The organism is Glutamicibacter sp. (assembly GCF_050701915.1).
Lineage (GTDB): Bacteria > Actinomycetota > Actinomycetes > Actinomycetales > Micrococcaceae > Glutamicibacter.
The window spans coordinates 1-50,624 of record NZ_JBOGEG010000027.1 but is presented as its reverse complement, the minus strand read 5'-3'; the positions used below and the strand labels follow the sequence as shown (position 1 = coordinate 50,624).

The 50,624-nt window shown below is 59.8% G+C and carries 42 protein-coding genes, 5 tRNA genes and 1 pseudogene; 18 read left to right on the top strand and 30 right to left on the bottom strand.

Going from position 1 to position 50,624, the window contains the following annotated elements:
* From ACRDT3_RS14460 to ACRDT3_RS14440, 5 genes are all read right to left on the bottom strand, one after another.
* On the bottom strand, nt 1–202 hold a 202-nt coding region (locus ACRDT3_RS14460; RefSeq protein WP_431493636.1), incomplete at its 3' end, for a hypothetical protein.
* Nucleotides 203–740: 538 nt separating this feature from the next.
* The gene (locus tag ACRDT3_RS14455) at nt 741–1,043 is read right to left on the bottom strand and encodes a DUF4193 domain-containing protein (RefSeq protein ID WP_038993831.1); all 303 of its coding nucleotides are present in this window, start codon (nt 1,041–1,043) and stop codon (nt 741–743) included.
* 201 nt (nt 1,044–1,244) lie between these two features.
* Nucleotides 1,245–1,988, bottom strand: a complete 744-nt coding sequence (locus ACRDT3_RS14450; RefSeq protein WP_431493635.1) for a phosphoglyceromutase — start codon at nt 1,986–1,988, stop codon at nt 1,245–1,247.
* A 130-nt stretch (nt 1,989–2,118) separates the two neighbouring features.
* Nucleotides 2,119–2,436 (bottom strand): DUF2516 family protein, encoded by a 318-nt coding sequence (locus ACRDT3_RS14445; RefSeq protein WP_431493634.1) that lies wholly within the window; start codon nt 2,434–2,436, stop codon nt 2,119–2,121.
* 71 nt (nt 2,437–2,507) lie between these two features.
* Nucleotides 2,508–3,665, bottom strand: coding sequence for a trans-sulfuration enzyme family protein (locus tag ACRDT3_RS14440; protein ID WP_431493633.1), 1,158 nt, complete (start codon nt 3,663–3,665; stop codon nt 2,508–2,510).
* A gap of 147 nt (nt 3,666–3,812) precedes the next feature.
* On the opposite strand from ACRDT3_RS14440, the gene tmk reads away from it, so the two are divergent.
* From tmk to ACRDT3_RS14420, 4 genes are all read left to right on the top strand, one after another.
* A complete protein-coding gene (gene tmk, locus ACRDT3_RS14435) occupies nt 3,813–4,466 on the top strand; it encodes a dTMP kinase (RefSeq protein ID WP_431493632.1) in 654 nt (217 codons plus the stop codon).
* Nucleotides 4,463–5,617: a DNA polymerase III subunit delta' gene (locus ACRDT3_RS14430; RefSeq protein WP_431493631.1), complete on the top strand. Its 1,155-nt coding sequence runs from the start codon at nt 4,463–4,465 to the stop codon at nt 5,615–5,617. Before tmk ends, ACRDT3_RS14430 begins: the two co-directional genes overlap by 4 nt.
* Nucleotides 5,618–5,640: 23 nt before the next feature.
* The gene (locus tag ACRDT3_RS14425; protein WP_431493630.1) at nt 5,641–7,176 is read left to right on the top strand and encodes an alpha/beta hydrolase; all 1,536 of its coding nucleotides are present in this window, start codon (nt 5,641–5,643) and stop codon (nt 7,174–7,176) included.
* An 82-nt stretch (nt 7,177–7,258) separates the two neighbouring features.
* Nucleotides 7,259–7,330: transfer RNA gene (locus ACRDT3_RS14420), tRNA-Thr, on the top strand.
* Nucleotides 7,331–7,470: 140 nt separating this feature from the next.
* Here ACRDT3_RS14420 and ACRDT3_RS14415 read toward each other — a convergent pair.
* From ACRDT3_RS14415 to ACRDT3_RS14400, 4 genes and pseudogenes are all read right to left on the bottom strand, one after another.
* Nucleotides 7,471–8,671, bottom strand: a pseudogene (locus ACRDT3_RS14415) (IS1249 family transposase).
* A gap of 315 nt (nt 8,672–8,986) precedes the next feature.
* Complete coding sequence (locus ACRDT3_RS14410) at nt 8,987–9,652, bottom strand: Fic family protein (RefSeq protein ID WP_431493629.1); 666 nt, start codon at nt 9,650–9,652, stop codon at nt 8,987–8,989.
* 71 nt (nt 9,653–9,723) lie between these two features.
* A complete protein-coding gene (locus tag ACRDT3_RS14405; RefSeq protein WP_431493628.1) occupies nt 9,724–10,512 on the bottom strand; it encodes a GIY-YIG nuclease family protein in 789 nt (262 codons plus the stop codon).
* A 404-nt stretch (nt 10,513–10,916) separates the two neighbouring features.
* Entirely contained in the window at nt 10,917–11,381 is a 465-nt protein-coding gene (locus ACRDT3_RS14400) for a hypothetical protein (RefSeq protein WP_431493627.1), read from the bottom strand.
* 1,026 nt (nt 11,382–12,407) lie between these two features.
* Here ACRDT3_RS14400 and ACRDT3_RS14395 point away from each other — a divergent pair.
* Nucleotides 12,408–13,160, top strand: a complete 753-nt coding sequence (locus ACRDT3_RS14395) for a YqjF family protein (protein WP_431493626.1) — start codon at nt 12,408–12,410, stop codon at nt 13,158–13,160.
* A gap of 71 nt (nt 13,161–13,231) precedes the next feature.
* Here the strand turns inward: ACRDT3_RS14395 and ACRDT3_RS14390 are convergent, their stop codons facing one another.
* From ACRDT3_RS14390 to ACRDT3_RS14370, 5 genes are all read right to left on the bottom strand, one after another.
* Entirely contained in the window at nt 13,232–14,074 is an 843-nt protein-coding gene (locus ACRDT3_RS14390; protein WP_431493625.1) for an aldo/keto reductase, read from the bottom strand.
* Nucleotides 14,075–14,142: 68 nt separating this feature from the next.
* Nucleotides 14,143–14,592: a hypothetical protein gene (locus ACRDT3_RS14385; RefSeq protein ID WP_431493624.1), complete on the bottom strand. Its 450-nt coding sequence runs from the start codon at nt 14,590–14,592 to the stop codon at nt 14,143–14,145.
* A gap of 153 nt (nt 14,593–14,745) precedes the next feature.
* A complete protein-coding gene (locus ACRDT3_RS14380; RefSeq protein WP_431493623.1) occupies nt 14,746–14,937 on the bottom strand; it encodes a YbdD/YjiX family protein in 192 nt (63 codons plus the stop codon).
* A gap of 2 nt (nt 14,938–14,939) precedes the next feature.
* Nucleotides 14,940–17,174, bottom strand: coding sequence for a carbon starvation CstA family protein (locus ACRDT3_RS14375; protein ID WP_431493622.1), 2,235 nt, complete (start codon nt 17,172–17,174; stop codon nt 14,940–14,942).
* Nucleotides 17,175–17,284: 110 nt separating this feature from the next.
* Nucleotides 17,285–18,262 (bottom strand): NAD(P)H-quinone oxidoreductase, encoded by a 978-nt coding sequence (locus ACRDT3_RS14370; RefSeq protein WP_431493638.1) that lies wholly within the window; start codon nt 18,260–18,262, stop codon nt 17,285–17,287.
* A 62-nt stretch (nt 18,263–18,324) separates the two neighbouring features.
* Here ACRDT3_RS14370 and ACRDT3_RS14365 point away from each other — a divergent pair.
* Nucleotides 18,325–18,412, top strand: a tRNA-Ser gene (locus ACRDT3_RS14365).
* A gap of 49 nt (nt 18,413–18,461) precedes the next feature.
* On the opposite strand, the gene ACRDT3_RS14360 is transcribed toward ACRDT3_RS14365, so the two are convergent.
* Nucleotides 18,462–20,477, bottom strand: coding sequence for an FAD/NAD(P)-binding protein (locus ACRDT3_RS14360; protein WP_431493621.1), 2,016 nt, complete (start codon nt 20,475–20,477; stop codon nt 18,462–18,464).
* Between the two features lie 56 nt (nt 20,478–20,533).
* On the opposite strand from ACRDT3_RS14360, the gene ACRDT3_RS14355 reads away from it, so the two are divergent.
* Nucleotides 20,534–22,621 carry a prolyl oligopeptidase family serine peptidase gene (locus ACRDT3_RS14355; RefSeq protein WP_431493620.1) on the top strand — a complete coding sequence of 696 codons (2,088 nt, stop codon included), beginning with the start codon at nt 20,534–20,536 and terminating at the stop codon, nt 22,619–22,621.
* 63 nt (nt 22,622–22,684) lie between these two features.
* Nucleotides 22,685–22,776: transfer RNA gene (locus ACRDT3_RS14350), tRNA-Ser, on the top strand.
* A 145-nt stretch (nt 22,777–22,921) separates the two neighbouring features.
* On the opposite strand, the gene ACRDT3_RS14345 is transcribed toward ACRDT3_RS14350, so the two are convergent.
* Nucleotides 22,922–23,836: a hypothetical protein gene (locus ACRDT3_RS14345; protein ID WP_431493619.1), complete on the bottom strand. Its 915-nt coding sequence runs from the start codon at nt 23,834–23,836 to the stop codon at nt 22,922–22,924.
* 30 nt (nt 23,837–23,866) lie between these two features.
* Nucleotides 23,867–25,987, bottom strand: a complete 2,121-nt coding sequence (locus tag ACRDT3_RS14340; RefSeq protein WP_431493618.1) for a RecQ family ATP-dependent DNA helicase — start codon at nt 25,985–25,987, stop codon at nt 23,867–23,869.
* 167 nt (nt 25,988–26,154) lie between these two features.
* On the opposite strand from ACRDT3_RS14340, the gene ACRDT3_RS14335 reads away from it, so the two are divergent.
* From ACRDT3_RS14335 to ACRDT3_RS14320, 4 genes are all read left to right on the top strand, one after another.
* The gene (locus ACRDT3_RS14335; RefSeq protein ID WP_431493637.1) at nt 26,155–27,588 is read left to right on the top strand and encodes a phosphomannomutase/phosphoglucomutase; all 1,434 of its coding nucleotides are present in this window, start codon (nt 26,155–26,157) and stop codon (nt 27,586–27,588) included.
* A gap of 12 nt (nt 27,589–27,600) precedes the next feature.
* Nucleotides 27,601–28,071 (top strand): hypothetical protein, encoded by a 471-nt coding sequence (locus ACRDT3_RS14330; protein ID WP_431493617.1) that lies wholly within the window; start codon nt 27,601–27,603, stop codon nt 28,069–28,071.
* A 77-nt stretch (nt 28,072–28,148) separates the two neighbouring features.
* A complete protein-coding gene (locus tag ACRDT3_RS14325) occupies nt 28,149–28,607 on the top strand; it encodes an RrF2 family transcriptional regulator (protein ID WP_431493616.1) in 459 nt (152 codons plus the stop codon).
* Nucleotides 28,608–28,752: 145 nt separating this feature from the next.
* Complete coding sequence (locus ACRDT3_RS14320; protein WP_431493615.1) at nt 28,753–29,928, top strand: globin domain-containing protein; 1,176 nt, start codon at nt 28,753–28,755, stop codon at nt 29,926–29,928.
* Nucleotides 29,929–29,995: 67 nt separating this feature from the next.
* Here ACRDT3_RS14320 and ACRDT3_RS14315 read toward each other — a convergent pair whose 3' ends face one another.
* The 3 genes from ACRDT3_RS14315 to ACRDT3_RS14305 form a co-directional block, all read right to left on the bottom strand.
* Nucleotides 29,996–31,078 carry an alpha/beta fold hydrolase gene (locus ACRDT3_RS14315; RefSeq protein ID WP_431493614.1) on the bottom strand — a complete coding sequence of 361 codons (1,083 nt, stop codon included), beginning with the start codon at nt 31,076–31,078 and terminating at the stop codon, nt 29,996–29,998.
* Nucleotides 31,075–31,602, bottom strand: coding sequence for a PadR family transcriptional regulator (locus tag ACRDT3_RS14310; RefSeq protein ID WP_105658806.1), 528 nt, complete (start codon nt 31,600–31,602; stop codon nt 31,075–31,077). The genes ACRDT3_RS14315 and ACRDT3_RS14310 overlap by 4 nt, the downstream gene beginning before the upstream one ends.
* Nucleotides 31,603–31,770: 168 nt before the next feature.
* Complete coding sequence (locus ACRDT3_RS14305) at nt 31,771–33,603, bottom strand: phosphoenolpyruvate carboxykinase (GTP) (RefSeq protein WP_431493613.1); 1,833 nt, start codon at nt 33,601–33,603, stop codon at nt 31,771–31,773.
* Nucleotides 33,604–33,920: 317 nt separating this feature from the next.
* Here ACRDT3_RS14305 and ACRDT3_RS14300 point away from each other — a divergent pair.
* The 3 genes from ACRDT3_RS14300 to ACRDT3_RS14290 all read left to right on the top strand — a co-directional run bounded on the left by ACRDT3_RS14300 (nt 33,921) and on the right by ACRDT3_RS14290 (nt 34,807).
* Nucleotides 33,921–33,994, top strand: a tRNA-Arg gene (locus ACRDT3_RS14300).
* A gap of 62 nt (nt 33,995–34,056) precedes the next feature.
* Nucleotides 34,057–34,596 (top strand): GNAT family N-acetyltransferase, encoded by a 540-nt coding sequence (locus tag ACRDT3_RS14295; RefSeq protein ID WP_431493612.1) that lies wholly within the window; start codon nt 34,057–34,059, stop codon nt 34,594–34,596.
* Nucleotides 34,597–34,733: 137 nt separating this feature from the next.
* Nucleotides 34,734–34,807, top strand: a tRNA-Arg gene (locus ACRDT3_RS14290).
* Between the two features lie 79 nt (nt 34,808–34,886).
* On the opposite strand, the gene ACRDT3_RS14285 is transcribed toward ACRDT3_RS14290, so the two are convergent.
* The 7 genes from ACRDT3_RS14285 to ACRDT3_RS14255 all read right to left on the bottom strand — a co-directional run bounded on the left by ACRDT3_RS14285 (nt 34,887) and on the right by ACRDT3_RS14255 (nt 43,133).
* A complete protein-coding gene (locus ACRDT3_RS14285) occupies nt 34,887–35,906 on the bottom strand; it encodes a LacI family DNA-binding transcriptional regulator (RefSeq protein WP_431493611.1) in 1,020 nt (339 codons plus the stop codon).
* Nucleotides 35,907–36,000: 94 nt separating this feature from the next.
* The gene (locus tag ACRDT3_RS14280) at nt 36,001–37,419 is read right to left on the bottom strand and encodes a GH1 family beta-glucosidase (RefSeq protein ID WP_431493610.1); all 1,419 of its coding nucleotides are present in this window, start codon (nt 37,417–37,419) and stop codon (nt 36,001–36,003) included.
* Nucleotides 37,419–38,306 (bottom strand): carbohydrate ABC transporter permease, encoded by an 888-nt coding sequence (locus ACRDT3_RS14275; protein ID WP_431493609.1) that lies wholly within the window; start codon nt 38,304–38,306, stop codon nt 37,419–37,421. Before ACRDT3_RS14275 ends, ACRDT3_RS14280 begins: the two co-directional genes overlap by 1 nt.
* Nucleotides 38,299–39,462 carry a carbohydrate ABC transporter permease gene (locus tag ACRDT3_RS14270; RefSeq protein WP_431493608.1) on the bottom strand — a complete coding sequence of 388 codons (1,164 nt, stop codon included), beginning with the start codon at nt 39,460–39,462 and terminating at the stop codon, nt 38,299–38,301. Before ACRDT3_RS14270 ends, ACRDT3_RS14275 begins: the two co-directional genes overlap by 8 nt.
* 96 nt (nt 39,463–39,558) lie before the next feature.
* Nucleotides 39,559–40,887, bottom strand: coding sequence for an ABC transporter substrate-binding protein (locus tag ACRDT3_RS14265; protein ID WP_431493607.1), 1,329 nt, complete (start codon nt 40,885–40,887; stop codon nt 39,559–39,561).
* Between the two features lie 64 nt (nt 40,888–40,951).
* A complete protein-coding gene (locus ACRDT3_RS14260; RefSeq protein WP_431493606.1) occupies nt 40,952–41,113 on the bottom strand; it encodes a hypothetical protein in 162 nt (53 codons plus the stop codon).
* A 103-nt stretch (nt 41,114–41,216) separates the two neighbouring features.
* Nucleotides 41,217–43,133 (bottom strand): ExeM/NucH family extracellular endonuclease, encoded by a 1,917-nt coding sequence (locus ACRDT3_RS14255; protein ID WP_431493605.1) that lies wholly within the window; start codon nt 43,131–43,133, stop codon nt 41,217–41,219.
* A gap of 221 nt (nt 43,134–43,354) precedes the next feature.
* On the opposite strand from ACRDT3_RS14255, the gene ACRDT3_RS14250 reads away from it, so the two are divergent.
* Genes ACRDT3_RS14250 through ACRDT3_RS14240 form a run of 3 tightly spaced genes read left to right on the top strand, consistent with a single transcriptional unit; the run spans nt 43,355 to nt 47,079 of the window.
* Nucleotides 43,355–44,137 (top strand): ABC transporter ATP-binding protein, encoded by a 783-nt coding sequence (locus ACRDT3_RS14250; protein WP_431493604.1) that lies wholly within the window; start codon nt 43,355–43,357, stop codon nt 44,135–44,137.
* A gap of 3 nt (nt 44,138–44,140) precedes the next feature.
* The gene (locus tag ACRDT3_RS14245) at nt 44,141–46,471 is read left to right on the top strand and encodes a YhgE/Pip family protein (protein WP_431493603.1); all 2,331 of its coding nucleotides are present in this window, start codon (nt 44,141–44,143) and stop codon (nt 46,469–46,471) included.
* Nucleotides 46,468–47,079 (top strand): TetR/AcrR family transcriptional regulator, encoded by a 612-nt coding sequence (locus ACRDT3_RS14240; protein WP_431493602.1) that lies wholly within the window; start codon nt 46,468–46,470, stop codon nt 47,077–47,079. Before ACRDT3_RS14245 ends, ACRDT3_RS14240 begins: the two co-directional genes overlap by 4 nt.
* On the opposite strand, the gene ACRDT3_RS14235 is transcribed toward ACRDT3_RS14240, so the two are convergent.
* The 3 genes from ACRDT3_RS14235 to ACRDT3_RS14225 form a co-directional block, all read right to left on the bottom strand.
* Nucleotides 47,076–48,689: an ABC transporter transmembrane domain-containing protein gene (locus tag ACRDT3_RS14235; RefSeq protein WP_431493601.1), complete on the bottom strand. Its 1,614-nt coding sequence runs from the start codon at nt 48,687–48,689 to the stop codon at nt 47,076–47,078. The two genes, ACRDT3_RS14240 and ACRDT3_RS14235, sit on opposite strands and share 4 nt — an antisense overlap.
* 8 nt (nt 48,690–48,697) lie before the next feature.
* Nucleotides 48,698–49,825 (bottom strand): DUF1611 domain-containing protein, encoded by a 1,128-nt coding sequence (locus tag ACRDT3_RS14230; protein WP_431493600.1) that lies wholly within the window; start codon nt 49,823–49,825, stop codon nt 48,698–48,700.
* 228 nt (nt 49,826–50,053) lie between these two features.
* On the bottom strand, nt 50,054–50,581 hold the full coding sequence (locus ACRDT3_RS14225) for a SixA phosphatase family protein (RefSeq protein WP_431493599.1): 528 nt from the start codon (nt 50,579–50,581) through the stop codon (nt 50,054–50,056).
* Nucleotides 50,582–50,624: the final 43 nt, after the last annotated feature.

The following is a 50,624-nucleotide window of genomic DNA, read 5'->3' as shown; positions in this document are numbered from 1 at the left end:
ATCCGGTACCACCGGATGGCAGGCGCCGTTTTTTATTCCTCAACGCTGCCAGAACGGGAAACGCGGAAGCCAGCACAGGAGCAGGGGTTCGCGGATTGCGAGCGGTGCCACCGGGCCATTGGGCCACCGCGTGGATCTGGCCGGAGGGCAGGTCGCTGCTGGCTGCCGGCTGCCGGCTCCAGATGCATTTTCCAGACCGCATGCGCTAGCCCTGATGGCACGGCGCACAGCGACGGAACCTCGTTCAGGACCGCCCCTGCCTGGACGCGGACACCTCAGGGGAAATGGGGGATCCGGGTTATCCAACGGGCCGGGAAACTTTTCGCACCACTACCGGGCCGAGGCCCAGCTACCGCGCCAGTCCCGAGTCCATTCTCGGCATGCGGAGCGCCACGGCGCACCCAAGAAGCAGCACACCAATTGCCATCACGCCATCGATCGCATCGCGGCGCAAGCTTGCCGCTTCGCTGTGGTCCATGGCGCGGTCGGGCCCAGCGGCGCTCGGCATCATTCGGCCATGCAGCTCTATTAGCGCCCAGGGTGATAGCGCATCCAGCCATTGCCGCAGGATGCCTGCGGAGGCAAGACGCAGCGCTGGGCGGACTACTGGCCACCCTATGGGATTCAGCCCTGTCCCAGGAATTCAACTCGTTAAACCAGCAGAGGGCAGTCCGCCGATCAGCGGACTGCCCTCGCAGGTTGTTGTTGGCGCGCAGGTGGCGCCAGCGTCTAGCGGGCTCCTAGCCTTCGCACTCGACGCAGAAGCCTACGTTGCCTTCTTCGCGCACCAGCTGCGAACGGTGGCGAATCAAGAAGCACGAGCCGCAAATGAACTCGTCGTCTTTCTGCGGAATGACCGTAACGGTCAATTCCTCGTTGGATAGATCCGCGCCTGGCAGATCCATGCCATCGGTGTGGTCGGTCTCGTCGAGCTCGCGCACCACCGACTTGGCGTCCGGTGCGTTTGCGGACTTCACCGCATCCAGAGAAGCCTTACGTGCCTCAGCAACGTCTGGGCGGACTTCATCGTAATCAGTTGCCACGAATTGCATTCCTAACGTGAGCCATTGAGCCTATTCGAAATAGGAGATTACAGCATACTAATGCCAAAAATACAATCGTGCGCAGTTGTTTCGCTCACAGCCAGACGCTTGGCGTTATCTCGGCGTTAACAAGCGGACGGCGGCATCGCGAACTACTAGCTGGTATCCAGTAGCCGCGATGCCGCCGAAAAGCGTGTCCTACTAGCGGCCTTGGTTGGCAACGGCCTTGATGGCGTCGGCTGCCGCTGCTGGATCCAGGTAGGTTCCGCCCTTGGTGATTGGCTGGAAGTTGTCATCCAGCTCATAGACCAGCGGGATGCCAGTTGGGATGTTGAGGCCAGCAATGTCTTCATCGCTGATGCCATCCAGATGCTTGACCAGCGCACGCAGCGAGTTGCCGTGGGCAGTGACCATTACGGTCTTGCCTGCCGACAGGTCAGCCTTGATGTTGTTCTCCCAGTAGGGAAGCATGCGATCCAGCACGTCCTTGAGGCACTCGGTGCGTGGGGCGGAGTCGCCCAATGCCGCATAGCGCTCGTCATTGATCTGGCTGAACTCCGAGGAATCATCCAGTGCTGGTGGCGGGGTGTCGTAACTGCGACGCCATTCCATGAATTGCTCTTCGCCGAACTCGGCCAGGGTCTGCGCCTTGTCCTTGCCCTGCAGCGCACCGTAGTGGCGCTCGTTCAGGCGCCAATCGCGGTTCACCGGGATCCACGAACGGCCAGCGGCTTCCAGGGCCAGATTCGCGGTAACAATGGCGCGGGTCAGCAAGGAGGTGTGAAGCACCTCCGGCTTGTAGCCAGCTTCGGTCAGCAGCTGGCCGCCGCGTGCAGCTTCAGCACGGCCCTTCTCGGTCAGCGATACGTCGTACCAACCGGTGAACAGGTTCTTTTCGTTCCATTCGCTCTGTCCGTGGCGAAGCAAAATCAAAGTGTGGCTCATGTAATCCATCCTAACCAATGCGCAAGCCTGCTCGTGCGAAAGTTAAGGCCCATGGTTAAACTGCGAAGACCTGCAGTCCGCCAATATGCGGATGCAGGTCTTCGTGAAAGCTCTGGTGCCTTGGCACGGCCTAGTAGTTGTACCAGCCGCCGCCCTTGCCGCTAACGGCTGGCTTGACGTCCGCGAGGTACACGCAGGCGATGCAGGCGCCGATCAGCTGCAGGAAGCCGATTCCGCCCTGGCTGAAAATGCCAAGCAGCGCCACCGCGGTGCTGGCAACGGTCAGGCCAAGCCAGAATCCTTTGGAACGCTTGCCTTCCTGGGCGAAGCGGTCCGCGCCATGGCGCAGGCAATCGACCAAGGCCCATACGGCGAGCGCAACGATGACAATGCTCAGGGCGATCATCATGTAGTACTCGATTATTTGGGCCATGCGCAACATGTTCATGCTTTTACTCTACCTTTTTGGCGCAATTGATGGGCGCTGTGCCACGCGCGGAAAATCAGCGCCCGCTGGCATTAAAGCTGGTCCAGGGCTTGCTCCAGATCGACCCAGAGGTCTTCCACTTCTTCAATGCCTACCGACAGGCGAATCAGGCTGGCGGGAACGCTGGCCGGTTCCGAAGCGTGGCGTGCCCGTCGCTCTGCCAAGGACTCCACGCCTCCAAGTGAGGTGGCGCCGGTGATGAGCTTGAAGGCATCCAGTACCTGGTCCGCTTCGTCAGCGCTGTTTCCCGCTTCAAAGGCGATCACCGAGCCGAACCCGCCCATGAGTTCGGCGGCGCGCGCGTGGCCCGGGTCATTGGGCAGGCCCGGGTAGCGCACGGCCTGCACCTTGGGGTGTGCCGCAAGCCGTTCGGCTAGTACCTGGCTGTTCGACTGCGAACGCTCAATGCGCACCGCCATGGTGCGCACCCCGCGTAATGCGAGGAAGGTATCCATCGGTCCGGCGATCGCGCCATGCAAGGTCCGGTATCCATGCAGGCGGCTGTGGAGCTGCTCGTCGCTGGTGACCAGCGCGCCCATGATCACATCCGAGTGGCCCGACAGGTACTTGGTCACCGAGTGCACTACAAGGTCGGCGCCGTGGACTAGCGGTTGCTGGAGCAGCGGGGTGGCAAAGGTGTTATCCACGATGCTCACGACGTTCTTCGCTTTCGCGGCAGCCAGCAGGATCGGCAGGTCTGCGACTTCCAGCATGGGGTTCGTTGGCGACTCTACCCAGAGCACATCGGCCCCATCCATCGCAGCGAGCACTTCTTCGGTGTTGGCAATGTCCACCGGGCGAATGCTCAGCCGTCCCGCCTCTTGCAGTTCCGAGCTCAGCGCCAGTGAACCGTTATAGGAATGCTGCGGCATCACCAGCACGCCGGCCTCTGGCACGATGCTCAATGCGGCGGCGATAGCTGCCATGCCCGAGGAGAAGACCAAAGCTGGCAGGGTTGCTGCTTCGAGCTGGCCCAGTACTTCCTCAAAAGGATCCCAGGTGGGGTTGGAGAAGCGCGCATATACGCGTTCGCCCGGCGCCGCCTGCCCTTTGGAATGGTAGGTCGAGGTGAAGGTCACCGGGTGGTTGACTGGAGCATCGTAGCCATGGGCCGGACGCCCGCCGGCAACGAGCAAAGTTTTCGGATCCCAGACTGGATCGGCGCCTGGTTCTGCGGTGCGGGGGTTCATGGAAAAAACTCTACGCGTCCTTTGACGCTGCTAGCCGATGGATTTCACTACATTTCATTTGACTGATCGACCACACTGGGGGCATTTTCAATGCACAACCAGCCGTTGCAGTGCACATCTTTAAATGTCCTTGGATAGGCTAGTGGGGTGAGTATCGAATCGAGTACCCCAACCCGTGGCTTGTTCATCGTCTTTGAAGGCGGCGACGGCGCTGGGAAGTCCACGCAGGTCGCCATGGCTCAGCAGTGGCTGGAGTCCCGTGGCGCCAAGGTCACCACTACCCGTGAACCAGGTGGAACCCAGATTAGCGAAGAGCTGCGTTCTTTGGTGCTCGAACACGGCCACGGCGAGATCGATGCCCGTACCGAAGCCCTGATTTACTCGGCTGCTCGTGCCGCCCATGTCCAGCAGGTCATCTCCCCCGCGCTGGATGCAGGAACCCACATCATCTGTGACAGGTTTGTTGATTCCTCGCTGGCCTACCAGGGGATGGGCCGTGCCCTCGGCTTTGATGCCGTCGCATCGATCAACGACTTCGCAACCGGCGGGCTGAAGCCGGATGCCACGATCATCCTTGATATCTCCGCCGCACAGGGACGTGCCCGGCGCATTGCGGCCAGCGGCGGCGTGGAGGACTCGGATCGCTTGGAATCCGAGCCGGATGATTTCCATGAACGCATCCGCAACGCCTTCCTCGAATTAGCCGCCCGCGACCCGCAGCGCTACCTGGTCTTGGATGCCACCGCCAGCGTGGAGCAGCTGCACCAGTCGGTTGCGCAGCATCTGGCAGGCCTGCTGTGACCCGGCCGGTCTTCGCAGACCTCGCCGGGCAGGAACGTGTCATTGCCACGTTGACCGCTGAAGTTGATCGTGGCAACCCGACCCACGCCTGGCTGGTTACTGGTCCCCCGGGCTCGGGCCGTACTACCGCGGCGCGGGCTTTCGCGGCAGCTTTGCAGTGCACCCAAGCCCCGGCCGGCTGCGGCCAGTGCGCCAACTGCAAAATGGTCATGAATTCGGAGCACCCGGACGTTTCCTTCATATCCACCGACAAATTCGAGTACCAGATCGCTGACGTGCGCCATCTGATTACCCGTGCGCAGGAAAGTGCTGGCACCGGCCGCTGGCGCATCATCATCATCGAAGATGCAGACCGCATGTCCGAGCGCAGCACCAACGTGCTGCTCAAGGCCATTGAAGAGCCGCCAGCCAAGATGATCTGGATCCTGAGCGCCCCGTCTCCTGCAGATGTGCTGGTGACCATTCGATCGCGTTGCCGCGCGGTAAATCTCTCGGTGCCTTCCACCCAGGACGTTGCAGATCTTTTGGTACGCCGGGACGGACTGGAACCGGATCAGGCACTGTTCGCTGCCCGTGTTTCGCAGTCCCACATTGGCGTGGCCCGTTTGCTGGCCCGTGACGAGCAGGCACGCATCCAGCGTGAAAAAGTCGTTACCCTGCCGTTGCGCACAACCACCTTGCCGCAGGCGATGGCCGCTGCCGCAGAAATTTCCAAGCTGGCCAGCGAGCGTGCCGAAGACATTACCGGCACCGATCTGCAGAACAAGATTGCCCAGCTGCGCCATGCCAATGGCTTGGGTCCAGAGGAGAACATCCCAGCTGGATTGCGCGGACAGTTCAAGGCGTTGGAAGACGATGCCAAGCGATTTGCTCGGCGTGCGGCTTTCGATGCCTTGGACCGTACCCTGACCGACCTGACCACGTTCTTCCGCGACGTTTTGAGCATCCAGCTGAGCACCGGAATTGAGCTGATCAACGAGCACCTGCGCGAGAAGCTCGAACGTTTCGCAGCGGAACAGTCCAGCGAGAAGTCCTTGGCTCAGCTAGATGCCATCAATGAAACCCGCAGCCGCTTGGCTGCCAACGTCAACCAGCTCATGGCGCTGGAAGCACTCATGACCCGATTGCTGCCACAGCCAGGACGCCGCTAACCCATCACAAGGAGACACGAAAAGTGCCTGCACGCTCACCGATGATGCGCTTGGCCGCAGTGGGGACTGCTATGGCTTTGGGCCTAGCCGGTTGCTCTTCCACTACCGCGGATTCGCAGTCCGGCGCATCGAATGCGTCGCAGTCCGCGCCCAGCGCCAGCACGCCGGAAGGATTGGAATCCTTCTACAGCCAAGACCTCGACTGGGAAAAGTGCGGCAGCGTCATCGAATGCGCCACCATCGAGGTTCCAATGGATTATGCCTACCCCGAAGGCGAGAGCATAGACCTGGCGTTGAACCGCCGCGCCGTGGACGGGGCGACGGGCAATCTTTTGGTAAACCCCGGCGGCCCAGGCGGATCCGGCCTGGACCTGGTGGAGTCCTCGGTACAAGGCATGTTCAGCACTGAGCTGCAGCGCGCCTACAACGTCATCGGCTTCGACCCGCGAGGTGTGGGAGAAAGCTCCCCGGTCACCTGTCAAAGTGGTGCCGAAACCGACGAAGGACGCCAGGAAAACCTGCGGGCTTGGGTTCCTGAAGACCAGGACGAAATTGTCGAGGATACCGAGGACTACGCAGCTGACTGCGCTTCGAATACCGGTGATCTCCTAGGCCACGTCGATACCGTCTCGGCAGCTAGGGATATGGACGTGATCCGTGCTGTGCTCGGTGATGCACAGCTGGACTACCTCGGTTTCTCTTATGGAACTTTCCTCGGCGCAACCTACGCTGATCTGTTCCCTCGGAATGTGGGGCGTTTCGTACTTGACGGTGCCATGGATCCAACCAGCACAGCTTCGGAACTCACCTTGGCCCAGGCCGTTGGCTTCGAGAAGGAAATCGACGCGTGGCTCGCCAATTGCCTTGAAAGCGGTGAGTGCCCGTTCACTGGAACCGTTGAAGAGGCCAAGGTGCAGCTGCAGCAGTTCTTTGCGCAGGTGGAGAACGAACCAATGACCGCCAGCGACGGGCGCGCAGTGCCGATCATCGACTTCATCAACGGCTTCATCTTGCCGCTGTATGACGATTCCAGCTGGCCCATTTTGACCGATGCGATGAACGCTGCCGTCAACGACGCGGATGTGGATATGCTCCTCGGCTTCGCGGATCTCTCGGCGGACCGCGAGGGCGACGGCACGTATGCATCGAATTCCACCGATGCTTTCACCGCCATCAATTGCCTGGACCGTCCAATGGACGCCAGTCCAGAAGCGATGCAGGCCGAAGCAACAGAGTTGATGCGTGCGGCCCCAACCTTGGGCAAGTATCTTGCCTACGGCGGCATCACCTGCGAGGCCTGGGACCACGATTCCACTGGCAAGCCTGAGGTCCTGGACGCGGAAGGCTCGAATGAGATCCTCGTCATTGGCACCGTCGGCGATCCAGCTACCCCCTACGCATGGTCTGAGGCCCTGGCGCAGCAGCTGGATAACGCGACCTTGCTGACCTATGAAGGCCATGGCCACACCGCATATGGACGCTCCAATGAGTGCATTACCAAAGCGGTGGATGAGTACCTGATTGACGGCAAAGTCCCCGAAGCCGACACCCGGTGCTGATTGGGCTTGATGATGTCATCGCCGTTTTGACGTTCAGACAATTCCTCGGATAAAGTGACGTGGTGCCTGTTTGCAGGTACAGGCCTCCTTAGCTCAGGGGTAGAGCAGCTCCCTCGTAAAGAGCAGGTCGCCGGTTCAAATCCGGCAGGGGGCTCGTTGTGAAGAAAACCCCGGAATCGCGCTTGCCGCATGATTCCGGGGTTTTCGCTATTTTCAACGGATTTTCGGGCTATAGGCAATAATGTGTGTCTAGCCCGGGCGTGTTCCAAGGCCAGACACCTTAAGAAACCTGAATTAGTAGCTGTTTCTGATCCAGCCACGCCGGACGAACTGACCATCCTCGATGCTAGTGCCTGTACCGTAAAGATCCGGTCCAATCGGATCCTCATCAATAACCTGCGGTGCTATCTTCTTCGCCTCAGCAGCATAATGCTCCGGCCGCAAGAAATCTCCCAGGGCAGGACGACTCTCTTCTTCCGTATGTGTCCAGCAAAACCACTCGCATACACGTCGACGATGCTCTATCGGCATCCCTCGGTGATGGAAAATCATGGCCCGGATCCAGGAATTCACCGCGCCTTCTATCATGTTCGTTGTCGCGCTGATACCCAGCCCCTCCAAGTCCTGATCGAGGTACGTGAACAGATGCCCTCGCTGCAGCGCTCTGTTCATGCTTTCGTATGCCTTGCGCAACCGTTCATGCGTGTACCACCATGTGCGTGACTTCCGCATCCCTCGGGGGAAGGCTACCGTTCCAGTCTGAAGCGTAGGTACGCTCATTGATCAGTTGCCGGTTTTCGGTATGCCAAGCTGCGAATGCGGTCATCCATTGCGCGGCCGCTCCTTGGGTGCGGATTCGCGTCAATTGCAGGCTCAAGCGGCGCAAGGACTTACCGGCCGCCAAGCGTGGATTCAGGGTCAGATACGTGCGCACGTTGCGTTGGATATGCACTAGGCACCGTTGGATTTTCACGTTGGGCCAGAGAGCTTTGAGCGCTTTCATCAATCCAGATCCGCCGTCGGTGATGATGACTTTCGGTTCAGGAAAATGCTGCAGCAGCGCGGTCCATGCGGCTGCTTTTTCTTGGTCGCACCATTGCCACCCAATGACATTTCCTTGGGCTATGGCGATCAACAGGCACCATCCGCGCCGGATATAGATTCCGTCGACTTGGATCTCGTCAAAAACCTCGCCGGTTCGAGGAAGACGGGGATGGACGTTCCAGCACCATGCTGTTTGGTGGCGGAAGGTCCGGCCGGATCCTCCGCCGAATTCTGCTTAAGACAGCTTGCTCATGAGCCAGCTGACGAAGCCGGTGAGTTGGTTGCGTGCGGTCGTGTCTTCTCGTTTGTAAGTGGTGCTGGCGTTGCAATTTTTACATCGCCAGCGTTGTGTTCCTTTGGAGGTGGTGCCGTTCTTTTTCCTGGGTGAATGGCAGATAATACAAGTATGGGTTTGTCCAGTAAGCTTCACACTTATGGATTCAATACCCATGTGAAACCTGATCCTGTCCCGGAATGCCGGGGCAGGATCAGGTTTTCGGACACACTTTATTGCCTATGGGCCTCATCCTCGACAGGTGGGGTCCCTTTGTCATACGTGACAGGTGTATGGCGTCGGTTGGTTGGGGAGATCAGTGGGCTGGGGCGTTGGCCACGGGCGGGTAGTTTTGGAGACCGTCAGCGGGCAGTTTGTTGGCCGCTAACAGTTAAGACAATGTTGATTCACTCAAATTGCTCGGAAAGAGTCTAGTCAAGCAATCTAAGGGATTACTTTTTTATTGGGACAGAAAACTTTTCGACCACAAGATCAGAAGATTGCCCGAGTACCAACGTGGGCAACAAGAGCTGAATAATCCAGGGAGGTATCACATGCTCGAAGCAGCTGTATGTGTTCCGGAGTGTCCCGCCAATTAAATACACGTGCTGGTTCGCTCAATGATGCAAGCAAAAGGTCAGAGAAAAGGCGAGTGGTACGGCCGTTGCCATCAACGAAAGGGTGAATTTTTACCAACTCGTGGTGGGCCCTCATTGCGATTTCAGTACTTGAAGTAGTCCTAACTTCCTCAATCTGGCACCGAAGCGTACCCATAAGTTCTAGAACGCTGTTTCTGATCTGTTCAGGGGCTACACCAACGAACCCTGGGGGACGTGTACGAACTACGCCAGCCCAGCTGAACACTTGCCCGAAGCATGAACAATGCAATTCGTAAAGGTAGCTGGCTGTCAGAATCTCACGATAAGACAGCTCACCTGAACGTACCTGCAGCAACCGTGCCTGGTATTCACGAACAAAATTCTCAGCTTGCAGTTGCTCAAGATCCAAAAGACTTTCGAGATAGAGGCCATGGACAAGAAACTGAGATTCTTCTAGAGACACTGATTGAGCTTCCGATGTTCCCAAGAGCATCATCTCAATCTCAAATGAATTTTGAACTTGGTTAATCGAGATTAACAGAAGGCGCTCTTTTGTCATGGTTCACTATCCTTAGAAGGGGAGAATGAAGCGGAGCCAAACCTTTGGATTGGTTTGACCCCGCATCGTTACTACTTCCAGTCTTGAGGAGGGGTCACTTCCAATGGTTCCAAACCCGATTCTTCGGCAACTCTGAAGAGGTCTCGGACAGAGATCTCGAACCACTCTGTCCCTCCTCCAGCAGTCGCGACGAATCCGCTACTCAAAATCTTGGCGTGGAGACGCTTCTCGTTCGTAAGGGCTGTCTCACCTTCTTTTGGATGGCAGGCCATAAGTACGATCGGCACTTCCGGAGTACTAGCGTTTCTTTGCCCGGCAACACGCTCCTCGCCATCGTTAGATGCGCTCCCGACCTTAATAGGAATAATTGCATCTGGTGAGTATTGTTCCTTGCGCAGAAACCAGCCATAGGTGTATGCGTAGACGCAGCCTGTATTGATTCGATCTCGATGTGTAGCAATGACACGGATCCCATTGTGTGAAGTCACTTCTTGTTGCGCTAAACCAATGGCCTTTTCAAAACGGACTTCAAGGTATTCGCGTAGGCTCGGCGAGATGTCTTGATCCAAGAAGTACTTAATGCGAACTTTTATTGCATCACCGTAGCTCTTGCTCGTGCGGATGGAATCTACATCTTCTGTGAAGATCGCTTCGAGAACCTTGCACGCACGAGTTCGGTCATTGTTATCTCTTTCTAGAACGAAATCAAAGGCGTTGGCTACTGAGCCCAATTCCAGCGCAAGATTCCAAGTATCTACGACAATGTGTTCTTGTCTTGGGTCGGCAGCGAACAAACGCTTGATTTCATCAAAATGGCGATGCTGGGCCAGTTCATTGACATGTCCAATGAATTTGCTCATGTGAAAATTCCTTCAGCTAATCGGAAAAGGGTATTGAATGACTGCAAGTCGTTTTGATTTGTTACCCGCGATGAACAAATGCGTGGCTTGATCGCGCGGTTGAAAAGTTCTGAATTCGCCTTATCGGCGTGCAGCCTAGCCCTCGTAAAGGGCAGGTCGCCGGTTCAAATCCGGCAGGGGGCTCGGCCTAACGCCCTTGTCAGAATCTTCATTGGTTTCGGCAAGGGCGCTTTTGTGCCCGAATACTCGTCGTGTGTGTGCAATGTGTGAACAATCGCGTTTTCGGGCTATATGCAATTATTTCCCCATAGGCTTCGCCCAAGCGGTCTTATAGTCTAGGTTTCAGGCAACGCCCCTGGCTCAATTTCGACCTGGGGGCGTTTCCTTGTCTAACTAAGTTAAATTCATTCCCACGGGTTTTTATCGGTTTCGGACTCAAAAACCGTTCCATCCTCCGTTTGTACGGTGACTTTCGACAGTTCGGGAGATTCGTGCCCGACTGTAATTAGGACTAGGTTTGCGTAGGCGTCCAGGGCATCTGAAGACCAACCGTTCTTCACGGTAATCAGGAGCTCACCTTCCACCGGCGAGCTCCAACGCACTGTGTCACCATGGACACTGCCAGGGAAAGCGTTGAAGCTATGAGCGCCATTTCCATTGAGGTACTGATTTATCTTTTCGTCTGCCCATTCCTGGCTTCGTTCACTCATTGTTTTTGGTGTGCTTTGCATATATGCAGCCGTCTCGGGAACGGAATTCGGTGTTCGAGGCGCTTGAACAATCGGCGCTCCGGCGTTCGCTTCAGCGGTCAACTTCGCGTCATTCTTCAACAAATTTGGGCTCATGGCAGAGAACGCAATAATGGCCACAAGAGCTACTAGAACAACGAGCACAGAGATGTTTCCAAATATTCGCTTAGCTGAGCGCGACACAATTCCTCCAAATGATATTTGGTAAGAGCCTAACGCCAACCTTCGACATTATGAACTTGCTTTCTTTGGGCGCCCACCGTGCCCAGGGCGGGCAGCATTCCAAGCGTCGATAGTTTCCGGCAACCAGCCCCGCGTATTGCGGGGCGGGTCGCCAATTTCCGCGTCATGCCCGGGCAGTCGCCCTTCGTCCGCATACTTTTTAGCCGTATGCGGAGAGATGCCGAGGTGCTTCGCTACACCGTTCAATGACAAGTAACGAATGGTCATGCGCACTTCACCTTCAACGCCCGAACAAGGAGAATAACGCCCATGGAAAAGGCTACGACGCCTAGAGGGAACGAAACCCACCACGGCTTGGGGATAAAGAACGCGACTGCGCACGCCACTATGAACGCTAGGGCGAATACTGTTTCCTTCATGTCCACATTTTCTTCAAGCGATTTTAGAGTGAGTCTACATAATGCAAGACAAGATAGGCGAGTGGGGCGACAATTCAAACGATAGCTAAAGCACCGGACTGTTTGGGTTGGTGTGTGCAATTGTGCACACGCTGCCTGGTAAAACTGGAACTACACGGACACGCGACCCAGACAGCCCTATTTCTAGGCCTCATAGAACCGCAAGAATCCCCTAAATATCGCTTTCATCTGTCACCTAGAGAGCAGGCTGCCGGTTCAAATCCGGCAGGGGCTCGTTGTGAAGAAAACCCCTGAATCGCGCTTGCCGCATGATTCCGGGGTTTTCGCTATTTTCAACGGATTTTCATAACTGATCCCGGGGTCTTTGAATCACATGGAGTTCATTCTTATCCCGCATGCTGCCCAACGGCGCTTTTGGATATTCAATTAGGCGAGGACCGGCAAACGATTCTTCACTCCGCGATCAGCAGATCATGGATTTCGGTTCGCGACCCGCAATAGCGGTATGAGCCTTTGACAGTAATTTTCGAGGAATTCCAAACTGATGCAATCCATGCAGTACTCCCCCGAACTGCCGCCGCTAGGCGGCAACGCCATCATGCGCCAACGGTGGAGCGAAGTAGCATTCCTGCATTGGCGGGTCAGCCCGGATGAGGTGGCGCCGTACATGCCAGAAGGGTGCCGGCCAGATATTGTCGATGGCAGCGCTTGGGTGGGTCTGGTAGCTTTCCAGATGTCGCGCAGTGCGTTCTTCTCCGGTCCTGCAATTCCGTGGTTGGGTGACTTCCCGGAGATCAATGTGCGCCTCTATTCCGTTGACAACCACGGACGCCGAGCAGTGGTATTCCTGAGCCTTGAAGCGTCCCGCCTGCTACCTGTGCTCATGGCCCGGGCAGTCTTCGGATTGAAGTACCAGTGGTCGTCCATGAAGATCCTGAAGAAGGATGGCACGATCAGCTATGCAACACGGCGCATCGGAAATCCGAGCGCGCGTTCCCGCATCGTCGTGCGCCCGGTAGAAGCTTCTGCCAGTGCCGATCCAGTCGCCCCTGGTTCACAGATTGCCATCGCGCTATCGGCACAATGGGCCTTCCACCAGCGGCACCTCGGGCGCACCTTGCACTGCCGCAACCACCATGAACCGTGGCCGTTGCAACCTGCACAACTCATTGAATTCGACGATGGCCTGCTGCGTGCCGCCGGTTTCGCCAATCTCGCTGATCGAGCTCCCGACTCGGTTCTGTACGCCGAAGCGGTCGATACGCTTTTCACTGCACCAACCGTGCTGGGCGGCTAAAAGCTACGCGGATATGGAAGAAGGCCCCCGGCTTCAGATGAAACCAAGGGCCTCCAGCTCCGGCTAGGGTCTTACTCGAAGTCTGAAGTTGCAGGGTCAGCCGAGATACGGCCTTCCGCTCCGCGATCCAGGGTCTCGATTGCTGCCAGATCTTCCTCGTCCAGCTTCACGTTCAGCGATTCGAAGTTCTCGACGATGCGCGATTCGGTGGTCGACTTCGGGATGACTACGTTGCCTACCGCCAGATGCCACGCGATGACTACCTGCGCCACCGATGCTTCATGCTTCTTGGCGATCTCCACCAGCACTGGGTCGCTCAGCAGTTCGCCGCCGTGGCCCAGCGGGGACCACGACTGGTGCAGGATGCCGTGCTCGGCTTCGTAGGCGCGCAGCTCGCCCTGCGGGAAGTACGGATGGGTTTCTACCTGGTTGATCACCGGGCGGACGCCGGTCTCGGTGTAGAGCTCTTCCAGTGCTTCCTTGGTGAAGTTGCAAACGCCAATGGACTTGGCCTTGCCGTCCTTCTGCAGCTGGATCAGCGCCTTCCAGGTGTCCACGTAGGTGCCGCGCTTCGGCTGCAGCCAGTGGATCAGGTACAGGTCGACGTACTCCAGGCCGAGTCGTTCCAGCGAGGCATCCGCTGCGGCAATGGTCTTCTCGAAACCCTGGTCCGAGTTCCAGACTTTGGTGGTGATGAACAGGTCTTCGCGCGGCAGGTTGCTGGCAGCAACTGCGCGGCCGACGCCAGCTTCGTTGCCGTAGATGCGTGCGGTGTCGATGTGGCGGTAGCCAGCGTCGATTGCCTTGCCAACGACTGCTTCCGCGTCCTCGTCGGCGACCTTCCAGACACCGTAGCCAAGCTGGTCGATGGTGTTTCCGTCAAGGAACTTCAATTCAGGAATTGTTTGGGTCATGCAACTAATTTAGTTCACTGATGCGTCCTGCGCGGTGGAACACCACGCTAGCGATCGGGAAAACCCAATTATTCGCTGGAAGCGAGCAATTGCGCGGCCCGGCTGACGTCTTCTTTCACCAGCATTGCACGATGGCGCACGGCTTCAATATCGATCGGCTTGCCGGCTTCCGCCTGCATGCGCATCATCGCTATGACCTGCGCGGTGGTCGCCAAATCGTTGGCGGACTTAGTCAGCGAACGGTGTGCCGCGGAGGTCAGCTGCGGGATGGTGTCGTCATTGCTCGGGGTGATCCGATGCGCCGCGCAGCAAAGCTGGCGCACGGTTGGCAACAGCACGGCCATCTCATTGGCTTCCTGGACCAGCTGGTTGTAAACCTGATCATCGTTGACGCCCTCAACCACCTGGAAGACTCGGTCCAATGACCGCTGGAAACGGTCGTGGGCGCGACGCCAGACGCCCTCGCCAAGTTCGCGAGCAGCAGCACGCTCAGCGCGCAGTCGTGAAAAGAACGCCATTACACTTCTCTGCCGGTGGTTTCCAATGAATTACTGGTTCTACCCTACCGGGATCACCGCAGTGTTCCCGGCAACGGAGCCGACATAAAACGAAACCGGCCGTGAGTCCCATCGGCTTTCGCCAACGGATCCCACAGCCGGTATCACTCGCGCTTAGCAGCAACGCCCTTCAGGGTTCCGCTCTTGCCAGTCGGTGTAATCCTTCCAGAACTCGCGCTCGGTCATTGGCCTGGAGCCAGGATGATTGCGTTCGTGGTGTTCCAGATAGTGCTGGTACTTGTCAGCACCGAGCACTCCATCGACAAACTTCTTGGCTTGCCCCAGGCGTTCCAAAAGCGTAGCCATGGCTAGTGGCCGCTTCGCTGGACTTGTGCTTCGGCAGGGATCTGCTTCCAGGCCTTCTCAAGTTCCTTCTCAGCAGGTGACAGGATCAGGCCGGCGGGTGCGTACATCTTCGATGGCACGGCAGGATCCTCGGTGCTGTTGCCACCGCCGCTCTGCTTGGCCTTGATGGTTGCGACAACAGCCGATACCAGCACAATGGCGGTCAGTACCAGGAAGACCACGGACAGCCAGCCCTGGACACCGGTGTTGCGGACCACGGCCTCCATCGCTTCAACGCTGCCTGCCGAGCCGAGGGAAGTCTCGCCATTGGCCAGCGCTTCCTTGTAGGCGTTGTGGTTGGCGAAGTAGCCCACCTTGGTGTCTGCGGAGAAGATCTTCTGCCAGCTGGCCACGAAGGTGATCACCACGGTCAAGGCCAACGGCAGCGCGACGACCCACAGGTACTTGAAGTTGTTCTGCTTGGCGATGATGGTCATCACCACGGCCAGCGCGATCGCTGCCAGCAGCTGGTTGGCGATGCCGAACAGCGGGAAGAAGGTGTTGATGCCGCCCAATGGATCGGTCACGCCGAGGATCAGGATGTAGCCCCAGCCGGCAACCATGATCAACGTGCACAGCCACACGCCTGGACGCCACGAGGTGTCCTTGAACTTCGGGAAGAAGTTGCCGATGGTGTCCTGCAGCATGAAGCGTGCAACACGGGTACCGGCGTCAACGGCGGTCAGGATGAACAGCGCTTCGAACATGATCGCGAAGTGGTACCAGAAGCCCATCATCGCGGTCCCGCCGAACCACTGGTGCATGATGTGCGCAATGCCCACAGCCAGGGTCGGGGCGCCACCGGTACGCGAAACAACCGAGCTCTCGCCCACGTTGTTGGCCAGTTCGGTCAGCTGGCCCGGATCCAGGCTGACGCCGGCCAGACCCAGCGAGTTCACGAATGCCGCCGCGGTTTCCACGGTGCCGCCGGTAGCGGCGGCCGAGGAGTTCATCGCGAAGTAGATGCCGCGGTCGATGGAGATCGCCGCAACCAGCGCCATGATGGCGACCATGGATTCCATGAGCATGCCGCCGTAGCCCAGGAAACGGGTCTGCTTTTCCTTCTCAACCAGCTTCGGGGTAGTCCCCGAGGCGATCAGCGCGTGGAAGCCCGACAGCGCACCGCAGGCGATGGTCACGAACAGGAATGGGAAGATATGGCCGGCAACTACCGGGCCATCGGCACGGCCGGCGAACTCGGAGAAGGCCGGAACATCGATCTCCGGGCGGACAACGATGATCGCCACGGCCAGCAGGCCGATGACGCCGATCTTCATGAAGGTCGAGAGGTAGTCGCGGGGCGCCAGCAGCAGCCATACCGGCAGCACCGCGGCGATGATGCCGTAGATGATGATGGCCCAGGCGATGGTGGTGCGATCCAGGTGGAAGAACTCGGCACCCCATGCCGACTCGGCGATCCAGCGTCCGGAGATGATCGCGAACATCAGCAGCACGAAACCGATGATGGAGATTTCCAGGACCTTGCCCGGGCGGATGAAACGCAGGTAGATGCCCATGAACAGGGCGATAGGGATGGTCAGGCCCACCGAGTAGACGCCCCATGCGGACTCGCCCAGCGCGTTCACGACCACCAGCGCCAAGATGGCGGTAATGATGATCATGATCGCCAGGGTGGCGATCAGCGCGGCGGTGCCGCCGATCAGGCCCAGCTCTTCGCGGGCCATCTGGCCCAGCGAGCGTCCGCCACGGCGCATGGAGAAGAACATGACGAGGTAGTCCTGGACCGCTCCGGCCAGCACCACGCCCACGATAATCCAGATGGTGCCAGGCAAGTAGCCCATCTGGGCTGCGAGGATCGGGCCAACCAGCGGACCGGCGCCTGCGATGGCGGCGAAGTGGTGGCCGAAGAGCACGCGGCGATCGGTGGGAACGAAGTCACGGCCGTTGTTGACCGATTCGGCGGGGGTGGCACGGAAATCATCCGGTTTGGCGATCTTGCGCTCGATGAACTTCGAGTAGAAGCGGTAGGCAATCAGGTAGGTCGCGACAGCGGCGAAGACGAACCAGATGGCGTTGATGGTTTCCCCGCGCGAGAAGGCGAGAATCGACCATGCGATGCCGCCAACCAGTGCGATGGCAACCCAGATGGCGATCTTGGCGGGGGTCCAACGCTTTTCTTCGCGTTCGGCTACCTCAGGATCGACACCTGCTGGTGGCAAGGTATTTTGGGCACTCAAATTGAGCAACCTCCTAGAAACAGAGCAAGTGACGTGCGCGACCAGTGGTTATTAAATGAATCACGCATTAATGACTATTGAGTCACTTTACAACTGGTTTGCCCAGTGAGTTAAACCCTTATGACAACTTTTCCCGTGTGTTCACCGGAATCGAAATATTCGTGGGCAGCAGCCAGCTCCGAGAATTCAAAGGCCTTGGTCACGTTGAGCGCCAATTTCCCCTGCTCCAACAGCGGCATCACGCGGGTAATGGTGTGGCGGACGATCTCCGCCTTCTCGTGCAGCGGGCGGGAACGCAGAGTTGTGCCGATGATCCGCGCCCGCTTATTCATCAGCAGGCCCAAGTTCAGTTCCCCCTTGGCTCCGCCTTGCAGCCCGATGACCACCATCCGTCCGCCTACGGCGAGCGCCTTGACGTTCTCCCCCAGGTATTTGGCCCCAACTACATCCAGGATCAGATCCACGCCTTTGGCATCGGTCAGTTCCTTGACGCGTGCAGAAAAGTCCTCTTCCCGGTAGTTGATTCCCTCGTCGGCGCCGAGGGCACGGCAGTAGTCCAATTTCTCTGCCGAAGAAGCGGTGACGATGACGCGGGCGCCGGCTGCCTTGGCAAGCTGTATTGCCATGGAGCCGATGCCGCCAGCCCCGCCATGGATCAACAACGCCTGGTCTTGGCCCAGCCCGCCTTCGATGAAGAGGTTAGAGACCACGGTGGCGGCGACTTCCGGCAACCCCGCGGCTTCGATGCTCGAAACCGTCTCAGGGATTTCGATGAGCAGTCCTGCCGGGACATTGACGTACTGCGCATACCCGCCAGCAGCAAGCAGGGCAGCAACACGCGCTGCCGGTTTCCATCCGCTGACGCCATCGCCGATTTCCACGATGCTGCCTGAGACTTCCAGCCCGGGGATATCGCTGGCTCCCGGAGGTGGCGGATACACTCCCCTGCGCTGCTGCACATCCGCGCGGTTCAGCCCGAACGCCTCGACCTTGACCAGCACTTCCCCAGCTGCGGGGACCGGCATTGGCCGTTGGACCAGTTCAAGGACTTCCGGCCCACCGGCACCGTTGTAAATATAGGCGTTCATAACGTCGTTCATGGCCTTCAATTCCTTTCAACCGGGGTTCATGCCGTATACTTTTTCGGGTTGGATGGTTGTCCGAGCGGCCGAAGGAGCTGGTCTTGAAAACCAGTAGGCGGCAACCCCGTCTCATGGGTTCAAATCCCATACCATCCGCGCTTTTCTAGTTTGGCGGGCTGATCCTCGGATCAGCCCGCCAAACTGCTTAATACTGCTCCGCGCTTAATCTTTCGTTGCCGATCAGCCCCGCCAGACGAGCCACTTCGTTCACTACGTTGGCTGCGTCGTGCAGGGTTCGGGCCGCAGGGTGGCGCAGGTCGCCAGCTTGCGCGGCAATAGCGGTCCCCCACTGCGCTGATGACAATTGCAATCCCAGCACGAATAGTCCGCGGTGCGCCAGCCCATCGCTGTTGACCAGACGGTATGGTTCACCGACCACGTCGAAACCGGATCCCGGCAGGCTTTCGCCTTCCGCGTTCTTCCAAGTGTGCACGCGTGCTACATGTTCTCCCAAGAGCTGCTTGATCAGTGTCGTGTTATTTTGCAGCACGCGGTTGCTCGGCATCATCGCTTCGCACATGGTCTTCGCAGTGTGCACATCGGCATCTACCCAGGGCGAGGATGCGGTGAACTGCTCTGAGACCTCGTCGAAGCCGAATTCCGGATCCGGGCCAAGGAAGGTTACGATCCCAGCGCGCGAAAGCGCCAGCAATTGTTCAATGCGTTCGAGCGGTGGACCCGAGGACAGTCCTTCGACCAATGGCTCGAAGTGCGCCTGGATTTCTTCAATGCGTGATTGCTCGTCAATTACGCCGGAAGCAATCAGTTCCTTGACCAGCATGCGTCCGGCATTCATCGTCATGATCGCGCGGGATAACGGGTCTTCAAGCCCGCCGATACTGTGCCGGGCATTGCCTACGAGGTAGTCGCGTACTGCCTGCTGGTATTGCTCGTCGGAGCTGAACCCGAGTTCTTCGAATGGCCTTGCCAGCTTGGGAACATCGAGCCACTGCAGCTGCGGGAACTGCCCGATGAATTTGCGCAGTTCGCTAAGCCACACTTGGCTACCTTCATGGTGCTCGGCCGAGAGAATCGCTTCGAGCTGCGCAACGAATTCTCGCTCATCGAGGCCCTCCGGAGCACCATGGGCACGAGCGCAGGTGCTGTAGTAGGCGAACAGGATGTCCCGGTGCAGATTCGGCCAAATATGGCGTGAGAACACCAAGGACGCGGCAGGGTTGGTGGCGCGTGCCTCTGCGAGCCGCCCGATCAGTTCCGGAGCGTCAAAGTAGCGTAGTTCAATTTCATCAGGGATGAACTGGTCCACCACGGGTTTGCCCCAGTATGGGGTTCCGCGGCGCGAAGCGACGATCAGTGCTGGCTCCCGGCCAGAGCTGATGTACTGCAGACGGTGCCCGGGTTCGGTGCCGGCTTCACGGAAAATTCCGCCGCGGCCCGCAGTCAGCTCGGCCATGCCGTCAAAGAAATTCAAGCCCAACCCACGGATCAACGCAGGTTGCCCTTCCAGGAATTGGGAGTAGTCGAGGTCTGCCGGAACATTCGGTGGCATGTAGGTGGCCCCGGCCTGGGCGGCTGCTTCCTTGAGCTGCTTCTGCCATGGGTTCAGGTCTGCCGGCTGGTGGCCTAAGGCTAGCACCGCGGCGTCAGCGGCCAGCTGACGGGTTTCGGAGCCGTCCAGGATACTGCGGAAATCGACCTGATAGGCATTGCCGACGGGGCGGACCGCAATGACTTCTGCGGCTACGTGTTCGATGCTGAAATTCTCGTGGGCGGCAAGGATCGCTGCGCTGCGGCCATAGACGTGCTCGAGGTACTCACCGTAGATTGCGCGTGACGGATAGGATCCGGGTTCAATCTGCTCGATCAGCTTGGCATGCTCATCGGTGAGCTTGCGTCCATCACCGCGAAGAGCGACGAACTGGCGAAAGCTCAACCCCGGTTCATCGCCCAACCGTTCGGGGGCAACTGTCGGAAATGATGAAGGGGTGTTCATCAAGAAATGCTCCGACTGTTTCGGGTTCCACACGTGGCCGGAACCCGGAGGGAAGGGATCAAAGACCGTAACTTTCAGAACGGTGCCTTGAGCCGGGAGTTTCAACGCCAAGTTAGCGAGTCTTTCAACCACGCTAGTGCCGCGTGGGCCTGCCCCGACAAGGGCTAGGCTGAACTCGTTCTCTGGTGTTGCTTTCTCGCTGTTCACTCCTCTAGGTTATTACCTTTGGACCAGGGCATGGGTCAGACGCATAGACTATGGCCATGACTGAGCATGTTTCTGAGGTTGCAAGCACTGATCCATATTCCTGGCTTGAAGGAATTCACGACGAAACGGCCCTCGAATGGGTGCGGAATCAGACCCAGCGTACCGAGTCCGAACTGTACGACGACTCGTTCCATGCCAATGCGGAGCGGATCAAAACGGTCCTGGATGCCCAAGACCGCATTCCCATGGTGACCAAGCGTGGCGATCACTACTACAACTTCTGGCGCGATTCAGCCCATCGTCTTGGGCTTTGGCGCCGCACCACTTGGAATTCCTACCTCAGCGACGAACCGCAGTGGGAAATCCTGCTGGATCTTGACCTGCATGCGCAGCAAGAAGGCCACGAATGGCATTTCGCTGGTTCGGCACTGCTGCGTCCGGCAACCGGTGGCGCCTATGAACGTGCGCTGCTTCGCCTGAGTCCTGATGGCGGCGATCAGGTACGCATCCGCGAATTCGATCTGACCGCCAAGAGCTTCGTTGCCGACGGTTTCGACCTCCCCGTTGCGAAGACCCAGGCCTCGTGGATTGACCGCGATACCTTGCTTGTCGGTTCCGCCAGCAGCGAGCAGTTCACCACCCGTTCGACCTATGCGAATACCCTGCGACGGCTCAGCCGCGGCATGGCGATCGAAGAAGCGCCAATTCTCTTCGAAGTCGATAAAGAACATGTGGCAGCCTTCGGCTACTACGATTCGGCTCCGGGATTCGAGCGTGTGGTCACCACTGACGCCATTGACTTCTACAATTCCAATGCTGGTGTCTTCATCAACGGGGAACACCATCTGATCGATGTTCCAACCGATGTGCAGGTCAGCCTGCACCGGCAGTGGGTCCTCTTTGCTCCCCAAACCAATTGGGAACACCAGGGCCGGAAGATCACTGCTGGTTCATTGGCTATCGCCCGGTTGGATAGGTTCCTTGAGTCCGGCAGCATCGAGAAGGTTCTCTTTATTCCGGATGCGCAAACTGCGCTGGAATCGCTGAGCTTTACCGCGAATTTCCTTTTGCTCACCGTATTGCAAGATGTAGCTTCGCAAGTGCGCATCATTGATCTGGCAGATGATTTCAGCCAGTCGGACATGCCGCTGAAGGATCCAATGCTCAGCGTCTCGGTGGGAGCCGTTGATGATGAGGATCAGGAGCATGGCGATGACTACTGGATGACCATCACGGGATTCATTACCCCCACTACTTTGTTGCGTGGCACAGTTGGTTCGGCAGCAAAGGTCGTGAAGAAATCGCCGGATCGTTTTGATGCCGGCGGTTTTGAAGTCACCCAGCATTTTGCCTCCTCTGCGGACGGCACCAGGGTTCCCTATTTCCAGGTCGCGGCATCTGATCTGGTCCACGATGGGAAGAACCCGGTGCTGATGGACGGCTACGGCGGTTTCCAGCACAGCATGACTCCTGGCTACGCAGCGGCCATGGGCACCGGTTGGTTATCGCGCCGTACCGTAGACGGACGCAAGCCGGTATACGTCATGGCAAACATTCGCGGTGGAGGCGAGTACGGGCCAGATTGGCATCGTGCTGCCCTGCGTGAAAAGCGCCATCGTGCCTATGAAGATTTCGCAGCCATCGCCCAGGACCTCGTAGCTCGCCGTGTTACCTCCCGCGCGCATTTGGCTGCTACAGGGCGTTCTAACGGAGGGTTGCTCATGGGCAATATGATCTCCGGTTATCCCCGCTTGTTCGGAGCAATTTCCTGCGGCGTCCCGCTATTGGACATGCAGCGCTACACCCAGTTGGCAGCCGGCCATTCCTGGATTGCCGAGTATGGCGACCCGCAGGTTCCCGGGGACTGGGAGTTCCTGCGGACCTTCTCCCCCGTGCATCGACTCACCGATCAGCCTCATCCTGTCGATGACTACCCTGCCTCCTTGATCTGGACCACGACCTCTGATGACCGTGTTGGCCCTTCGCAGGCACGCATCATGGCAGCCAAGATGATGGATCTGGGCATTGCCAATGTGCGGTACCACGAGCCACAGGACGGGGGCCATGCCGGTTCAACGGACAACGAATCAACCGCGAAGATGCTGGCGACCAGCTACGAATTCCTGTGGCGACAGGTGCGTTAGCTCTCTCGTTTTGGAACACGCGCCCATCTTCGGGTAGGCTAGATTCTGCTGGAAACAGCGGATGGACACGTGCCAGAGCGGCCGAATGGACTTCACTGCTAATGAAGGGTCGGGCTAAAACTCGACCGGGGGTTCAAATCCCCCCGTGTCCGCCAAGAACCCCCTACTCAGGTAGGGGGTTTTCGTTTATATGACACTTTTGAAGAGAATATTCAGAGTGCAGAAAATCCCCCGGATTCACCGATTTTTCGGTGGATCCGGGGGATTCTCAAAAACTCCAGAACAGCAGTTTCTTCGCTACTAGTCGTCGCGCTTCACGAAGGTTCGCAGCATGTTCTGCACGATATCCTCTGGCAACGACGTGTGGCGAACAATGATTTCCGACATCCGGTCCAGATCGGTATCGGCGATTGCATCGAAGAGCGCTTCGCGGTCAGCTTCTGGAAGTTCGGCAGCATCGAAATGCACTGGACCATCCGGGCCCTGGCCCTCAAAGCGGAAGTCCGCAATATTGCCGTTGGCGCTCGCGCCTGACATTGGAGACGTGGCGATCATGCGTTCCAGGTCTTCGACCGGCAGATCCGTATACCCGTGCAGGATTTTTGCCGCTTCTTCAAAGTTCGAATCTCGCAGCATGGAGAACAGCTGGTCGTATTCATTTGCCGGCAGTTGTTCGCTGGAAAATTCGCGGCTCTCGCCATCAAGTTCGAATGCCATCTTGAAATGCGTAGCACTTGGTTCCTGGAGGGAACTAAACTGTTCGCTCCATTCCTGGGGTACAACCCAAGTGTCATCGGCAGGTGCTGGCGTTGCATCAGCTGCAGCAGTAGCAGCCGCTTCACGATCTTCGCGCTCAACTTGAGCTTCGAGTTTGTCGCTCAAGGCTTTGATCTCCGCATCATCGTTCGGCAATTCCTTGGCAGGGGCAGTCTGCGGGTACTTGTCGAGGCTGCGCACTGCGATCACGCAATCCTTGACCGAGTCACCAGTGGCACCGCGGAAATCCTTGACCGCTCCCATGACGTCGCCCTTGGCCAGATTGCGGTACACCGAATTGCGGGAAGCATCATCTAGTCTCGCGTTTGCCGCCTGTGCTGCCTCACGAGAAATCGCCTGTGCGATTTGCGCAGTGTTCTTCTTGCGCAGCGCTTGCAGACCGAAGTAGCCCAGGGCAATCACTGCGATGAGGACGACGAGCCAGATGATAATTTCCATACCTCCAGACTACTTTGTTTAACTGTGCGATTACCCGGCTACGCCCAAAGTGAAAGGCATGACACCCGGCGCGCCTGCGATGCGCAGGGCCCTTCCAGCCATCGCCATGGACCACCGGGAATCAACCAGATCATCAACTAGCAGCACCGGCCCTGGAGCGTTGGCAATGAGCTGTTCGAGCTGCATTGGAAGTTCAAAAGCATCGGCAACCGCAGCCACGCGGAAAGCGGAGTTCCCGCCCGGACCATTCTGTGGTCCAGCACCGCGATATTCGAGCTGCCCAAGGTAGCGCAACCGTCCCACCTCAGCCAGGCCCTGAGCAAGGGAGGTGATCAGCTGGGGGCGCTTATTCGATGGCATGGATACCACGCCCACTGGACGTTCCTCCCAGTTCCATTCGGCCAGCACCTTGACGCACGCATCAAACATCGCTTTGTCGATGGGGTTGTCGGTGGGGTCGGCAAAGAGCTGGCGCAATCGGTTGCCCCACCCCAGGTCGGTCAGGCGAGCCAGCGCACGGCCCGTGGCTACTTGCTCATCAACAGCGATTTTGCCCTTGAGCGTGTACCCCAGCCGGTCCAGTCCCGAAGGGTACAGCTTGCGTGGCTCAATAGGAACTCCCACCCGTCCAAGTGCCGCCTGGGCGCTGTCCTTCGAATCGTCAGGAATATGGTCGTCAAACCAAACGCCAGCGCAGTTATCGCACCGGCCGCAAGGAGCGGACTGCGGGTCATCTAAAGCATCGGTCAGGAACTGCATGCGGCATCCACGAGTGTTCTCGTAGCTGACCATGAGGTTCTGTTCATGGATTCGGCTCTGTGCCACTCGCTTGTATCGATCGGCATCATAGGTCCATGGCATGTCGGTGCGCATCCAGCCGCCAGCAACACGCTCCACCGCACCGTCCACCGCCAGGACCTTCAGCAGCAGCTCAAGTGGAGAGCGTCGAAGATTCACCGCGCTTTCCAGCGCCGGGACACTCATCGCGCCGTCGGTCTTGGCCAAGGCATCGAGCACCTGGGTGGCGCGCACCTGATCCGGCATGGAGCTGGTGGCGAAGTATTCCCAAATTTCCGAGTCGTCAGGCCCGGGCAGCAGCAGGACATCTGCGTTGATGCTTCCACGTCCGGCACGGCCCACTTGCTGGTAGTAAGCCACGGGCGAGCTGGGGGCACCGATGTGCAAGACGAAACCGAGGTCTGGCTTGTCAAAGCCCATTCCCAAGGCGCTGGTGGCGATCAGCGCTTTCACTTCGTTATTTTTCAGCGCTTGTTCAAGGCGCTCGCGCTCTTCCAAATCGGTGCGTCCGGTGTAGGCAGCAACTTCGTGCCCGGCATCTTTGAGCAGGCGAGCAATATCCTCAGCGGCAGAAACCGTCAGGGTGTAGATAATGCCCGAGCCCTTGAAGTCATCGATGTGGCTGAGCAGCCAGGCCAACTGCATGCGCGGCGAAGCCAGACGCAGGACACCTAGGCGCAGCGAGTCGCGAGCCAGGGTGCCGCGCAGCGTGAAGACCTCTTCGGTGCCGCCGGCCAGCTGTTCGGCAACGTCCTGAACGACGCGGCTGTTCGCGGTTGCGGTGGTCGCCAAAACCGGTAGGCCCTGAGGCAATCGGGCAATCAGGTCTCGGATGCGGCGGTAGTCGGGGCGGAAATCATGGCCCCAGTCGGAAATGCAGTGCGCCTCGTCAATGACCAGCAGGCCCAAGCGCTGCATCAACATGGGTAGCTGCTGCTCGCGGAAGGATGGATTGTTCAAACGCTCCGGGGATACCAGCAGCACATCAAGCTCATTGCGTTGCAGCTTTTCGAGAATTTCACGCCATTCGAGCACATTGGCCGAATTGATGGCTGCAGCGCGGACTCCAGCACGCTCCGCGGCGGCAACCTGGTCGCGCATCAATGCCAGCAGCGGGGAAACGATCAGTGTTGGCCCATAGCCCTGTTCGCGCAACAGCAGGGAAGCGATGAAGTACACCGCGGATTTACCCCAGCCGGTACGCTGGACGACGAGTGCGCGGCGCCGCTCGGCCACCAGCGCGCTGATCGCTTCATACTGGCCATCATGGAACTGCGCGTCCGGGTTTTGCACCAGTGCGCGCAGTTTCTGCAGTGCCAGCGTTTTCAGATCCACTTGCGTTAAGCCATCCATGCCTCCAGTATTTCAGTTCCTGCCCACGATTTAGCTCGTGGCGTCCGCTAATTGTGGACGAGCTCTCACAAGCTGTGGTGCCGACAGGGGAAATTAGCTGAAATGTTAGGCATTTCCCATCCGCAATCGCCTAGTTCTCAATGATTTGAATCAGTCAAACCGGTAGGCTGAAAGGCGTGAGTGAAGAAATCGATCTTAATCAGAGCTTTAAGGCCTACGACGTACGTGGCGTAGTCGGCGAGAACCTGAACGCCGAAGCAATTGAAGCTATCGGCGCGGCCTTTGTCGACGTCCTGTCCCTGTCCGGCAAGGAAGTGCTGGTTGGCGGTGACATGCGTCCGTCTTCTGCAGAATTCGCCCAAGCCTTCGCTCGTGGCGCCACCTACCGCGGCGCCAACGTGATCATGCTCGGATTGATTTCCACCGATGAGCTGTACTTCGCTTCGGGCAAGCTCAATGCCGCCGGTGTCGTATTCACCGCTAGCCACAATCCCGCCCAGTACAACGGCATCAAGATGTCCAAGTCTGGCGCCCGTCCGATTTCTTCGGCTACCGGTCTTTTCGACATTCGCGACCTGGCCCAGCAGTACCTGGACGAGGGCCTGCCGGTTTCCGGGGACGCCCCGCAGGGCGGCATCAGCGAGCGCGACGTGCTGGCTGACTATGCAGCTTACCTGCGAGAATTGGTGGACTTGTCAGCCATTCGTCCGCTGAAGATCGTTGTGGATGCCGGCAACGGCATGGGCGGCATGACCACCCCTGCAGTTCTTGGCGACACGGTGCTCGCCGAGCTGCCGCTCGAAATCGTTCCGCTGTACTTCGAGCTGGATGGCACCTTCCCCAACCACCCGGCCAATCCGCTGGAACCGGAAAACCTCAAGGACCTGCAGGCCGCAGTGCTGGAGCACGGCGCCGATCTCGGCCTGGCTTTCGACGGCGATGCGGACCGCTGCTTCGTGATCGACGAGCGCGGGCTGCCACTGTCCCCTTCGGCCATCACCGCGCTGGTCGCGGTGCGCGAAATCGCCCGCGTGCAGGCAGCGGGAGAAGAGTCCCCGGTGATCATCCACAACTTGATCACGTCCAAGGCGGTGCCGGAATTTGTCACCAAGTCCGGCGGCACCCCGGTGATGACCCGCGTGGGCCACTCCTTCATCAAGGCTGAAATGGCTGCCCAGGGCGCGGTCTTCGGCGGCGAGCATTCCGCCCATTACTACTTCCGCGACTTCTACAATGCCGATACCGGCATGCTCGCTGCCATGCATGTGCTGGCCGCCTTGGGCGAGCAGGAACTGCCGCTCTCCGAGCTGGGTGCCGAATACGAGCCATATGCTGCCACCGGTGAAATCAACTCCGAGGTCGAGGACAAGGCCGGGGCCACGGCCCGAGTCGTATCGCACTTCCAAGATCAGCCCGTAGAAGTGATCACCATGGACGGCACGACCATTTCAGCAGCCGATGGCAGCTGGTGGATCAATCTCCGCCCTTCGAACACCGAACCATTCCTGCGTTTCAACGGCGAAGGCCGGACCGCAGAAATCATTGAGCCCATTCGCGATGCCGTTCTGGCTATCGTGCGTGAAAAGAACGTCACCAACTAGCAAAGGGAAGACATGAACCTCGAAGAACTGGACGAGGGCGTCAAGGACGCGCTGAACAAGGTCTTGGGCACCGCCCTGGGCGTAGCCCGCGAACAGCTCGAAGAGCAGGGCGTGTTCCTGCCGTTTGCGATCGCGCTGGAGCCGAAGGAAGAGGAAGACGAGCCGGAGCTGCGCTTGATCGCTGTTCCGCCAACGGATGATCCTGAGGATCCGGAAGCCGACATCGACACCGAAGCCATGGTTTCGGACTTGATGCAGGTGCTGAACCAGCAGGGCACCCACTTCCAGGCGATTGCCGTCGCCTCGGACGTGCTGCTCCAGGAAAATGACCAGGACGCCATCCACATTGTTGCCGAACACCGCGTCGGTGCGGCCTTGGCCATCGTGCAGCCGTACACCATGCCTGCAGAGCCAGGCGGCGAATGGATCTTTGACGAGCCGGCAGCGGAGTCGGCGGAAGCCATTTGGGCTAACGCGCTCTAGACCGCACCTGGAGGTTTCGGGGTCAGCATAGTCACTATGCTGACCCCGAAATGCTTTTCGCACGTAAAGTAGGAATCATGAAACTCAGTGCCTTCACCGACGTGTGCTTGCGGACCATCATGGTTCTGGCAACGCCCGGCACCGGGCAACTGACCAGCCGCGAGATCGCCGATTCCGTCGGGGTTCCCTACAACCACGTTGCCAAGGCCGTCCTGGAACTGCGCACGCTGGGGATTCTGCAGGTCACTCGCGGCCGCAACGGCGGCGCGACGCTGAGCACCGAAGCGTTGCGTTTTTCCCTCGGCGGCCTGTTGCGCAAATTGGACAAGCGCACCGATATCGTGGATTGCTCCGACCATGACGCGCAATCCAATTGCCCGCTCTCGGGCAACTGCCGCTTGCGGGCGGTCTTCCGGCAGGCGCGTGAATCTTTTTACGCGTCACTGGATCCACTGACCATCCAGGACATCTGCCCGACATCATCCGCGATGCCGGTCAAGGCGCTCCCCTTCCCGACGGTGCGCAACCTTTCCTGATTCCCCTTCGGCCCCGGGGTGGCATCGCTCACTGATGCTGCGAATGCCGGCCGGTGGATTTGCAATCCTTTTCTACTGGGCGTAGAAATGAATCATAAATCTTGTATTTCAGATACAAGTTATCGCCTACCCTCAAGGAGACCCGATGCTGTCCACCAAGTCCTTCCCGGTCATTGAAGCCACGTTGCCAATCATCGCAGAGCGCATTTCCAGCATTACCCCGAACTTCTACAACCGCCTGTTCACCGCGCACCCGGAACTGCTCGACGGAATCTTCTCCCGCTCCAACCAGAAGAACGGCACCCAGCAGCAGGCCTTGGCGGGATCCATCGCAGTCTTCGCAACCTACCTGGTCAAGCACCCGGGCACCACCCCGGAAACCATGCTCGCCCGCGTAGCCCACAAGCACACTTCCCTCGGTGTCGCCGAGGAGCAGTACCCCATCGTCTACAAGCACCTCTTCGACGCCATCGCCGAGGACCTGGGCGATGCACTGACCCCGGAGATCGCCGATGCCTGGACCGAGGTCTACTGGCTGATGGCCCACGCGCTGATCAAGATCGAGAAGGGCTTGTACGCACAGCAGGCCAATGCCGAGATCTACACCCCGTGGAAGCTCGTCGAGCGCACCGAAACCGGCGTTGATTCGGTCTGCTTCAGCTTCGAGCCGGCTGACGAAACCCCAGCCACCCTCGCCAAGCCGGGCCAGTTCGTTTCGGTCCGCATGCCCATGGCCGACGGCCTCCGCCAGGTTCGCCAGTACACTTTGAGCAGCGACATCGAGCAGGCCAACCGCCGCACCGTCACCATCAAGCTGGATGTGAACGGCGAGTTCTCCCCTGTGATCCACAATGACCTGCAGCTGGGCGACGTGGTGGAGCTATCGAATCCGTACGGCGACCTGGTCATCGATAACGACGGCTCGCCGCTGGTGATCGCCACCGCCGGCATCGGCTGCACCCCGAGCGCGGCCGCGTTGCAGACCTTGGCCGCACGCGGCTCCACCCGCAAGGTCACCGTGCTGCACGCAGACCAGGTGGTCACCGCCTGGCCATTGCGCGAGCAGATGCTCGAATCCATCGGCAAGCTGCCAGAAGCCACCATCAGCACCTGGTTCGAACGTGGCGAATTGCCGGAGGGGCTGAACGCCAAGTCCGGCTACATGGACCTCACCGGCGCACTGACCGAGAATGCCCAGGTCTACCTGTGCGGCCCGCTGCCATTCATGCATGCAGTGCGCAACCAGGCGCTGGAAGCCGGCATCCCCGCCGAGCGCATCCACTATGAAGTCTTCGGCCCGGATGTATGGCTCGCCGCCTAGCATCCAGGTTGCGCAGCGGTGCTGCAGGTGGATCCATGGGGAATCCACCTGCAGCACTTTTTTGCCTCTATTTTCCGGTGTCCGCGGGGCTTTCCGGCTTGCCGCCCTGTTGCGGTGCCTTCTTCTTTAAATCGAACTTCTTCGCCTCCAGCTTTCGAGGATCGATTTTCCCGGTGAACCTGCCAGGCTTCTTCTGCCCGGATTCTTGAACAGTCGGCGTCGGCTCTCCGGCTTCCCGGCCCTGATTCGCCGGAGCTTCAGCAGCCTGTTCCACTGGCGCTGCCTTCGCGCCGCGTGCGGGTTTCGCAGCCTGCGGATCAACCAGGATCTGATGCAGGCCCGTATCGGAAATCCACTTGCGCAGCACCGAGTTGAACAGGATCGGGTTCTCGATGTTCCATTGGTGGTGCATGCCCGGAACCACGCGCGTGATCACCTGCGGAAGCCTTGCACGCAGCGCCTCAAAGGATTTCTGCACAACCTTCGGCTCCTTGGCTCCAACGAGGGCCAGCACCGGGCCCTGGTAGGAGTCGAGCTTCTCCGGCAATCCGCCCGGGTCCATCTCGTCCATGATGGCCCGCATGTTCTCGGCTTTGAGCTTCACGCCATGCTCGGCGAACAGCTCGCGCTCATCATCCACCATGCCGTAGGCGCCAGCCTGGAAACGCCAGAACCACTCGCTGCCGATGAGCTTGAGCTGCATCCGCTGGAAAGCCCTGGCTGCCTGGCCTACGCCGGTCACCGGAGTGCCGGTAATTAGCACGGAGTCAACGAGTTCCGGATGCCGCGCGGCCACGTGCAAGGCGATCACGCCTCCCAGGGAAATGCCAACCAGGTGCACGCCGCCTTCGGAAACCTCGTCGGCGATCAAGGCTGCGACATCATCGGCGGCGGATTCCAGGCCTTCCCAGGTCTCCTCGAACCGGGCGCCAAAGGCCGGCAGGTGAAGAGTCAGGATGTTGTAGTCGCCAAAGGCCAGAACCTGCGGGTCCCAGCTCCAGTTGCCGACGTTTCCGCCGTGGAGGAAGACCAGGGTCTGCATCGAGCGTTGGCCATCGTGATGCCGCCCGGGATGCACTTCCGGATAATCGGTGGCATCGCGCGCGGCACCGCTTGCAGGGGTCTTGTTCTGGTCTTTGGCTGCAGTCATGGCAAGTACTCCAATACCGCGTCGAGCCATTCCAGCTCCGCGGCTTGTTGTCGGATTGCATGGTCAAGTGTGGCAGCCATCAGGAAGCTGCGACGGTCCGCAGCGGCACGCATGTCAATGCCTTCGCGCTGGGAGAGGTAGTCATCGAGGATGAACTGCGTGGCTTGGCGGCGTTCCTCCAGCAAGCTCTGGATATCATCGCGCTCGAGTTCGGCGGCGAAGAACACCTGCCCCATGAAGGGATCTCGCTCGGGAGACTGTACCGCCCCAGCAGAAAGCCACTGGGCCAGTGCCGCACGCCCTGTTTCAGTGATGTGGTGTTCTTGGCGGTCAGGGTAATTCGACTGCGCGACGGTGCGCACGGTGGCATACCCCTTGTCCACCAGCTGCGCCAAAGTGCGATAGATCTGCGCCTTGTCTGCGTTCCAGAAGTGGTTAATAGAGGAGTCAAAGTGCTTCTTGAGCTCGTAGCCAGTCATGGGCGACAAGCACAGCAGCCCGAGAATCAATCGTGCCAAAACCATAGAGCAATCTTTTCATAAATAGTTGATTTTGCACCCACTTTGCCTCGGCGTGTGGAAACTGTACCCAGATTGTGACAATTCCTTTCTGGCGCACGAGAACGCCCCGGTGACTGGAATTCCAGTAACCGGGGCGTTCTCATGTGCGGATCTACTGGAGATCCAAGTCAACTACGCGTTCAGGCGGGCCTTCAAGCCGTCGAGCTCTGCACGCAACGAAGCGGGCAGCGCGTCGCCGAACTTGGCGTACCACTCTTCGATGCCTTCGACTTCGGTGGCCCATTCATCCTTGTTGACAGCTACTGCTGCTTCAACGTCGGCTGGGGTGAACCCTTCAAGGCCGGTCAGGTCCAGGGACTCGCCGGTTGGGACGTTGCCAATGATGGTTTCACGGGCGTCCGCGGTGCCTTCGATACGCTCGATAGCCCACTTGAGCACACGCGAATTGTCGCCGAACCCTGGCCATGCGAAGCCACCGTCAGCCGTGCGGCGGAACCAGTTGACCAGGAAGATCTTCGGCATCTGCTCCGGGTTGAGCTTGTCCGAGATCTTGTCCCAGTGGTTCAGGTAGTCGCCTGCGTTGTAGCCGATGAATGGAAGCATGGCCATCGGGTCACGGCGAATCACTCCGGTCGCACCTGCAGCGGCTGCGGTGGTCTCAGAGGACAGGGTCGAACCCATGAAGATGCCGTTGGTCCAGCTGCGGGCTTCGGTCACCAGCGGGATGGTGGTCTTGCGGCGGCCGCCGAAGAGGATCGCATCGATTTTCACGCCATTAGGCGAGTAGTAGTCCTCGGAAAGCATGTCGACCTGGTCGATCGGGGTGCAGAAGCGCGAGTTGGGGTGCGCTGCAGGACGTTCGGACTCAGGAGTCCAGTCGTTGCCCAACCAGTCGATCAGGTGCGCAGGAGCCTCGTCGGTCATGCCTTCCCACCAGACGCCGCCCTCATCGGTCAGCGCAACGTTGGTGAAGATATTGTTGCCCTTGGAGATGGCGCGCATCGCGTTCGGGTTGGTGGACCAGCCGGTGCCAGGAGCCACGCCGAACAGGCCGTATTCAGGGTTAACGCCGCGCAGCTCGCCGTCCTTGCCGATGCGCATCCAGTTGATGTCATCGCCCAGGGTCTCGGTCTTCCAGCCTTCAATGGTTGGATCCAGCAGCGCCAGGTTGGTCTTGCCGCATGCCGATGGGAATGCTGCGGCAATATGGTAGGACTTGTTCTGCGGGCTGGTCAGCTTCAGGATGAGCATGTGCTCTGCGAGCCAGCCTTCATCGCGGGCCATTGCCGAGGCGATGCGCAGCGAGTAGCACTTCTTGCCCAGCAGCGCGTTGCCGCCGTAGCCCGAACCGTAGGACATGATGGCGCGCTCTTCAGGGAAGTGCACGATCCACTTGTCTTCGTTGCATGGCCAGGCAACATCTTCCTGGCCTGGCTCCAGAGGTGCACCTACCGAGTGCAGTGCTGGAACGAAGAATGCGTTCTCGGCTTCCATCTTGCGCAGCACTTCATTGCCGATCTTGGCCATGATGCGCATCGAGGCAACAACGTAGGCGGAATCGGTGATTTCCACGCCGTAGGCAGGTACTTCCGCATTCAGCGGGCCCATGACGAATGGGATGACGTACATGGTACGTCCACGCATCGAGCCATCGAACAGTCCGCTGAGCATGGACTTCATCTTGGTTGGGTCTTCCCAATTATTGGTGAAGCCTGCGTCTTCTTCCTTTTCGGAGCAGATGAAGGTGCGCTCTTCGACTCGGGCCACATCCTTGGGGTCCGAGAAACCAGCGTAAGAGTTAGGGAAGTTCGGATCGGTCAGCTTGACCAAGGTGCCGGCTTCAACCAGCTCGGCAGTCAGGCGATCATTTTCTTCAGCTGACCCATCAACCCAATAAACACGATCCGGCTTCGTCAGTGCGGCAACTTCCTCAACCCAGGATGCCAACTTCTCATGCGAAGTAGGTGCTGCGTTGATAACGTTCTGATCCGAGCTCGTGCTCATTATCCATTCCCTCCATTGGGCTGAACTTGCAATAAATCAAGGCTATTGGGTGCTCGGCCCCGGCGCCGTGTGATCGAAACCTCATGAAAGTGAAACCCCGAGGGCCAGAAAGAAAAAATTCCCGAAATTCCGGGGGTCAGCCTCATCAAATTAACCTGATTATGTGACGAAGGTCACGTATACCGGTACCCTTTCAACGTCTTCACATAACCTTCTGTTCATCTAACCGCACTAGCTTTGCCCGTCGATTTGTACAGTGCGAAATCGACCTGTATAGTTATTCGAGGTTCGTGAGAACGAGCCAGACAAAAGAATATGCGCCCATAGCTCAGCTGGATAGAGCGTCTGTCTACGGAACAGAAGGTCAGGGGTTCGAATCCCTTTGGGCGCACAAACTGAAAAATTCCCACTCATTCGAGTGGGAATTTTTTGTTTCCCCAAAAGGATTGCTCAATGACACAGCTTGTTCTAGAGGGCCAACTCAGCCTGCGACTGCTAGAAATTGCCGACGCAAAGCAAGTCGCCGAGTCCTACCAGCGCAATCGAAAGCACCTGGAGCCCTGGGAACCGGCACGCCCCGCAGAGTTCTTCACCGAGGCGCGGCAAGCCGCGATCCTCGCAGCCACCTCAGAAGCGCGCCGAAGCGGATTGGCCTTTCCCTTCGGGCTCTTCGAACGGGATGCGCTCATCGGACGCTTTAATATCAGCGCAGTGGCCCGTGGCGCATTTCAAAGCGCCAGCCTGGGCTACTGGATCGATCATGAGCACACCGGGCGGGGCCTGGCTTCCCGGGCAGTGGCCGCATTGCGCACCGTAGCGCTCAACGATCTTGGCCTGCACCGGCTGGAGGCCAGCGCACTCCCCCACAACTACGGATCGCAGCGCGTTCTTTTAAAGAACGGCTTCGTCCGAATTGGCATGGCGCCCAACTACCTGGAGATCGAAGGGCGCTGGCAGGACCACAATCTCTACCAAGCGATCTTGCACGATTAATCGGTTTCCAATCCCAGTGATTTCCGAGTCGACTAGTTATTTTGTGAAACACGGCACTTTTTGCTGTTTTGGTTCTTGCTCCCGGAAAATCTCGTGTAAAGTTATTCAAGTCGTCAAGACGGCTAAGAAATGAATATGCGCCCATAGCTCAGCTGGATAGAGCGTCTGTCTACGGAACAGAAGGTCAGGGGTTCGAATCCCTTTGGGCGCACAAACTGGAAATTCCCACTCATTCGAGTGGGAATTTTTTGTTAACTCCCGGCGCAGAACGGCGGTGGCTCCGCAGGGAACTAGTGCGAAGCGCGCAACACCAATTTGGTGTCCATGATGCTCCACTCGGGAACCTGTTCCCCGTTGATGCGTTTGATCAACAGTTCCGCCATGATTTCGCCCTGGCGCTCCGGGTTCTGCGCGATGGTCGTCAACGGCGGGGTCGAGCTTCGCGCGAAAGAGTCATCATCAACGGAAGTTACCGAAATGTCTTCAGGAACTTTCACGCCGGCTTCCCCCAGCGCCTGCAAGGCTCCGAATCCCATCTGGGCACTGGCGGCAAACAGGCCGTCTACCGCAACATCCGCGTCCAGCAGTTGCTGCATGATGCGCCGTCCGCTGGCCGGGGTGAAGTCGCCGATCTCAATAGCCGCAGGCTGAAGGCCCGCGCGTTCAACTGCCTGCTTGAATCCCACCAAACGGTCTAGTCCCGCGCCCATGTCCTGTGGCCCGGCAATAATTGCCAGCTTGGTGCGCCCCTGGCCAATGATGACCTCAGTCGCTTGCCTGGCGGCGGCAATGTTGTCGATGTCGACAACATAAATGTCTTTTTGGTCAGTGCTCATGGTGCGTCCGCCGTAAACCATGGGCAACACGGTTCCGAGATCCGCATAGGAACGGTCATCCGCGTGGTGCGAGAGCACCAGCGCGCCATCCACATTGCTGCCTTGCAGGTAACGGGTGGTTTTCACCGGATCCGCTTCGGTGGACAGCAGCAAGGTGAGCATGAATTCGGTATCGGCCAAGTACTGGGCAGCTCCCTGGACGACCTTGGCGAAGTACGGGTCGGCGAAGAACTTCGCGGTATTCTCGGGAACTACCAAGGCGATGGAATTGGTCCGGCCCTGCGCCAGGGAACGGGCGGCACGGTTAGGCACATAGTTCAATTCGCGGATAGCCAATTCGACAGCCTTGCGTGCCCCTGGCTTCACCCGGTCCGAGCCATTGACTACACGTGAGACCGTGGCCCGTGAGACACCGGCGCGTTCTGCCACCAACTCGAGGGTCGGTTTCGGGCTGCGCGCTTCGTGCATGATCATGATCTGTACCCAGGTGCCTTGTAGTAGTCCGTCGTTGTAACACGATGATGGTCCGCAGCACCAAAGGCAGGCTGCGGACCATCATGCTCAGGTGTTATGCCATTGTACGGTTTGCAGCAATCAACCCTGCGTAGGTCTTGCCACTATTCTTTATCGTTCGCACCTGGGTCTGGTAATCGACATGGATGATGCCAAAGCGCTTCGCGTAGCCCCAAGCCCATTCGAAATTGTCCAGCAAGGACCAGACGAAGTAGCCACGGACATCCACGCCATCTTCAATCGCGCGGGCCACGGCATCCAGGTGGTTGAGGATGTATTCCTCGCGTTCGGCATCTTCAACGGTTCCGGCTTCCGTCAGCGTATCGGTGTAGGAAGCGCCATTCTCCGTGATGTACAGCGACGGAAGGTTAACGTAGTCCTGGTTCAGCCGGTTCAACAGCACACGCAGCCCTTCAGGATTCACTTCCCAGCCCATGGCCGTGCGCGGCAGGTCGCGTGCCGGGAAGGTCACGTACTCGCTGCCGACAAAAGGCGAGGACTTTGGCGAATCGGTAGGTACTACGGGCTCCGGCTGGCCGGCTGGCAGCGGATGGCCTGAAACATTGTCATCGTGGTAGTGATTCACGCCCAGGAAGTCGATTGGCTGCGAGATGATCTCCAGGTCCCCTGGTTCAATGACCTCTGCCAGCCCCAATCCCCGGACATCTTCAAGCAGGTCTTCCGGGTAGGAGCCGCGCAGGATAGGGTCCAGATACATGCGGTTCCACAATGCGTCGATGCGGCGCGCTGCTTCCAGATCCACCGGATCGCCGGGATTGTCCGGGACCGCATTGGTCAGGTTCAGCGTGATGCCGATATGCTCGGCGCCTAGTTCGCGCAGGCGGGCGGCGGCCAGCCCGTGAGCCAGATGCTGGTGGTGCACCGCTGCCAGCGCCGCTTCCGGTTCTTGGCGTCCCGGGGCATGCTCGCCGGCGGCGTAGCCAATCAGCGAAGAGCACAGCGGTTCGTTGAAAGTCGTCCAGTGCTTCACGCGGTCGCCGAGCTTTTCATGCACCGCCTCCGCGTATTCGAGGAACTTGTACGAGGTCTCGCGGTTGGTCCATCCACCGCGCTCTTCCAATGCCTGCGGCAGATCCCAGTGGTAGAGCGTCAGCCACGGCAGGATGCCATTTTCCAGCAGCTCATCGACCAGCCGGGAGTAGAAGTCCAGGCCTTCGGGGTTCACGGTGCGGCCCCCGGGGACCACGCGAGCCCAGCTGGTGGAGAAACGGTAGGAGTCCAGGCCCAGTTCGCGCATGAGCTGCACATCTTCGCGGTAGCGGTGGTAGTGGTCCACTGCGACTTCGAGGTTCTCCCCGCCTGCGATGGCCCCTTCCTTGCGGGCGAAGGCGTCCCAGACAGAATCTTCCTTGCCGTAGGAATGGCCGGCGCCTTCAATCTGCGCTGCTGCGGTAGCCGAGCCCCACAAGAATTCCTTAGGCCACGCGAATTTTTGGGATAGGTGGTTCATCATTAGCCCTTTACAGCTCCTGCCATAATTCCGGATACAAGTTGTTTGCCTGCAAGTATGAAGAGCACCAGCAGCGGGATCGTGGCCATCAGGGCCCCGGTCATCACGATGGTGTAGTCAACATATCGGGCAGACTGCAGTTGGCTCAACGCCACCTGCAAGGTTGGATTCTGCGGGGCCACCAGCATTGGCCACAGGTAGTCGGTCCACGCGGTCATGAAGGTGAACAGCGACAGGATCGCCATTGCGGGGCGAGCCGCTGGAACGCCGACGTGCCAGAAGGTGCCGATCATGGAGGCGCCATCCACGCGGGCGGCCTCAATCAGTTCATCGGGGATGTTCTCCACCAGGTACTGGCGCATGAAGAATACGCCGAAGGCGGTGACCAGGGTCGGGATGATGATGGCTCCCAGCGAGCCGGTCCAGCCGAATTGCTTCATCATCATGAACATCGGGATGATGCCCAGCTGGGTGGGCACGGCCAAGGTGGCGATCACGAAGACCAGCAGGCCCTGGCGCCCGCGGAAGCGCAGTTTGGCGAAGGCGTAGCCTGCCAAGGTGGAGAAGGAAACCACCGAGAAGGTGATCACCGAGGAGACGATGATGCTGTTGCCCAGTGCCGCCCAGAAATCGACGGAGTCCAGGACTTCGGCGACATTGGTCCAGAACTGGCCGCCTGGCAGCAGCGGCGGGTACGCCGAGGCGAACACCGCACCGGTGGAGGAACCGATCATGAAGGAGTACCACAGCGGGTAGGTGCTGCCGACGAGGAAGGCCAGCAGGATTCCGTAGGTCAGGAAGCCCGGACGGCGGTCCATGGAGAAGTTCTTGCCGCGGCGCTTGGGCGCACTGGCCTGGAGCGCGGGGCGTTCCACTGTTGCATTACTCATTTGTTGCACTTCCGCTCTGCGTTCCGTTGGCCGGCTTTGCTGCTTTGGCTTCGGCCCGGGCAGCTGCACGACGTGCCGCTCGGGTTCTGCCGGTGATGCCCGCGCCCTTCTTGTCGGCCGAGGAAGCGATGGAGCCGGAGACCAGGAAATTGATCACGCCGATCACGATGATGATCAGGAAGAGGATCCAGGCCACGGCCGAGGCGCGCCCGAAGTCCCCGCGATTGAACGCCAGGTCCCAGAGGTAGAGCACCGTTGTCTGGTACTGGCGGTCAGGGCCGCCGGGAACCGAGCTGCTGGGGTTGAATAGCTTGGGTTCGGTGAAGATCTGCAGGCCGCCGATAGTGGCAGTGATGATCACGAAGATCATCGTGGGGCGGATGCTGGGCAGGGTAATCGAGAAGAAGCGGCGGATCGCGCCGGCGCCGTCGATTGCCGCCGATTCATGCAGTTCGCGTGGCACCGCCTGCATGGCGGCCAGCAGGATCAGCGCGTTGTAGCCGGTCCAGCGCCAGTTCACCATGGTCGCAATGGCCACATGCGACGGGAAGACATCGGTCTTCCAAGCGATCGGGTCAAGATTCACGGCGGCCAGCAGGTTGTTCAGCACACCATACTGCTCGTCGAAGGCCGAGGAGAAAATCAGGGTGACGGCCACAGGGGTGACCACGTAGGGAACCAGCACGCTCATGCGCCAGAAGGTCTTGGCGCGGAGGTTCTGATCCAGCATGGCCGCGATGAACGTCGCGATCACCAGCTGCGGGATGGCCGAAAGCAGGAAGATGCTGAAGGTGTTGAACAGGGAATTCCAGAACAGCGGAGAGGTCAGTTCGGCTTTGTAGTTTTCCAGGCCGATCCAGGCTCCTGCTCCGCCGAGCAGATCCCAGTCATTGATCGAGACCACGAACGTGTAGATCAGGGGGAACAGGCCCACCAGGCCGAAGAGGATGAAGAATGGCGAGATGTAGAGGTATGGGGAGTACTTGAAATCCCACTGCCCGCGCAGGTGCCGGCGGCGCATCTTGCGCTCATCCCTGGTCTGCGCCGGCTTACCCCCGGCCGGGGCATTGCGCCCCTTGTTCCAGTGCCGGGGCTGCGGGCTGGGCGCGCTGGCATCCCGGTCTTGTTCCGGGGCATCGTGTGTTGTGGTGCTCATCAGTGGCATCTTTCCTGCTGCAGTAGCTGACCAGGCAAGGGCCGCAACCTCGTTGCGTGCCGCGGCCCTTGCCTGGAATGGAAGCGGGCTACGGGATTACTTGATTTCCAGTTCCTGCAGGGTGGAGAGGGCCTTGGTCCAGGCGGTCTCGCTGTCGCTGCCAGCGTCGATTGCCTTGATTGCCGGGCCGAAGACCTGCTCCTGGATGACCGAATCCTGCGGGCCCTTGTACTGGGCCTGGACACCGTCGGCGCGGTTGCCCAGGATTTCGCCCACCGGCGCGTTATTGAAGAATTCGCTCATCTCGTTCGCCCCGGTCACTGCATCGGACTTCTGCGCTTCCAGGTTCGATGGGAAGGCACCGGCTTGCTCGAAAGCGGTGGCCTGCGAGCTGGCAGTGGTCAGGTACTGGGCCAGCTTGGCTGCCTCGGCCGGGTGCTCCGAGGTAGTCGGCACGGTCAAGAACGAGCCGCCCCAGTTGGCCGGGCCGCCCGGGAAGACGTCTGCGAAGTCCCAGCCTGCGCTGGAGTCCCCGCCTGCACTGACAACCTTGCCCTTGACGTTGCCCAGCATCCATCCGGGGCAAGGCATGACAGCGAAGGAACCATCAACGAAGGCCTGGCCCTTGCCCCAGTCCCACTGGGTCTGGTTGGCAGACAAGCCCTTGGACGCGGCATCGGAGAGCAGGTTCCAGCGCTCGCGCAGCTCGGTGTTGCCATCGATATTCAGTGATCCGTCAGCCTTGTAGTAGCCCTCGTCGAGCTGATTGACCATGGCGTTCCAGACGAAACCGGACTGGTCGTAGAAGGCCTTGCCGGACTTCTTCGCGTACTCTTCGCCTGCCTTGAAGAAGTCCTCCCAGGTTGCGTCGTCGCCGCCGAGCAGCTCAGCGACTTCTTCGCGCTCGCTTGGCATGCCAGCGTCCTTGAAGAGCTTGACGTTGTAGCAGATGCCCATGGGGCCGATGTCTGTTCCGTAGCCGATGATTCGGCCATCTGGATCGGTGGCTTGCTTGACCTTCCAGTCAACCCAGTCGCCGGAAACCTCGTCAGCGCCGTATTCACGCAGATCGGCGAAGGAATCGGAAACCGTCATCACCTGGCCCAGCCAGCCTTCTTCCACGGCCTGGACATCTGGCAAGCCAGCGCCGGCGGCCTGCTTGGTCTTCCAGTCGGTCAGTGCATTGCCACCGGTGTCAATGTTGGTGGCTTCGATGGTGATTCCAGGGTTTTCCTTCTCGTACTTTTCGTACAACGGGTCCAGTCCCTGGGTGCCGAAGGTGGTCACGGTCAGGGTGACCGGGTTATCGGCCGAGGCCGGCTGGGCATCCTTGCTTGCGTCGGCTGCGCAGCCGGTTGCTACCAGTGCGATGCTTCCGGCAACGACCGCGGCCAGTGCCAGTGGGGATTTGCGTGAGGGTTTCACGGTGACTCCATTTCGGATATGAATCGTGCGAGCGGGTGAGCGCCGACAAGTTTTGAGAGCGCTCTCAAAATGCGGCAAAAAAGAAAACCACTGGGATTTCCTGGATGCCTGAAACGATGAAAGCGACTCTGCCAAACATTTTGTGAGCGCTCTCACAAATCTTCTCCAACAATTCTCCACGATGGAAGTTTTCTGTCAAGCCTTTTCTCCCCAAGAAGTCGCTCACGGGCAGCCAGCACCTATTTAGGATCCCTGAAGAGGGTTAAAAGAAGCTGGCCAGGGGCCCTTCAGGAAAGAAGAGTGCCTGGCCAGCCGCTCATTGGGATAAGTCAGTTTTTCTTATCCAGCTGCAGTCCGACGAGCACCGGATCATGATCCGAGGAGCGGTACTGGTCAGCCGTGAACAGGTTAGTGATGTTGTTGTTGTAGCGGCTATATTCGTAGCCCACGGATTCGATGGCGTTGATATTCCAGATGTCTTCTCCAGTCACCTTGCCCGCCAGCTCCTTCGAGGCGAAGATGTGGTCCAGCGAGCCCACCAAGCCGTCGTAGAGGTAGCTCTGGGAATCGGCTGCGGCGCCGAGGTCCACGTAGCCGGCTTCGACCAGGACCTGCATCGGGTCTTCAGCCGAATAGGAGTTGAAGTCCCCTGCCAGCAGCACCTTGTCGGTGTTGCGCGATTCCTTCAGCTCATCCGCGAAGCCAACCAGGGCTTCCGCCTGGCCAACGCGGGCTTCATTCCAGGCGCCTTGGCCATCGCCGCTGTCGGCATTGCCCGATCCGTCAGCAGGATCCGAGCCCTTGGACTTGAAGTGGTTGGCAACGACCAGGAAGCGGGTGTTCTGGTTTCCGCCGACACGCTGGAAGGCCTGGGCCAGTGGATCGCGGGCGTTCACGAATGCTGGATCGTCGAGGATGACCGACTCGTCGATTGGCTTCACCGCCTTGTCGCGGTAGATGATCGCGGTGCGGATAACATCCTCGTCAGCGGGCACCACCGATGGGGTCGGGACGTAGCTCCAGACCTCCTGCCCAGCTTCCTCGTTCAGCTCGTTGACCAAGTTAGCCAGGGCAGCATCGCGGTTCTGGCCGAAGCGCGCAGAGTTCTCAATTTCTTCCAGGACCACCACATCTGCGGTGAACTTGCCCAGTGCGGCAACGATCTTGGACTGCTGGCGCTCGAAGCTTTCAGCACTCGCCGCACCGCGCGCATCGCATCCGCCGCGGACGTTGATCGGGTTGCCTTCGCGGTCGGTGTAGTACGAACACCCATCGAGCATGTCGCCGGTGGTGGTGAAGTAATTCAGCACGTTGAAGCTGCCGACGCTGACATTGCCGCCCACCTCTTGCGGAGCATCGCTTTCGAGCTGCTCGAAGTTCACTGCGATATCGGCATCGTCGGCGCCGACCACCTGGCCCTGCGGCTGCAAACGCCACTTGTCGTAGCGGTAATCCAAGATGACCGGTGCGATGAAGGATGCGTCAGCGCCTACGGTGACGCGCTGCTGCGCATCGATGTATGGCAGAGCGATCTGCTTGTTTTTGTTGGTGGCGAAGTTCAGCGTGGCACCGTCATCGACCGCGATCGAGCGCTGTTCGTTTTCCGCGGCGAGGGCCTCTGCTTCGGCGCTGCCCGGCCGGAAGACATCGGTTGGCTGGCGCAGCAGCCGTTCGCCGGGCAGTATTTCGCTGGTGCCCATGGCTAGGCTCAGCTCGCCGTACTGGTTCAGCGAGTAGTTATCCGAGACGGTGAACTCGCCCTGCGGTTCGATCAGCATGGATTCAAAGCGCTCGCGCTCGGCATCGCCGCTCGGCAGCGAAATCGCCAGCGGCTTGACGCTTTGCGCTGGCTCATCGAGTACCTCGACGCTGCCGGCTTTGAGCTGGGTCAAGCCATAGTATTCAGAAACTTCGCCAGAAACCTGGACGTGGTCGCCGACGCTCACCGAGGAAACCTCGTCCGGCGCGTAAACGAAGATCGCCGAGCTCGCCTGGCTCGAGGCGTCTACGCCACTGCCGGCGCTTTGCACATAGAAGCCGCGGAATCCGCCGTCGGCATAGGCTCCGGTGACTACACCGCGCACGGTTGCGTCCTGGCCAGCCATGGGTGAGCTGTCGCCGGTTCCCTGGATCTGCTCGATGGGGGTGATTTCGGCCGTGTCGGCGTGCGCCACCGAGAAACTCGAAACCGCAAGCGCGGTTCCCAGCACCGCGGCAGCGATGCGAGTGGGACGTCTATTGATCATTTTATTCCCTAGGTAGATATTCAAGCAGCGGCGGCCCTGCCGCGTGCATGGGCCAGACTTCAAGGTAAGCAGAGCTCCGTTAACTGCTCCTGAACGCCGCCCCGCATTTTTGTGTCCTGCCCAACAACCATCAAAAGGCATCAAACGCTTTACGTCTAGTAGTGATTAAAGGAATCTTTTCACTAATTGAACTGACCGGTCAGTTCAATTAGTCTTTAACTGTGCTTACCGCAGATTCCATTACCGTCAAGGGGCGCCACGACCAGCTCGTGGCGCCCACCTCCGTGCAACTGCAAAGAGGTGAACTGCAGCTGCTCGTTGCCGAGCCGCAGATTTCCCGAACCGCGCTGGCCCTCGTACTGAGCGGGCGCATGGAACCCAGCTCCGGAACGGTGGCTTGGAACGCGGATCCGAAGCTGCGATCCCTGCGCAAGCACAGCGCCCTGGTCGATTCGCCGGGGATCAATGAACCCGAATCCCACTTGAAGGTTCGCGATCTTGTCGCAGAAGACCTGGGATTGATCCCCGGGCCAAGCTGGCGCAAGCCCGGCGCCAGGAAATGGATGGCGCAGCATGGATTCGGCGACATCGCCAGCTGCTGGATCGATGCCATCGATCCAGGCCGCCTCTTCGAGCTCCAGCTCCTGCTGGCTGCCGAAAATCCCCGTCTTGAATTGCTCATCGTCGATTCGCCTGACCGGCATGACCTGGAAGACGAGCATTGGCTTGAGACCCTGGAGGATTTCGCTTCCTCGCATCGGGAATTCGCAGTCCTGGCAATCGTCAGCCGGCCGCCTCAGCACTGGGACCAGCAAACTGGGCAAGACGCTGCCCCGGAACCCGCAGCGCTCCAGCTGGCCGATCCATCCACCGGGTACATCCAAGAAGAACTCGATCTGGGCCTGGATTCCCTGCCCACGAACGAGCTCATCCCGGAAAACCACGACATCTTCCTCCCAGCCGACGAACTTGCTGACGCTGTTCAGTGCGAAGCAAAGGAATAGCCCATGACAACTTTGCGACTTGCCCTCTCCGAGCTCAAGCGGATGAGCCGCGGCACCTTGCCCAAACTGGCGTTGATCGCGGTCACCTGCGTTCCGCTGCTCTATGGCGCGCTCTACCTCTACGCCAACTGGGATCCCCAGGGAAACCTCGACAAGGTCACGGCCGCCGTGGTCAATCTGGATGAAGGCGCCGAGCAAGACGGCGAGAAAACCCGAGTGGGCGACGACGTCGTCGAGGAATTGGAAGATGACGGCACCTTCAGCTGGGCGCACCTGGATTCCAAGACGGAAGCCGAGCAGGCCGTGGCCACCGGCGAATACGCATTTGCGCTGATCCTGCCCGAGGACTTTTCCGCGGCCCTGGTCTCGCCGGGCGATTTCGATGATGCCGAACAGGCCAATATCGAGCTGCTGACCAACGACGCCAATAACTTCATGGTTTCCAACTTCGCCAAAACGCTGGCTACCACGGTGCGCACCTCGGTCGCCCAGGAAGTGGGAACCGAAACGGCTTCGGCGATGATCGCGGGATTCGTGGACATCCACGATTCGATGGGTGAAGCCGCAGACGGCGCCGGGCAGCTCTACGATGGCACCCTGCGCCTCGGCGATGGCGTCGTCACCTTGGCCGATGGCACCACCAAGCTGGTGGATGGCAGCACCGAGCTGAACTCGGGCACCAAAACCCTGAAGAATGGCACCGCCGAACTATCCGGCGGGTTGGGCCAACTCGTCGACGGCCAAACCCAGCTGCGCGACGGCAGCGCCGAATTGGCCAAAGGCACCGCGCAGCTGGCCGACGGCAGCAAAGAGCTAAGCGATGGGCTGCACACCTTGAAGACGCAGACCAAAGCGCTTCCCGGTTCCGTCTCGAAGCTGGACAAGGGCGCCGCCAGCGCCAAAGAGGCCGCCGATCAGCTGGCTGCCGGTTCGCAGCAGGTCGCAGACGGCAATCAGCAATTGGCCAGCACGGCAGATGAGGCCATCTCGGTAATCGACCAGCTGCAGGCCAACACCAAAACGCAGCTGGATAGCGTCAAGGAAGATACGCAGCAGCGCCTGGACCAGTTGGTCAGCAGTGGCGCGCTCACCCAGGAGCAGGCCGATTCCATCCAGGGCACGGTCAGCCAAAGCGTGGAGAATTCCACGCTCAGCAATGCCCTGGATACCAAAGTTACCCAGGTCAATACCGAGTTATCTACCCTGCAAACGCAGCTGCATACCCTTGCCGACGGATCGGCGCAGGTAGCCGAAGGAAACCAGCAACTGGCCACCGGCTTGGGCACCCTTGCTGATGGCACCAAGGCGCTGGATAACGCCATGCCTGCACTCGCGAAGGGCATCGACTCGGCAGCCCAAGGCTCGGCGAAGCTCGCCTCCGGTGCCGCCGATGCCAACACCGGGGCAAGGACCCTGGCCGAGGGCCAGCAGGCCGCATTGAATGGCGCCACCGACGCGGCTGACGGCGCAAGCCAGCTGGATCAGGGCGCCGGCACGCTGCTCGCCGGCACCGGATCCCTGCACGACGGACTGGTGCAGCTCTCCGATGGTGTCGGCGAACTCTCGGACGGGACCCATGACCTTCAAGAAGGTTCAGATGAATTAGCCACCGGGCTGAAGGACGGCACCGGGGAGGTTCCGAACCCCGATGAGTCCACCAGCGAGCAACTGGCCGATGTCATCGGCAATCCGGTAGCCGTCTCGAATAGCAAGCAGGCCGAAGCGCAGGCTTATGGCGAGGGACTTGCCCCCTTCTTCATGACCCTGGCGACCTTTATCGGCGTGCTGATCCTGACCCAGGTAATGCGGCCGATGACCAAGCGCGCGCTGGCGTCCAACGGCAGCAACTGGAAAATCTCCATCGGCGGCTGGTTGCCGTTCGCTGCCATCGCAGTGCTGCAAACCAGCCTGCTCTACGCGGTGGTGCGTTTCGGGCTGGGACTGCATGCCGCCCACCCATGGCTGATCTGGGCGTTGCTGGCCTGTTCTGCCCTGTGCTTCAGTGCGCTGATCCAAGGCTGCTTCGCGCTGCTGGGCACCGCTGGAAAGTTCGTGGTGCTGGTACTGATGGTCCTGCAACTGGTCACCTCCGGCGGCACCTTCCCCTGGGAAACCCTGCCTGATTCGCTGCACCTGCTGCACCGGATCCTGCCAATGAGCAATGTGGTGATCGGCATGCGCCACCTGATGTACGGCGCGGATCTTGGAGTGCTGCCATCGGTTGCCGGCTCGTTGCTGCTCTACACCGCCATTGGACTAGTCTTAAGTATGCTTGCGGTACGCAAGAACAAGACCTGGAGCTTGAAGACACTGCAACCGGAGCTGAAAGAATGACGACGCCAACGGGCCAACGCCGCCGTGTGCGGGCCACGGATTCGAAGGAGAAGCTCTTCGAAGCGGCCATGCAGCTGCTCGGTTCGCGCTCCCCCGAGTCCGTCTCGGTGGACGAGATCGCGGCCGCGGCCGGCGTTTCCAAGGGCACGGTCTACTACAACTTCGGCTCCAAAGACGAGCTGGTCAGCCAGATCCTCAGCTACGGCGCGCACAAGCTGATGGGCGAACTGGCACGAGCGGCAGCCGGGGAAGACCCCTACCTTGCGCTGAGACAGATGCTGGAATTCTCCATGGACTTCGTGGCCAGCTACCCATCCTTCGCCCACCTGTGGATGCAGGAGCAGCTGAGCGCGGACACCACCAATGCCTTCGCCGACACCCCGCTGCACACGCAGGTGACCGGGCTGATCATCGAGGTCCTCGAACGCCTCGTCGTGCTCGAACCGGACCAGAAGCTATCGGTAGCCACCAGCATTTTCGGTGCCGCCTTGTTTACCGCCCGGATGCGCGCCTCGGGGCAGACCGGCCTGGATCGCGGGCAAACGGTGCGTGCCGTGCTGCTCACCGTGGATGGGCTTCGCGCTACCCGGCCGGCAGCTGGTTCCTAGGCCTGCGCTTCCCAGCTGGCGGTTTCCCTGATGCCGGGCAGTCCGGCGCTGAAGAGCAGCACCCCGGGATAGCCGTTGAGCAGTTCGGCCACGTCGCCATAGGCGTCATCAGGCAAGCGGGCCAGCAGCGAATCGACCACCAGCAACGGCGGTTCGCGCAAGAGCGCTCGTGCCACCAGCAACGACGCCTGCTGCCCGGAGCTCAGCGGTTCACCGCCTCGACGCAAGCGGGTCTCTTCTCCACCGGGCAAATCGGCCATCTTCAAGCCGCAGGTTTCAGCCAGCGCCACGGCCTTGCGCAGCGAAGCGCCCGGATGGCGATACCGCAGCGCACGGGCGACGCTTCCGCGCTCGGGAACCATGGATTCCAATGCGGAGCCCACGAGCTTGCGGCGGCCCGTAGCAGGCAGGTCCTCGCTGCGCCCCTCGGCGATCCATACCCCGGCCTGCGGGTCGGCACCGTGCACCAGGCTGCCGGTTGCGATGGCCGAAAGCAACGCCGCGCATTGGCTCTGGCTTCCGCGCAGCGCAATTCGCTCGCCGGGCTGGGCCCGCAGCGTGGAAAACTGGTCCGCCATCCCTGCAGGCACCTGGATGCGCACCGAGGAAGGCTGAAGCATCAGCTCCTTGGCATCGCGAGTGCTTGCCGGGGATTCTTCGCGGGCCCGCCAGCGGTCCTGCTCGGCCAGCAGCGGAGCGATAATTCGCCGGCCCGCCTTGTAATTCTGCCGATATTCCACCACGCGGCCCCACTCGCCCAGGGTTCCCGCGCAAATTCCCATCAGCGTCAGGGCGGTCGCCACGGCCGCTGGCGGAAGCTGCGCCATCGAGGCTGCCGCCACAACCAGCGCGGTGCCCAACAGCGGAATGGCCAGCGCCCCGCCACGCAGGGCTGCGGCGAACCGGGCGCGATGCACCGAAGCATCGATCACCTTCTGCGAAGAGTCCTGCACCCTTTGCACTTCACGCTCCACGCCGCCGCCGGCCGCAATCGCGGTACGGGCGGCCACGGTATCGGCAATGCGCGAGGCCAGGCTTCCACGGTGCCGGCGCAGGGTCCTGGCGCTCAGGAAAGTTCCCCCGGCCAAGGCCGCCAGCAAGATGCACTCGAGCACCAGGGTCGCGGCCAAGCTGAGGGCCAATAGCGGATGCAGGAACCACAGGCCCGCACCGCTGACAATCAGCAATGGCAAGCCGGCTACCAGCGGGACCATGCCCTGCACAATCCAGTTGCGGATCGAGGACAGGTCGTTGGTGGAACGGGCAATGGTGATGCCCATGGACGGACCGCGCGCACTGCGCAAGGCGTGGGTGACCAGCCCGCGGCGCAGCTGGGCCACATAATGCTGGCCAAGCTTCTCGGCCAGCACCCGTTCAGCGTACTTGGCCAGGAAGAAGCATCCCACCAAGCCCGATACCGCGCCAAGAGCTCCCAGGCTGATGCTGGCCGAGAGCTGCCCGATCAGCCAGCCAATGGCAATCGAGAGCAGTCCAGCGAGAATGCCCAGGCTGAGCAGTCCGGCCAGGAGCATCCGCCGCCCGGGCGCTACCAGTGGCGGCAGGCGCCCAGGCTGCGCCGGCGGCGCAACGGCGATCTTCTGGTCCAGCATCTTGGCTCCTAGCGGGTTGGCAGCAGGGCAGCGGCAACCTCGGCCTGGCACAGGTCGAAGGTGCCGATTACCGGGGTGGCCAGCTGCGCCTGCGCTTCCATCGCAGCCAGCGGGGAGGCCGTGAGAACCCCGGAAACCGCGGCAACGTCCAGGCCTGCTTCGCGCAGGATGCGCTCGCCGGCCTGGGCGCCCAGGGCGTCCTGGGCGCTGAACAGCACGCGGTCTACGTGCTCGGCGAAGATCGGGTCGAGCAGCAAGCGGGAAGTTTCCCCCTGGAACAGCCCGTCGGCGATCTCGATGACCACTGCGTCTGCGCCGGTGGCGCTTTGCTCACGGATCATCGCCACCAGCAGGTCGCGCACGGTTTCGTAGTCCAGGCGGTAGGTGGTCGGGAAGCCGAAGTCGGTGAAGTCGCAGACGCTGAAGGCGCCGGCATCGGTGAACAGGTTCGGGTCATTGCCGGCACCCGTGCCGGTAGCCTTGCCGGCGGCAACTTCCATGCCGGAGTTGACCAGTCCGTTGACCAGGCACCCCAGGGTGGTGGACTTGCCGGAGTTCATCGAGGTGCCCAGTACTGCGATCACCGGCGGGCGCGGGGCTTCAACCTGCGCTGCGCGCGGCGATTCGTTCTCGATGCTCAGTGGAGCGAAGTCCGCCAGGTTCACGACCTTGCCGTGGCGCATCAGCAAGCCGGCCGGCTGGAGCTGTGTCGCCATATCGATCGAGGCGTGCTGTTCGATGACTTCGCTGGCTACGCCGCCGCCGGCAACCAGCTGGCATGGACCCAGGTTATCCGGCACATGGGCCAGGAACTGGTCTGGTGCGTAACGGTTGCCGTAGGCAACCATGATTTCCTGGCCGACGAACATCAGCTGGCGGCGGGAAACCGGGGACTGCAGGCGCGTGTGCTTGCCTAGCTCAGTCACGGCAGCAATCACGACGTCGCCGGCACGTGGCACCATGTTCGCGCGGCGCACGATCTCGAAATCTTGCGGATTGCGCTGCAGCTCGGCTGCGACGAAGCGGGTGGTGTAGGCGGCGCGGATGGTGCGGGCGCGCTGTGCATCGATCTGCGGCTGCACTTCATTGCGCGCTGCGGGGGTCTGCGTTGGAAGCGATTCTGCGATGATGGCCATTTGCCCTGTTCCTCTTTCACTGTTTCCGGCCCGCCGTTGCGGTTTCCCGGTGCTGGCCGTGCTGCCAACAATTCCCAGTGAAACGAGCAATGGTTAACTGAAAGTGAACGGTTCATGAGCCGACGAGGTGTATTCGATGAGAGGCCTATCATCTGCTTCTCATAAAGGCAGATCATCGCTTATTTACAGGCTGACTAGTGCATTAGAAAAAACTTGATGAGACTTCTCTCATGCAGGCCGAGGTGCGATGAAATGTGTGACGCGCGCATCACGGGCATCCAGATGCGAGTACGGATGCTTGGTTTCCAGCACCGTGGTTCCCAGGGTTGGATAGTTCATCGCCAGCTCGTAAACGGCCTCTTCATCCGAGTCCATGGCCGCCAAGCGCAGCGCCAATTCCTGGAGCACCGGCTGGTGCCCGATCACCAGCAGGCTGCTGACCGTATCCGGAACTTCATTGATGATGGAGCACAGCTGCGAGACACCCGCGGTGAAGATGCGCGAGTCGACGTAGGGGGTCGGACCCTTCTCGCCGAGCTCGGAAAGCACCCAGGCGCAGGTGGAGCGCGCACGCAGCGCGTCGGAGCAGATGATGTAGTCCGGAATCAGGCCATTCTCCACAAGCCAAGCTCCGGCGGCTGGAGCTTCGCGGTGCCCGCGGGCTGCCAGCGGCCGGTCGTGATCCGCGACGCCCAGCGGGTAGTCGGCTTTGGCGTGGCGCATCAGAATGAGCTTGCGAGAATGCATGGTGTTCATTGTTCCAGCTTAAGACAGCAGTGGCGGGCAAACCGAACCCGGT

Coding starts and splice junctions, on each gene's coding strand:
- ACRDT3_RS14310 (WP_105658806.1), bottom strand. CDS start 31,602: ATGGTTTTGGCACGATTGATTCTCGGGCTGCTGTGCTTGTCGCCCATG.
- ACRDT3_RS14285 (WP_431493611.1), bottom strand. CDS start 35,906: ATGATCATGCACGAAGCGCGCAGCCCGAAACCGACCCTCGAGTTGGTG.
- ACRDT3_RS14385 (WP_431493624.1), bottom strand. CDS start 14,592: ATGGCGTTCTTTTCACGACTGCGCGCTGAGCGTGCTGCTGCTCGCGAA.
- ACRDT3_RS14230 (WP_431493600.1), bottom strand. CDS start 49,825: ATGGCCATCATCGCAGAATCGCTTCCAACGCAGACCCCCGCAGCGCGC.
- ACRDT3_RS14395 (WP_431493626.1), top strand. CDS start 12,408: ATGCAATCCATGCAGTACTCCCCCGAACTGCCGCCGCTAGGCGGCAAC.
- ACRDT3_RS14280 (WP_431493610.1), bottom strand. CDS start 37,419: ATGATGAACCACCTATCCCAAAAATTCGCGTGGCCTAAGGAATTCTTG.
- ACRDT3_RS14345 (WP_431493619.1), bottom strand. CDS start 23,836: ATGGAAATTATCATCTGGCTCGTCGTCCTCATCGCAGTGATTGCCCTG.
- ACRDT3_RS14235 (WP_431493601.1), bottom strand. CDS start 48,689: ATGCTGGACCAGAAGATCGCCGTTGCGCCGCCGGCGCAGCCTGGGCGC.
- ACRDT3_RS14410 (WP_431493629.1), bottom strand. CDS start 9,652: ATGACAAAAGAGCGCCTTCTGTTAATCTCGATTAACCAAGTTCAAAAT.
- ACRDT3_RS14330 (WP_431493617.1), top strand. CDS start 27,601: ATGAACCTCGAAGAACTGGACGAGGGCGTCAAGGACGCGCTGAACAAG.
- ACRDT3_RS14450 (WP_431493635.1), bottom strand. CDS start 1,988: ATGAGCCACACTTTGATTTTGCTTCGCCACGGACAGAGCGAATGGAAC.
- ACRDT3_RS14255 (WP_431493605.1), bottom strand. CDS start 43,133: ATGATCAATAGACGTCCCACTCGCATCGCTGCCGCGGTGCTGGGAACC.
- ACRDT3_RS14370 (WP_431493638.1), bottom strand. CDS start 18,262: ATGAACGCCTATATTTACAACGGTGCCGGTGGGCCGGAAGTCCTTGAA.
- ACRDT3_RS14340 (WP_431493618.1), bottom strand. CDS start 25,987: ATGGATGGCTTAACGCAAGTGGATCTGAAAACGCTGGCACTGCAGAAA.
- ACRDT3_RS14270 (WP_431493608.1), bottom strand. CDS start 39,462: ATGAGCACCACAACACACGATGCCCCGGAACAAGACCGGGATGCCAGC.
- ACRDT3_RS14355 (WP_431493620.1), top strand. CDS start 20,534: ATGACTGAGCATGTTTCTGAGGTTGCAAGCACTGATCCATATTCCTGG.
- ACRDT3_RS14325 (WP_431493616.1), top strand. CDS start 28,149: ATGAAACTCAGTGCCTTCACCGACGTGTGCTTGCGGACCATCATGGTT.
- ACRDT3_RS14320 (WP_431493615.1), top strand. CDS start 28,753: ATGCTGTCCACCAAGTCCTTCCCGGTCATTGAAGCCACGTTGCCAATC.
- ACRDT3_RS14240 (WP_431493602.1), top strand. CDS start 46,468: ATGACGACGCCAACGGGCCAACGCCGCCGTGTGCGGGCCACGGATTCG.
- ACRDT3_RS14315 (WP_431493614.1), bottom strand. CDS start 31,078: ATGACTGCAGCCAAAGACCAGAACAAGACCCCTGCAAGCGGTGCCGCG.
- ACRDT3_RS14380 (WP_431493623.1), bottom strand. CDS start 14,937: ATGGCTACGCTTTTGGAACGCCTGGGGCAAGCCAAGAAGTTTGTCGAT.
- ACRDT3_RS14305 (WP_431493613.1), bottom strand. CDS start 33,603: ATGAGCACGAGCTCGGATCAGAACGTTATCAACGCAGCACCTACTTCG.
- ACRDT3_RS14405 (WP_431493628.1), bottom strand. CDS start 10,512: ATGAGCAAATTCATTGGACATGTCAATGAACTGGCCCAGCATCGCCAT.
- ACRDT3_RS14295 (WP_431493612.1), top strand. CDS start 34,057: ATGACACAGCTTGTTCTAGAGGGCCAACTCAGCCTGCGACTGCTAGAA.
- ACRDT3_RS14445 (WP_431493634.1), bottom strand. CDS start 2,436: ATGAACATGTTGCGCATGGCCCAAATAATCGAGTACTACATGATGATC.
- ACRDT3_RS14225 (WP_431493599.1), bottom strand. CDS start 50,581: ATGAACACCATGCATTCTCGCAAGCTCATTCTGATGCGCCACGCCAAA.
- ACRDT3_RS14440 (WP_431493633.1), bottom strand. CDS start 3,665: ATGAACCCCCGCACCGCAGAACCAGGCGCCGATCCAGTCTGGGATCCG.
- ACRDT3_RS14390 (WP_431493625.1), bottom strand. CDS start 14,074: ATGACCCAAACAATTCCTGAATTGAAGTTCCTTGACGGAAACACCATC.
- ACRDT3_RS14275 (WP_431493609.1), bottom strand. CDS start 38,306: ATGAGTAATGCAACAGTGGAACGCCCCGCGCTCCAGGCCAGTGCGCCC.
- ACRDT3_RS14245 (WP_431493603.1), top strand. CDS start 44,141: ATGACAACTTTGCGACTTGCCCTCTCCGAGCTCAAGCGGATGAGCCGC.